The organism is Arenimonas soli (assembly GCF_014643775.1).
GTDB classification, from domain to species: domain Bacteria; phylum Pseudomonadota; class Gammaproteobacteria; order Xanthomonadales; family Xanthomonadaceae; genus Arenimonas; species Arenimonas soli.
In genome coordinates this window covers 277,328-332,243 of sequence record NZ_BMKC01000003.1, presented here as the reverse complement: position 1 = coordinate 332,243, position 54,916 = coordinate 277,328, and the positions used below count along the sequence as shown (strand labels likewise).

54 protein-coding genes, 1 other RNA gene and 1 pseudogene (2 of these 56 cut by a window edge) are annotated in these 54,916 nt (G+C 69.6%); 20 read left to right on the top strand and 36 right to left on the bottom strand.

Features of this window, described 5'->3' with window-relative positions; genetic code table 11:
* The 10 genes from IEX13_RS12195 to IEX13_RS12150 all read left to right on the top strand — a co-directional run.
* Positions 1–1,103 carry the 3' portion of a hypothetical protein gene (locus tag IEX13_RS12195; RefSeq protein WP_188664699.1) on the top strand. The gene continues 787 nt to the left of window position 1, outside the view, so only the last 1,103 of its 1,890 coding nucleotides appear in the window; the start codon falls outside the window, past its left edge; the stop codon is at positions 1,101–1,103.
* A complete protein-coding gene (locus tag IEX13_RS12190; RefSeq protein ID WP_188664697.1) occupies positions 1,100–1,966 on the top strand; it encodes a glycosyltransferase family 2 protein in 867 nt (288 codons plus the stop codon). The genes IEX13_RS12195 and IEX13_RS12190 overlap by 4 nt, the downstream gene beginning before the upstream one ends.
* A complete protein-coding gene (locus tag IEX13_RS12185; protein ID WP_188664695.1) occupies positions 1,950–2,876 on the top strand; it encodes a hypothetical protein in 927 nt (308 codons plus the stop codon). Before IEX13_RS12190 ends, IEX13_RS12185 begins: the two co-directional genes overlap by 17 nt.
* Positions 2,877–2,949: 73 nt before the next feature.
* Entirely contained in the window at positions 2,950–3,720 is a 771-nt protein-coding gene (rfbF, locus tag IEX13_RS12180; protein ID WP_188664693.1) for a glucose-1-phosphate cytidylyltransferase, read from the top strand.
* A complete protein-coding gene (gene rfbG, locus IEX13_RS12175; protein WP_229668544.1) occupies positions 3,702–4,808 on the top strand; it encodes a CDP-glucose 4,6-dehydratase in 1,107 nt (368 codons plus the stop codon). Before rfbF ends, rfbG begins: the two co-directional genes overlap by 19 nt.
* On the top strand, positions 4,805–5,356 hold the full coding sequence (locus tag IEX13_RS12170) for a dTDP-4-dehydrorhamnose 3,5-epimerase family protein (RefSeq protein WP_188664691.1): 552 nt from the start codon (positions 4,805–4,807) through the stop codon (positions 5,354–5,356). The genes rfbG and IEX13_RS12170 overlap by 4 nt, the downstream gene beginning before the upstream one ends.
* Positions 5,353–6,576: a class I SAM-dependent methyltransferase gene (locus IEX13_RS12165; RefSeq protein WP_188664688.1), complete on the top strand. Its 1,224-nt coding sequence runs from the start codon at positions 5,353–5,355 to the stop codon at positions 6,574–6,576. The genes IEX13_RS12170 and IEX13_RS12165 overlap by 4 nt, the downstream gene beginning before the upstream one ends.
* The gene (locus IEX13_RS12160; protein ID WP_188664675.1) at positions 6,573–7,697 is read left to right on the top strand and encodes a DegT/DnrJ/EryC1/StrS family aminotransferase; all 1,125 of its coding nucleotides are present in this window, start codon (positions 6,573–6,575) and stop codon (positions 7,695–7,697) included. The genes IEX13_RS12165 and IEX13_RS12160 overlap by 4 nt, the downstream gene beginning before the upstream one ends.
* The gene (locus IEX13_RS12155; protein WP_188664672.1) at positions 7,694–8,347 is read left to right on the top strand and encodes a NeuD/PglB/VioB family sugar acetyltransferase; all 654 of its coding nucleotides are present in this window, start codon (positions 7,694–7,696) and stop codon (positions 8,345–8,347) included. Before IEX13_RS12160 ends, IEX13_RS12155 begins: the two co-directional genes overlap by 4 nt.
* A complete protein-coding gene (locus IEX13_RS12150; protein ID WP_188664651.1) occupies positions 8,344–9,090 on the top strand; it encodes a cephalosporin hydroxylase family protein in 747 nt (248 codons plus the stop codon). The genes IEX13_RS12155 and IEX13_RS12150 overlap by 4 nt, the downstream gene beginning before the upstream one ends.
* Before the next feature lie 8 nt (positions 9,091–9,098).
* Here the strand turns inward: IEX13_RS12150 and IEX13_RS12145 are convergent, their stop codons facing one another.
* Positions 9,099–9,953 (bottom strand): glycosyltransferase family 2 protein, encoded by an 855-nt coding sequence (locus IEX13_RS12145; RefSeq protein ID WP_188664649.1) that lies wholly within the window; start codon positions 9,951–9,953, stop codon positions 9,099–9,101.
* A 132-nt stretch (positions 9,954–10,085) separates the two neighbouring features.
* On the opposite strand from IEX13_RS12145, the gene pilB reads away from it, so the two are divergent.
* From pilB to coaE, 4 genes are read left to right on the top strand one after another with little or no spacing between them, the layout of a single operon-like run.
* A complete protein-coding gene (gene pilB, locus IEX13_RS12140; protein WP_188664647.1) occupies positions 10,086–11,810 on the top strand; it encodes a type IV-A pilus assembly ATPase PilB in 1,725 nt (574 codons plus the stop codon).
* A gap of 3 nt (positions 11,811–11,813) precedes the next feature.
* Entirely contained in the window at positions 11,814–13,067 is a 1,254-nt protein-coding gene (locus IEX13_RS12135) for a type II secretion system F family protein (RefSeq protein WP_229668543.1), read from the top strand.
* A 7-nt stretch (positions 13,068–13,074) separates the two neighbouring features.
* Positions 13,075–13,941 carry a prepilin peptidase gene (locus IEX13_RS12130; RefSeq protein WP_229668542.1) on the top strand — a complete coding sequence of 289 codons (867 nt, stop codon included), beginning with the start codon at positions 13,075–13,077 and terminating at the stop codon, positions 13,939–13,941.
* 4 nt (positions 13,942–13,945) lie between these two features.
* Positions 13,946–14,554: a dephospho-CoA kinase gene (gene coaE / locus IEX13_RS12125; RefSeq protein ID WP_188664644.1), complete on the top strand. Its 609-nt coding sequence runs from the start codon at positions 13,946–13,948 to the stop codon at positions 14,552–14,554.
* Positions 14,555–14,561: 7 nt separating this feature from the next.
* On the opposite strand, the gene IEX13_RS12120 is transcribed toward coaE, so the two are convergent.
* The 3 genes from IEX13_RS12120 to IEX13_RS12110 all read right to left on the bottom strand — a co-directional run bounded on the left by IEX13_RS12120 (position 14,562) and on the right by IEX13_RS12110 (position 19,309).
* Positions 14,562–15,512 carry a Nudix family hydrolase gene (locus IEX13_RS12120; RefSeq protein ID WP_188664641.1) on the bottom strand — a complete coding sequence of 317 codons (951 nt, stop codon included), beginning with the start codon at positions 15,510–15,512 and terminating at the stop codon, positions 14,562–14,564.
* Positions 15,513–15,521: 9 nt separating this feature from the next.
* Positions 15,522–18,263 (bottom strand): preprotein translocase subunit SecA, encoded by a 2,742-nt coding sequence (gene secA, locus IEX13_RS12115; protein ID WP_188664639.1) that lies wholly within the window; start codon positions 18,261–18,263, stop codon positions 15,522–15,524.
* Positions 18,264–18,394: 131 nt separating this feature from the next.
* Positions 18,395–19,309, bottom strand: a complete 915-nt coding sequence (locus IEX13_RS12110) for a M23 family metallopeptidase (protein WP_188664636.1) — start codon at positions 19,307–19,309, stop codon at positions 18,395–18,397.
* Between IEX13_RS12110 and IEX13_RS12105 the strand changes: the two genes are divergently transcribed.
* Positions 19,296–19,799, top strand: a complete 504-nt coding sequence (locus IEX13_RS12105; RefSeq protein WP_188664633.1) for a DciA family protein — start codon at positions 19,296–19,298, stop codon at positions 19,797–19,799. The genes IEX13_RS12110 and IEX13_RS12105 overlap by 14 nt on opposite strands.
* 68 nt (positions 19,800–19,867) lie before the next feature.
* Here IEX13_RS12105 and lpxC read toward each other — a convergent pair whose 3' ends face one another.
* The 18 genes and pseudogenes from lpxC to rsmI all read right to left on the bottom strand — a co-directional run bounded on the left by lpxC (position 19,868) and on the right by rsmI (position 38,485).
* Complete coding sequence (gene lpxC, locus IEX13_RS12100; RefSeq protein ID WP_188664630.1) at positions 19,868–20,779, bottom strand: UDP-3-O-acyl-N-acetylglucosamine deacetylase; 912 nt, start codon at positions 20,777–20,779, stop codon at positions 19,868–19,870.
* Positions 20,780–21,026: 247 nt separating this feature from the next.
* Positions 21,027–22,262 (bottom strand): cell division protein FtsZ, encoded by a 1,236-nt coding sequence (ftsZ, locus tag IEX13_RS12095; RefSeq protein ID WP_188664627.1) that lies wholly within the window; start codon positions 22,260–22,262, stop codon positions 21,027–21,029.
* An 82-nt stretch (positions 22,263–22,344) separates the two neighbouring features.
* Positions 22,345–23,580 carry a cell division protein FtsA gene (gene ftsA, locus IEX13_RS12090; protein WP_188664624.1) on the bottom strand — a complete coding sequence of 412 codons (1,236 nt, stop codon included), beginning with the start codon at positions 23,578–23,580 and terminating at the stop codon, positions 22,345–22,347.
* A complete protein-coding gene (locus IEX13_RS12085) occupies positions 23,577–24,296 on the bottom strand; it encodes a cell division protein FtsQ/DivIB (RefSeq protein ID WP_188664621.1) in 720 nt (239 codons plus the stop codon). Before IEX13_RS12085 ends, ftsA begins: the two co-directional genes overlap by 4 nt.
* Complete coding sequence (locus tag IEX13_RS12080; RefSeq protein WP_188664618.1) at positions 24,293–25,261, bottom strand: D-alanine--D-alanine ligase; 969 nt, start codon at positions 25,259–25,261, stop codon at positions 24,293–24,295. The genes IEX13_RS12085 and IEX13_RS12080 overlap by 4 nt, the downstream gene beginning before the upstream one ends.
* Complete coding sequence (gene murC / locus IEX13_RS12075; protein WP_425489105.1) at positions 25,258–26,694, bottom strand: UDP-N-acetylmuramate--L-alanine ligase; 1,437 nt, start codon at positions 26,692–26,694, stop codon at positions 25,258–25,260. Before murC ends, IEX13_RS12080 begins: the two co-directional genes overlap by 4 nt.
* Positions 26,691–27,776, bottom strand: a complete 1,086-nt coding sequence (gene murG, locus IEX13_RS12070; RefSeq protein WP_188664615.1) for an undecaprenyldiphospho-muramoylpentapeptide beta-N-acetylglucosaminyltransferase — start codon at positions 27,774–27,776, stop codon at positions 26,691–26,693. The genes murC and murG overlap by 4 nt, the downstream gene beginning before the upstream one ends.
* Positions 27,773–29,080 (bottom strand): putative lipid II flippase FtsW, encoded by a 1,308-nt coding sequence (gene ftsW, locus IEX13_RS12065; protein WP_188664612.1) that lies wholly within the window; start codon positions 29,078–29,080, stop codon positions 27,773–27,775. Before ftsW ends, murG begins: the two co-directional genes overlap by 4 nt.
* Position 29,081: 1 nt before the next feature.
* A complete protein-coding gene (mraY, locus tag IEX13_RS12060; RefSeq protein ID WP_188664609.1) occupies positions 29,082–30,164 on the bottom strand; it encodes a phospho-N-acetylmuramoyl-pentapeptide-transferase in 1,083 nt (360 codons plus the stop codon).
* The gene (locus IEX13_RS12055; protein ID WP_188664606.1) at positions 30,154–31,536 is read right to left on the bottom strand and encodes a UDP-N-acetylmuramoyl-tripeptide--D-alanyl-D-alanine ligase; all 1,383 of its coding nucleotides are present in this window, start codon (positions 31,534–31,536) and stop codon (positions 30,154–30,156) included. The genes mraY and IEX13_RS12055 overlap by 11 nt, the downstream gene beginning before the upstream one ends.
* Entirely contained in the window at positions 31,533–32,939 is a 1,407-nt protein-coding gene (locus IEX13_RS12050; protein ID WP_425489111.1) for a UDP-N-acetylmuramoyl-L-alanyl-D-glutamate--2,6-diaminopimelate ligase, read from the bottom strand. Before IEX13_RS12050 ends, IEX13_RS12055 begins: the two co-directional genes overlap by 4 nt.
* Positions 32,872–34,774 (bottom strand): annotated as a pseudogene (locus IEX13_RS12045) (peptidoglycan D,D-transpeptidase FtsI family protein). The gene IEX13_RS12050 and the pseudogene IEX13_RS12045 overlap by 68 nt, the downstream one beginning before the upstream one ends.
* Positions 34,771–35,034 (bottom strand): cell division protein FtsL, encoded by a 264-nt coding sequence (ftsL, locus tag IEX13_RS12040; RefSeq protein ID WP_425489110.1) that lies wholly within the window; start codon positions 35,032–35,034, stop codon positions 34,771–34,773. Before ftsL ends, IEX13_RS12045 begins: the two are co-directional and overlap by 4 nt.
* A gap of 2 nt (positions 35,035–35,036) precedes the next feature.
* Positions 35,037–35,984: a 16S rRNA (cytosine(1402)-N(4))-methyltransferase RsmH gene (gene rsmH / locus IEX13_RS12035; protein ID WP_188664595.1), complete on the bottom strand. Its 948-nt coding sequence runs from the start codon at positions 35,982–35,984 to the stop codon at positions 35,037–35,039.
* Between the two features lie 14 nt (positions 35,985–35,998).
* The gene (mraZ, locus tag IEX13_RS12030) at positions 35,999–36,445 is read right to left on the bottom strand and encodes a division/cell wall cluster transcriptional repressor MraZ (RefSeq protein WP_188664592.1); all 447 of its coding nucleotides are present in this window, start codon (positions 36,443–36,445) and stop codon (positions 35,999–36,001) included.
* 294 nt (positions 36,446–36,739) lie between these two features.
* Positions 36,740–37,093, bottom strand: an RNA gene (gene rnpB, locus IEX13_RS12025) — RNase P RNA component class A.
* Between the two features lie 37 nt (positions 37,094–37,130).
* Positions 37,131–37,655 (bottom strand): energy transducer TonB, encoded by a 525-nt coding sequence (locus tag IEX13_RS12020; protein WP_188664589.1) that lies wholly within the window; start codon positions 37,653–37,655, stop codon positions 37,131–37,133.
* Positions 37,652–38,485: a 16S rRNA (cytidine(1402)-2'-O)-methyltransferase gene (gene rsmI, locus IEX13_RS12015; RefSeq protein ID WP_188664586.1), complete on the bottom strand. Its 834-nt coding sequence runs from the start codon at positions 38,483–38,485 to the stop codon at positions 37,652–37,654. Before rsmI ends, IEX13_RS12020 begins: the two co-directional genes overlap by 4 nt.
* 61 nt (positions 38,486–38,546) lie before the next feature.
* On the opposite strand from rsmI, the gene IEX13_RS12010 reads away from it, so the two are divergent.
* From IEX13_RS12010 to IEX13_RS11995, 4 genes are read left to right on the top strand one after another with little or no spacing between them, the layout of a single operon-like run.
* On the top strand, positions 38,547–40,328 hold the full coding sequence (locus IEX13_RS12010) for a penicillin-binding protein activator (RefSeq protein WP_188664583.1): 1,782 nt from the start codon (positions 38,547–38,549) through the stop codon (positions 40,326–40,328).
* Positions 40,312–40,680, top strand: coding sequence for a YraN family protein (locus tag IEX13_RS12005; protein WP_188664580.1), 369 nt, complete (start codon positions 40,312–40,314; stop codon positions 40,678–40,680). The genes IEX13_RS12010 and IEX13_RS12005 overlap by 17 nt, the downstream gene beginning before the upstream one ends.
* A gap of 28 nt (positions 40,681–40,708) precedes the next feature.
* Positions 40,709–42,112, top strand: coding sequence for an FAD-binding oxidoreductase (locus IEX13_RS12000; RefSeq protein ID WP_188664576.1), 1,404 nt, complete (start codon positions 40,709–40,711; stop codon positions 42,110–42,112).
* A complete protein-coding gene (locus IEX13_RS11995) occupies positions 42,109–42,711 on the top strand; it encodes a uracil-DNA glycosylase family protein (protein ID WP_188664573.1) in 603 nt (200 codons plus the stop codon). Before IEX13_RS12000 ends, IEX13_RS11995 begins: the two co-directional genes overlap by 4 nt.
* On the opposite strand, the gene IEX13_RS11990 is transcribed toward IEX13_RS11995, so the two are convergent.
* The 11 genes from IEX13_RS11990 to creD all read right to left on the bottom strand — a co-directional run bounded on the left by IEX13_RS11990 (position 42,708) and on the right by creD (position 51,715).
* Complete coding sequence (locus IEX13_RS11990; protein WP_188664570.1) at positions 42,708–43,196, bottom strand: phosphatidylglycerophosphatase A family protein; 489 nt, start codon at positions 43,194–43,196, stop codon at positions 42,708–42,710. The two genes, IEX13_RS11995 and IEX13_RS11990, sit on opposite strands and share 4 nt — an antisense overlap.
* Positions 43,193–44,155 carry a thiamine-phosphate kinase gene (thiL, locus tag IEX13_RS11985; protein ID WP_188664567.1) on the bottom strand — a complete coding sequence of 321 codons (963 nt, stop codon included), beginning with the start codon at positions 44,153–44,155 and terminating at the stop codon, positions 43,193–43,195. The genes IEX13_RS11990 and thiL overlap by 4 nt, the downstream gene beginning before the upstream one ends.
* Complete coding sequence (gene nusB / locus IEX13_RS11980; protein ID WP_188664564.1) at positions 44,155–44,616, bottom strand: transcription antitermination factor NusB; 462 nt, start codon at positions 44,614–44,616, stop codon at positions 44,155–44,157. The genes thiL and nusB overlap by 1 nt, the downstream gene beginning before the upstream one ends.
* Positions 44,613–45,080: a 6,7-dimethyl-8-ribityllumazine synthase gene (gene ribH, locus IEX13_RS11975; RefSeq protein WP_188664562.1), complete on the bottom strand. Its 468-nt coding sequence runs from the start codon at positions 45,078–45,080 to the stop codon at positions 44,613–44,615. The genes nusB and ribH overlap by 4 nt, the downstream gene beginning before the upstream one ends.
* A gap of 38 nt (positions 45,081–45,118) precedes the next feature.
* Positions 45,119–46,207: a 3,4-dihydroxy-2-butanone-4-phosphate synthase gene (gene ribB / locus IEX13_RS11970; RefSeq protein ID WP_188664559.1), complete on the bottom strand. Its 1,089-nt coding sequence runs from the start codon at positions 46,205–46,207 to the stop codon at positions 45,119–45,121.
* Positions 46,204–46,809 carry a riboflavin synthase gene (locus IEX13_RS11965; RefSeq protein WP_188664556.1) on the bottom strand — a complete coding sequence of 202 codons (606 nt, stop codon included), beginning with the start codon at positions 46,807–46,809 and terminating at the stop codon, positions 46,204–46,206. The genes ribB and IEX13_RS11965 overlap by 4 nt, the downstream gene beginning before the upstream one ends.
* A 114-nt stretch (positions 46,810–46,923) precedes the next feature.
* Positions 46,924–48,012, bottom strand: coding sequence for a bifunctional diaminohydroxyphosphoribosylaminopyrimidine deaminase/5-amino-6-(5-phosphoribosylamino)uracil reductase RibD (gene ribD, locus IEX13_RS11960; protein ID WP_188664553.1), 1,089 nt, complete (start codon positions 48,010–48,012; stop codon positions 46,924–46,926).
* Positions 48,009–48,479, bottom strand: coding sequence for a GNAT family N-acetyltransferase (locus IEX13_RS11955; RefSeq protein WP_188664550.1), 471 nt, complete (start codon positions 48,477–48,479; stop codon positions 48,009–48,011). Before IEX13_RS11955 ends, ribD begins: the two co-directional genes overlap by 4 nt.
* Before the next feature lie 37 nt (positions 48,480–48,516).
* Entirely contained in the window at positions 48,517–49,032 is a 516-nt protein-coding gene (gene nrdR / locus IEX13_RS11950) for a transcriptional regulator NrdR (protein WP_188664547.1), read from the bottom strand.
* Between the two features lie 10 nt (positions 49,033–49,042).
* Entirely contained in the window at positions 49,043–50,293 is a 1,251-nt protein-coding gene (gene glyA, locus IEX13_RS11945; RefSeq protein WP_188664544.1) for a serine hydroxymethyltransferase, read from the bottom strand.
* Positions 50,294–50,398: 105 nt separating this feature from the next.
* Positions 50,399–51,715, bottom strand: coding sequence for a cell envelope integrity protein CreD (gene creD / locus IEX13_RS11940; RefSeq protein WP_188664541.1), 1,317 nt, complete (start codon positions 51,713–51,715; stop codon positions 50,399–50,401).
* 228 nt (positions 51,716–51,943) lie between these two features.
* Here creD and ettA point away from each other — a divergent pair, with 228 nt between their 5' ends.
* On the top strand, positions 51,944–53,608 hold the full coding sequence (ettA, locus tag IEX13_RS11935) for an energy-dependent translational throttle protein EttA (RefSeq protein ID WP_188664538.1): 1,665 nt from the start codon (positions 51,944–51,946) through the stop codon (positions 53,606–53,608).
* A 251-nt stretch (positions 53,609–53,859) separates the two neighbouring features.
* Here the strand turns inward: ettA and IEX13_RS11930 are convergent, their stop codons facing one another.
* The 3 genes in view from IEX13_RS11930 to IEX13_RS11920 are tightly spaced (each overlapping or abutting the next) and all read right to left on the bottom strand, a layout consistent with a single transcriptional unit that may run on beyond the window.
* Positions 53,860–54,183 carry a hypothetical protein gene (locus tag IEX13_RS11930; RefSeq protein ID WP_188664535.1) on the bottom strand — a complete coding sequence of 108 codons (324 nt, stop codon included), beginning with the start codon at positions 54,181–54,183 and terminating at the stop codon, positions 53,860–53,862.
* Positions 54,176–54,748 (bottom strand): RNA polymerase sigma factor, encoded by a 573-nt coding sequence (locus IEX13_RS11925; RefSeq protein WP_188664532.1) that lies wholly within the window; start codon positions 54,746–54,748, stop codon positions 54,176–54,178. The genes IEX13_RS11930 and IEX13_RS11925 overlap by 8 nt, the downstream gene beginning before the upstream one ends.
* A protein-coding gene (locus tag IEX13_RS11920; RefSeq protein ID WP_188664529.1) for a DUF6249 domain-containing protein crosses the window boundary here: on the bottom strand, positions 54,741–54,916 show its final stretch. The gene runs 202 nt beyond the window's last position; 176 of the gene's 378 nt are visible here — the last part of the coding sequence; its start codon lies beyond the right edge, outside the window; it ends in the stop codon at positions 54,741–54,743. The genes IEX13_RS11925 and IEX13_RS11920 overlap by 8 nt, the downstream gene beginning before the upstream one ends.

The following is a 54,916-nucleotide window of genomic DNA, read 5'->3' as shown; positions in this document are numbered from 1 at the left end:
TGGCCGAGCGACTGATGACGCAGCTGCGGGTCCTGCCGATGTACCTGGGCTGGATCGTGCTGCCGACGCCGTCGAGCTACGTCTTCTACTACGACAGCTACCAGGTCTCCAAAGGCTGGCTCGACCCGGCGACCACGCTCGTGGGTGGACTGTTCATGACCGCCCTGGTCGCCGCCGCGTTCGCGCTACGTCGACGGCTGCCGATGGTGAGCCTGGGCCTGTTCTGGTTCCTTGCCGCGCATCTGCTCACCAGCAATGTCTTCCCGCTTGAACTGGTTTACGAACACCGCAACCACTTCGCCTTGCTCGGCGTGCTGCTTGCCATCGCCGAGCTCGTGCGCCGCCTCCCGGAGAGCGACGTGCCGCGCGTGCGCCAGATCGCCGTAGTGCTCCTTATCGTCGGCCTGTCCGGCCTGACCCTTATCCGCAGCGCGACCTGGGGCAACAGCCTGAACCTGTCCATGGCGCTGGTGCAGAAGAATCCGGACTCTTCGCGCGCCAGCATGGACCTGGGCGAACACTACATGCTACTGGCGGGCAACGACCCCACGTCGCCCTTCTACGCCAAGGGCGTGCAGGAATTCGAACGGGGCTCCCGGGTCCCCGACGCGTCCCCGATGCCCGAGCAGGGGCTGATCGTCTACGCCGCCCTGGCCGGCCAGCCGACCCAGCAGGCCTGGTGGGACCGGGTGGTGCACAAGCTCAAGACCCGCGCGATCGGCCCGCAGGAGATCGGCATGATCGTCGACCTGCTGCGCATGCGCCACGAAGGCGTCGAGTTCGACGATGCCCGTTTCGCCGACGCCTATCTGGTGCTGGTCAATCGCATCGACATGCCCGCGACCCAGTACTACGCCTTCGCCGAACACGCACTCAAGTTCCTGGGCGACGAACAGCTTGCCAGTGGCCTGCTGCAGCTGGTCGTGGACAAGAGCCTGGACGAGCCCGAGTTCATCCGGGACGTGATCGAGTCGCTCGAGCGCGAAGGCTACGGCATGACGGCACGCATGGTGGCCGGCTACGCCCGCGAAATCGGCCTGGTGGACGTACCGCTGCCACCGCTGCCCGAAGCGACCACCGTCCCGGCGGAGGAAGCTCAGTGACCGAGCGCTCCACCCCGCTGGTCAGCATCGGCGTCGCGATCTACAACGAGTCCGCCTACATCGACCAGACGCTGCGTTCGCTGCGGGCCCAGGACTACCCGCGGCTGGAAATCGTGGTGTGCGACAACGCGTCCACCGACGCGACCCTGGACATCTGCCGCGCCCATGCCGCCGAAGATCCGCGCATCCGGATCGAACCCGCAAGCAGCAACCTGGGCGCGACGGCGAACTTCCGCAGGGCCGTCGATCTGGGCACGGGCGACTATTTCATGTGGGCCGCCGGCCACGATCTGTGGACGCCGGGGCTGGTGTCCGAATGCGTGCACCTGCTCGAGTCCCATCCCGAAGCCAGCCTGGCCTTCGCCAGTTCCCGCTGGATGGGCCCCGACGGCGAGCCGCTGCCGCGGGAGACCGGCTGGACCGACACCCGCGGCCTCGGCCCGGCCGGCCGCTTCTTCAGCGTCCTGTGGGGCAACATGCATCCGGTCATGGGCCTGATCCGGCGCGACCGGCTTGTCGCCTGCGGACCCTTGCCGGGCATCGTCGGCGGTGACCTGGTGCTGCTGTCCGCGCTGGCACTGCGTGGCGACTTCCTGCATGCGCCGGGTTCGACCTGGTCGCGCCGGGACCAGCGTATCGAACAGAGCTACCGGCAAAAGCTGCGGCGCTACACCTCGAGCGAGTCAGGCGTGACCCAGTCGAGGCTCGACCGGATGTTCCCGCTGCTGGCGCTGCCGCTGGCGCTGTCCCGCCTGGTGCTGCGCTCGAAGCAGCCGCTCGGCGACCGCCTGGTGATGTTTGCCGCGCTGGTTCCCTCGCTGTTGCTGCGACTGATGGTTGGACGCCGTGCCCCCCGTGCATGAGGGTTCCACGACCCTGGCCAGGTCCCTGGTGCAAGCCACCCTGCGCTGGGCGCGGCGCCTGTTCCTTCCATTGGCCCTGGCCTTCTTTGCGTTCGCCGCCTGGGCCAGCCGTGATGTCGTGGCTGAAGTTGTCGTCCGGGCGGAAGTGCGCCTGCTGCTGGCCGCCGTCGCCACCTGGTGCAGCCTGCACCTGCTCACGCCGCTGACCACGCGCCTGGCCCTGGCCGCCCTGGGCGTGCCCATCGACTACCGCACCGCGCTGCACATCCATATCCGGCGCCTGCCCGCGCGCTACCTGCCCGGCGGCATCTGGCAGACCGTGAGCCGCGTGGCCGACCTGCGCGCGATGGGCGTGGGCAAGTCACAGCTCGCCGCGCTGGTCGCGCTGGAGAATGCAGCGCCGCTGGCTGTGGCAATGTTGCTGGCCGGCGCGTGGCTCGCGATCGCCGGCGCCACGGCCGTCCCTGCACCCGCCCTGCTCGCCGCGGGAGGCGGGCTGGCGCTGTGCTTGCCGTGGCTGATGCACCGCGCCCTGCCGGGCATCGGCCGGATCCGGCTTCGGCACTACCTGGGCGTGCTCGGAAGCTGCGCCGTGTTCTGGATGGTGGCCGCCGGCGCATTCGCCTGCTACTGGAGCGCCTTTCCCGACGCCCGTGCCGAAGCCGACCTGCCCTCGCTGCTGGGCACCTACCTGCTGGCATGGTCCGCGGGTTTCGCGGCGATCTTCGCGCCGCAGGGCATCGGCGTGTTCGAATCGGTCGCCGCGCTGATGCTGGACGGCCGGCTGTCCTTCGCACTGGTCGCCGTGATGGTCGCCGGATTCCGGGCCGCGACACTGACCGGGGACCTGCTTGCCTACCTCATGGCCAAGGGCGCGTTCGGCGTCTGGTCGCGCACGCCGTCGAATTGACACGTTTCTTCCGCAAAGGCTCTAATCGCCGGAGCCCTGTGCACGCGGCCGGCGGCCCAGACCTGGAGATTCCATGAAAGCGGTAATCCTCGCCGGCGGACTCGGGACCCGGCTCAGTGAAGAGACGGTCCTGCGACCCAAGCCGATGATCGAGATCGGCGGCAAACCCGTGCTCTGGCACATCCTGAAGATCTACGCCTGCCACGGCGTCAATGACTTCGTCATTTGCCTGGGCTACAAGGGCTACATGGTGAAGGAGTACTTCGCCAACTATTTCCTGCACTCCTCCGACGTCACCTTCGACCTTGCCAGCAATCGCATGGAGGTCCACCACCGGCATGCCGAACCCTGGCGCGTGACCCTGGTCGACACCGGCGAACACACCCAGACCGGCGGCAGGTTGCGCCGCGCCGCCGAATACCTGGACGGGGAGACGTTCTGCTTCACCTACGGGGACGGCGTGTCGGACGTGGACATCAGCGCGCAGCTGGACCTGCACCGCGAGCGCGGCACGCTGGCGACGGTGTGCGCGGTGCAGCCGCCGGGCCGCTTCGGCGCGCTCGACATCGACGGCAGCCGCATCACCCGGTTTACCGAAAAACCGCTTGGCGACGGCTCCTGGATCAATGGCGGTTTCTTCCTGCTCGAGCCCGGCGCCATCGACTACATACAAGGCGACGACACCGTGTGGGAGCGCGAGCCCATGGAGAACCTCGCACGCGACGGCCAGTTGTCGGCATACACGCACCGGGGTTTCTGGCAGCCCATGGACACGCTCCGCGACCGGACGAAGCTCGAGGACCTGTGGAAGACCGGGAAGGCGCCGTGGAAACGCTGGGACTGACCGGCCTGTTCGAGGGCGCGTATGCCGGTCGCCGCGTGCTGGTGACCGGGCACACCGGGTTCAAGGGGTCGTGGCTGGCACTGTGGCTGCATGCGCTCGGGGCGAAGGTCGCGGGCTTCGCGCTGCCCGCCGACACGGCCCCTTCGCACTGGCTCGGCCTTGACCTGGGCCTGGCGGACGAAACCCTGGCCGACCTCGTCGACCGGGACGCGATCACGGCGGCACTGGCGCGTTTCCAGCCCGAACTGGTGCTGCACCTCGCGGCCCAGCCGCTGGTGCGGCGCAGCTACCGCGACCCGTCCCGCACCTTCGCGGTCAATGTTGGCGGCCTGGTCAACCTGTTCGAAGCCGTCCGGGCCTGCCCCAGCGTCCGGGCCGTGCTCAACGTCACCACCGACAAGGTCTACGAACCCCCCTGCCCGGCGACGGGTTACGCCGAATCCCATGCCCTGGGTGGCCACGACCCTTACAGCGCCTCCAAGGCCTGCGCCGAAATCGTGTCCGCCAGTTACCGCCGCAGCTTCTTCCAGGCGGGCACGAACCCGACCGGCGTCGCATTGGCGACCGCACGCGCCGGCAATGTCGTCGGCGGTGGCGACTGGGCCGAAGACCGGCTGGTGCCCGACCTTGTCCGCGCCATCGCCGCCGACCGGCCACTGGCGTTGCGCAATCCCGGCGCGACCCGGCCATGGCAGCACGTGCTCGAACCGCTGGCCGGATACCTGGAAATCGGGCGGCGCCTGCTGGCCGGCGAGGCCGTGGCGCAGGCCTGGAACCTGGGTCCGGCAACGGGCGACGTGCTGTCGGTGCACGACGTCGTGCAGCGCCTGCGGCGGCACTGGCCGGACCTGCAGGTCCAGTCGGATGCCGGACCCCACCCGCACGAAGCACCCGAACTCGTGCTCGACAGCCGTGCGGCGGACGCGGCCCTGGGCTGGCGCCCGGTTTGGGACGCCGGCCAGGCCATGGACCGCACCGCGGCCTGGTATCGCGATTTCCTCCGCCATGGCCACGGCGACAGCGTCGGCGACCTCACCGCCTACGTCCGCGACGCACGCGTCGCGGGCCTTGCCTGGGCGGGCGGATGAAGCTGCATCCGACGCCACTGCCGGGGCTCATGCTGGCCCAGTCCGCCAGCCACGACGACGAGCGTGGCCGGTTCCAGCGCGTTTACTGCGCAGGGGCCCTGGCCGAGGCCGGGCACGCGCTGCCGGTATCGCAGGCCAACGTCTCGCTTACCCGCGGCCGGGGCGCCCTGCGCGGCTTGCACTTCCAGCATCCGCCCGCCGGGGAATCCAAACTCGTGCGCTGCCTGCGCGGCCGCGTTTTCGACGTGGCCGTGGACCTGCGCGCGGGTTCGCCGACCTTCCTGCGCTGGTTCGGCACGGAACTGGCCGGCGGCGACTCCCTCGCCATGCTTATCCCGGCGGGATTCGCCCATGGCTTCCAGGTGCTCGGGGACGAGGCGGAAATGCTCTACTTCCACAGCAGTCCCTGGAGCCCCGGTCACGAAGGTGGCCTGCGCCATGACGACCCCCGGCTGGGCATTGGCTGGCCGCTCCCCGTAGCGACGCTGTCCGACCGCGACCGCGGCCACCCCTTGCTCACGCCGGATTTCGCAGGAATCGAACCATGAAATGCCGTGCGTGCTCGCAGCCCCTTGAACGGGTGTTCCTGGACCTGGGCACCGCGCCCCCGTCCAACGCCTACCTGCAGGCCGCCGACCTGGCGCGCCCGGAGAGCTGGCTGCCGCTGAAGCTGCATACCTGCGATGCCTGCCTGCTGGTCCAGGTGGACGAGGTCGAGCGCCACGACCTGCTCTTTTCCGCCGAATACGCCTATTTCTCGTCGTATTCCAGGTCCTGGCTCGAGCATGCCGAACGCTACGTCGACACCGCGGTCGCACGGCTGGGGCTCGGGCCGCGGCATTGCGTAGTGGAACTGGCGTCCAACGACGGCTACCTGCTCCAGTACGTCGCGGCCCGGGGCATCCCCTGCCTCGGCATCGAACCCACCGAAAGCACGGCACGGGTCGCGCGCGAGCGCGGCATCGAAACCATCACCGAATTCTTCGGCGAAACCTTCGCCCGGCAGCTGCGCGAAGAACGCGGCAGCGCCGACCTGGTGATCGGCAACAACGTGCTGGCCCACGTGCCGGACATCAACGACTTCGTGGCGGGCATCGCCGCGCTGATCGGCCCCGAAGGCGTGGCCACGCTGGAATTTCCGCACCTGCTGGAACTGGTCGGCAAGCGGCAGTTCGACACCGTCTACCACGAACACTTTTCCTATCTTTCCCTGCACGTGGTGCGGCGCATCTTCGCCGCGCACGGCCTGCGGGTCTGGGACGTCGAATCCTTGCCCACCCACGGCGGTTCGCTGCGCGTCTGGGCCTGCCGGGAGCAGGCCAGCCACGCCGATTGCGCGGCGGTCGAGGCGATGGCCGCGACGGAACGGGCGGCAGGCATGCTCGAACCCGCCTGGTACGACGGCTTCCAGCGCCAGGCCGAGGCGGTGAAGGATGACTTCCTTGCCTTCCTGCTCGAACAAAAAAGGGCCGGCAGGAAGGTGGCCGGCTATGGCGCAGCCGCGAAGGGCAATACGCTGATGAACTTCGCCGGCGTGCGCGCGGACCTGGTGGCGTTCGTCGCCGATGCATCGCCCCACAAGCAGGGCCGTTACCTTCCCGGCTCCCGCATCCCGGTGGTTTCCCCGCAACGGCTCATCGACGAACGGCCTGACTTCGTCGTCGTGTTCCCCTGGAACCTCTACGACGAGATCAGCACCCAGATGGCCTGCGTCCGCGACTGGGGCGGCCGGTTCGTGCGCGCCGTCCCCTCCCTGGTGGTGTCATGAGCACGAACGCCTCCTCCCGGATCTTCTACACCAAGCCGTCGATCACCGACCGGGAGGTCGGCTACGCCACGGATGCAGCCACCACCGGCTGGGGCGAACGCTGCTACGAATACATCGGCCGCTTCGAGCGCGAATTTGCCGCCTACCTGGGCACGAGGCACGCCATCGCCACGTCCAGCGCCACCGGTGCCCTGCATCTGGGCATGGCCGGCCTGGACATCGGGCCGGGCGACGAAGTGATCCTGTGCGACAGCAACTGGATTGCGTCGGCGGCGCCGATCATCCACCTGGGCGCGACGCCGGTGCTGGTGGACGCCGACCCGGTCAGCTGGTGCCTGGATCCGGCGGCCGTCGAGGCCGCGATCACGCCGCGGACCAAGGCAATCCTGGCCGTGCACCTGTACGGAAACCTGTGCGACATCGATTCGCTTGCCGCCATCGCGCAACGCCATGGCCTGGCCTTGCTCGAGGATGCCGCCGAAGCCATCGGTTCGGCCTGGAAAGGCCGCAAGGCTGGAAGCATGGGCCGCTTCGGCGCCTTTTCCTTCCACGGGACCAAGACACTGACCACCGGCGAGGGCGGCATGTTCGTCACCAATGACGACACGCTGTATGAACGCGTCCTCACCCTTTCCAACCACGGGCGCGCACGCGGGGAGACCCGGCAGTTCTGGCCCGAGCGTGTTGGCTTCAAGTACAAGATGTCGAACGTGCAGGCCGCCATCGGCTGTGCCCAGCTCGAGCGCGTGGAAGAACTCGTGGCGGCCAAGCGTCGCATCTTCTCGGGTTACCGGGAGGCGCTGGACGGCTTGCCGCTGCGCATGAACCCCGAGCCGCCCGGCACCGTAAACGGTGTCTGGATGCCCACGATCGTCGTCGATGACGGCATCCGCTTCGACCGGGCGGACCTGCTCGCACGGTTCAAGGCCGACAACATCGACGGCCGGGTCTTCTTCTGGCCGCTTTCCGCGCTTCCACCCTTTGAACCTCGCCCCGGGCATGCCGTAAGCCATCGCCTATCGGCCCGCGGCGTGAACCTGCCCAGCTACCATGACCTGGGCGACGCCGAGATCGCGCGCGTCGCCGGCCACGTCCGCCGCCTGCTCGAGGCGGCGACATGAAGCCCGTGCTGTTCTGGGGCGCCACCGGCCAGGCCCGGGTGCTTCGCGAGGCCCTGCATGGCGTGGCCGAGGTGGTGGCCGTTTTCGACCTCGCCGACCTGCCGTCGCCTTTCGCCGGCGTGCCGATCCACACCGGTGAAGCTGGTTACGCGCGATGGGCCAGCCAGTACCGGGATGCCGCCGCGGTCGGGGCCTGCGTCGCCATCGGAGGCGGTCGCGGCCAGGACCGCCTTGCCCGCCAGCGCTGGCTGGAATCGAAGGGGCACGCGCCCCTGGACGTGCTCCATCCGCGCTCGTTCCAGGCCGGGGATGCCCGGATCGGACGGGGCTGCCAGCTGCTGGCGATGAGCGCGGTTTGCTCCGGCGCCTGGCTCGGCGACGCCGTGATCGTCAACACGCACGCCTCCGTCGACCACGACTGCCGCCTGGGCGACGGCGTCCACGTCGGCCCCGGCGCCCGGCTGGCCGGAGAGGTCGTAATCGGCGACCATGCCTTCATCGGCACGGGTGCGGTCATTCTTCCGCGCATCCAGGTCGGCCCGGGGGCCACGGTGGGTGCCGGTGCCGTGGTAACCCGCAACGTCGCCCCGGGCGAAACCGTCGTGGGCAACCCGGCGCGCCCCCTTCCTCAGGAACGTCCAAGCGCATGAGCAGCAAAGCCCACGAAACGCCCGAAGCCCGATTCGCCAGCGAAGTCGCCGACAACATCCGCGGCCTCGGCCAGGACCAGGAACTGCAGGCGCTGTCCCGGGAATGGCTGCTCAAGACATTGCCGCACCGCTATTCATACAATTTCAGCTGGATGGGCCGGCCCATCATCCAGTATCCGCAGGACATGGTCGCCATGCAGGAGATCCTGTGGCGGGTGCAGCCCGACCTGATCGTCGAGACCGGCATCGCCCATGGCGGTTCACTCGTGTATTACGCGTCCCTGCTCGAACTCATCGGCAAGGGCGAGGTGCTCGGGATCGACATCGACATCAGGCCCCACAACCGGGCCGCCATCGAGGCGCACCCCATGGCGCGGCGCATCGCCATGCTGGAAGGCTCGAGCATCGATCCCGGCATCGTCGCCGAAGTCGGCCGGCGCGCCGCCGGACGCCGCACCCTGGTCGTGCTCGACTCCAACCACAGCCATGACCACGTGCTCCAGGAGCTTCGCGCCTACGCGCCGCTCACCAGTGTCGGCAGCTACTGCGTGGTGTTCGACACCGTGGTGGAGGACCTGCCCGCCGGCCTTTACCCGGATCGGCCCTGGGACGTCGGGAACAACCCAAAGACCGCCGTGGCGGCCTACGTGGCGGAGAACCCGGACTTCGAAGTGGACCAGGATGTCGACGCCAAGACGCTGATCAGCGTCGCGCCGGGCGGCTACCTCAGGCGGGTGCGCTGAACCCGCGATCAGGGGTCGCGGCGATAGGTCAGGTTGGTGATCTGCTCGGACACGAGCCCGATCAGGAAGACGATAACCGCCGCGCTCAGCAGCAGGGCGCTCATGTTGGTGAACCGGTGCAGGGTGGCGTAGGTGTAGGCGTAGTAGCCCAGCCCCACGGTGAAGAAGCCCAGCCCCACCGGCGCGAACAGCTTGAGCGGCGAATACAGGGTCGCGATCTTGAAGATGATCAACAGGAACCGGATGCCGTCCTTCAGCGGCCGGATGTGGCTGGAGGTCCCCACCCGGCGGTCGACCCGGATGGGCAGGTAGGCCACCGGATAGGCGCTGCGGAAGAAGGCCATGGTGCTGGTGGTCGGGTAGCTGAAACCGTTCGGCAGCAGGTGCAGGAACTCCTTGAACCGGTCCGCCCGCGCCACGCGAAAACCGGACGTCAGGTCCAGCACCCGGTGGCCGGTCATCCAGCTCGCCAGGCGGTTGTAGAGGCGATTGGCCAGACCGCGGCCGACGCTGGCCTGGCCGGACCCGTCGCGCGCGCCCACCACCATGTCGTAGCCCTCATCAAGCTTGGCCAGCAGTGCCGGGATTTGCCCGGGGTCGTGCTGGCCATCGGCGTCCAGGAACACCAGCACCTCGCCACCGGCCGCCCGGGCGCCCCGCTTGATCGCCGCGCCGTTGCCCATTGAATAGGGCGAGGACAGCACCCGGGCCCCGGCTGCGCGCGCGATGTCGGCGGTTTCGTCGGTCGAACCATCATCCACCACGATCATCTCGGCGCCCGGCAGGACCGCGGAAAGGGCCGGCAGTGTCCGGCGCAGACCCTCGGCCTCGTTCTTGGCTGGAAGGATGATGCTGATTTTCATGATTTCCCCGGATCCACCTGATTCTGGGGTACTTTACACGGACGCCCGGCAGCCGGGACGGCCCCGCAGGGGGCTGGCCGGATGGCTGTTTTGGGTTAGAGTGGCCGCCATGGCGCGGCTCGGGGAGGAAGGGTGAACGCCAACGCGACTGCCAACCTGGTGGGGATAACCGGCATTGCCCGGCGGCTGGTGCTGGATGGCCACCTGGCCGAGGCCGACGCCCGCAAGGCGCTGGACGAGGCCACCAAGGCCAAACAGCCGGTGCACCGCTACCTGCTGGACAAGAAGCTGGCCACCGCGGCCCATATCGCGGGGGCGAACGCGATCGAATTCGGCATGCCCCTGTTCGATGCCGCGGCACTGGACCTTAACCAGGCAGCCACCAAACTGGTCAGCGAAGAGCTGATCAACAAGCACCAGGCCCTGCCGCTGTACAAGCGCGGGAACCGGCTGTTCGTGGGCATTTCCGACCCCACCAACACCCGGGCACTGGACGAGATCAAGTTCGCCACCAACCTGACGGTTGAACCGATCCTGGTCGACGAGGACCGGCTGCGCAAAACCATCGAGCAGGCCCTGACGGCCTCGGATTCGATGGGCGACAGCATGGACGACGCCGAGGGGCTGGAAAACCTCGAGTCCAGCTCCGGCGACGACGATGCGGCCGACAACCTGGCCGACAGCAAGGGCGGCGACGACACCCCGGTGGTGCGCTTCGTCAACAAGGTGCTGCTGGACTCGATCAAGCGCGGCGCCTCGGACATCCACTTCGAGCCCTACGAAACCGAATACCGCGTGCGCCTGCGCATGGACGGCATCCTGCGCACCGTCGCCAAGGCCCCGGTCAAGCTGCATCCGCGCATCACCGCCCGCCTGAAGGTGATGGCGGCCCTGGACATCGCCGAACGCCGCCTGCCGCAGGATGGTCGCATCAAGCTCAACATCTCCAAGACCCGACAGATGGACTTCCGCGTGTCCACCTGCCCCACCCTGTTCGGCGAAAAGGTGGTGCTGCGCCTGCTCGACGGCAGCGCGGCCAAGCTGGGCATCGACAAGCTGGGCTACGAAGAAGACCAGAAGCAGCTCTACCTCGACGCCCTGGCCAAGCCCTACGGCATGATCCTGGTCACCGGCCCCACCGGCTCGGGCAAGACGGTGTCGCTGTACACCGGCCTGAACATCCTCAACACCGACGAGCGAAACATCTCCACCGCCGAGGACCCGGTCGAAATCCGCGTCCCGGGCATCAACCAGGTGCAGATGAACGTCAAGAAGGGCATGACCTTCGCGGCCGCGCTGCGCAGCTTCCTGCGCCAGGACCCGGACGTGATCATGGTCGGCGAAATCCGCGACCTGGAAACCGCCGAAATCGCGGTCAAGGCCGCCCAGACCGGCCACCTCGTGCTTTCCACCCTGCACACCAACGACGCCCCGCAGACGGTCAGCCGCCTGATGAACATGGGCATCGCGCCGTACAACATCACGTCGTCGGTGACCATCATCATCGCCCAGCGCCTCGCGCGCCGGCTGCACGACTGCAAGACCCCGGTGCAGCTGCCCGAGAACGCGCTGCTCGCCGAAGGCTTCACGCCGGAAGAAATCGCCGGGGGGATCACCCTCTACGAACCGGCCGGCTGCGACGACTGCAACGACGGCTACAAGGGTCGCCTGGGTATCTACCAGGTGATGCCGATGGCCGAAGGTATCCAGAAGATCATCCTCGAGGGCGGCAATGCCCTGCAGATCGCCGAGGCCGCCAAGCAGGCGGGCGTGCGCGATCTGAGGGAATCTGCCCTCATGAAGGCCAGGCAAGGCATCACCAGCCTGGCTGAAGTCAACCGCGTGACCAAGGACTAAGCCATGGCGACCACCGCTGCGAAAGCGAAAGCCCCCGCGACGCGTACCTCCGAGATGCAGCAATTCGTCTGGGAGGGAACGGACAAACGCGGCGTCAAGATGAAGGGCGAAACCACGTCCAAGAATGCCAACCTGTTGCGCGCCGAGCTCAGGAAGCAGGGCATCAGCCCGACGGTGGTGAAGACCAAGTCCAAGCCGCTGTTCGGCGCATCGGGCAAGGCCATCTCGGCCCAGGACATCGCGGTGTTCAGCCGCCAGATCGCCACCATGCTGCAGTCGGGCGTGCCGATGGTGCAGAGCTTCGAGATCCTTTCCACCGGCCAGAAGAATCCGCGGATGAGCAACATGCTCACCGACATCCGCGACAACATCGCCGGCGGCAGCTCGCTCAGCGAGGCGATGGCCCGGCATCCGGTGCAGTTCGACCTGCTGTTCCGCAACCTCACCCGGGCCGGCGAAAGCGCCGGCGTGCTCGACACGGTGCTCGACACCGTGGCCACGTACAAGGAACGCACCGAAGCCCTGAAGGGCAAGATCAAGAAGGCCCTGTTCTACCCGGCGGCGGTCATGGCCGTGGCCATCCTGGTCAGCTCCATCCTGCTGATCTACGTGGTGCCGCAGTTCGAGGCGGTCTTCCAGGGCTTTGGCGCCGACCTGCCCGCCTTCACCCAGATGATCGTCAACGCTTCGCGGTTCATGACCCAGTGGTGGTGGGCCATCCTGCTGATCACCGTCGGCTCGATCGTGGGTTTCCTGTTCGCGTACAAACGCTCGGAAGCGATGCAGCGCGGCATGGACCGGCTGCTGCTTAAGCTGCCCGTCATCGGACAGATCCTCCACCAGTCGGCCATCGCCCGCTACGCCCGCACCCTGGCCCTGACCTTCAAGGCCGGCGTGCCGCTGGTCGAAGCGCTGGAAACGGTGGCCGGCGCCACCGGCTCGATCGTCTACAACGACGCGGTCAAGCGCATCCGCGAAGACGTTTCGGTCGGCTACCAGCTCAACGTGGCCATGAAGCAGGTCGGCATCTTCCCGCACATGGTGGTGCAGATGACCGCCATCGGCGAAGAGGCCGGCGCCCTGGACACCATGCTGCTCAAGGTGGCCGAATTCTACGAACAGGAAGTCAACAACTCCGTGGACGCCCTGGCCAGCCTGATCGAGCCCTTCATCATGGTGGTCATCGGCGTGCTGGTCGGTGGCATGGTGGTTGGCATGTACCTGCCGATCTTCAAGCTCGCCGCCACGGCGGGCTGAGCCCCGGATGTTCGACGCGCTCCTGGCCTCGGCGGCCCTTTCGGCCGCCGTCGCGCTTGCCTTCGGCATGCTGGTGGGCAGCTTCCTGAACGTCGTGATCCTGCGCCTGCCACCCCGGCTGGAATGGCAGTGGCGAAGGGACAGCCGCGAGATCCTCGAACAACCCGAACAGTACGAACCGGCCCCGCCCGGCATCGTGGTGCAGCGTTCGGCCTGCCCCAAGTGCGGCCACAAGCTGGCGCCCTGGGAAAACATCCCGGTCGTCAGCTTCCTGCTGCTGCGCGGCAAGTGCCGCGGCTGCGGCAGCCCGATTTCCTGGCAGTACCCCCTTGTCGAACTGGCCACCGGCCTGCTGTTCGCCGCCTGCATCTGGCGCTTCGGCGTCGGCGCCGAAGGCCTGGCCGCGCTCGTGTTCACCGGCCTGCTGGTGGCGATGTCGGGCATCGACCTGCGCACCACGCTGCTGCCCGACCAACTGACCTACCCCCTGCTGTGGATCGGCCTGGGCCTGTCGACGATGACGCTGTTCGTATCGCCGGTGCAGGCCATCTTCGGCGCCCTGGCGGGCTACCTCAGCCTGTGGAGCGTGTACTGGGCCTTCAAGCTGCTGACCGGCAAGGAAGGCATGGGCCACGGCGACTTCAAGCTGCTGGCCGCCCTGGGCGCCTGGTGCGGCGTGGCGGGCATCCTGCCGATCGTGCTGATGTCGTCCTTCATCGGCGCCATCGTCGGCAGCCTGTGGATCGGCCTGCGCGGGAGCGACCGCGCCACACCCATTCCCTTCGGCCCCTACCTGGCCGCGGCCGGCTGGGTGCAGCTGATGTGGGGGCCGCAGCTGCTGCAGGCCTATCGCGACTTCAGCGGCCTGAACTGAGCCGATGGCCGGCTTCCTGGTGGCGGTGACGGGCGGCGTGGCCTCGGGCAAGTCGGCCGCCACCCATGCCTTTGAATCCCTGGGCGTGCCCGTGGTGGATGCCGACATCGCCGCGCGCGCCGTGGTCGAGCCCGGGCAGCCGGCCCTGGCGGCCGTGGTCCGGCGCTTCGGCCCGGACGCCATCGGCAATGACGGTCGCCTGGACCGTGCCGCGATGCGCCGGCGGGTCTTCGCCGACCCCGCCGCCCGCGCCGACCTCGAAGCCCTGCTGCACCCGCCCATCCGCGCCTGGCTGCACGAGGCCTGCGCGGCGGCGCCGGGGCCTTACGCCGTGGTCGCGATCCCGCTGCTGGCCGAAGGTGGCGGCCGGGCCGCCTACCCCTGGCTGCAGCGCATCCTGGTGGTGAACGTGCCCGAAGCCGTGCAACTGGCCCGCCTGCAGGCCCGCGACGGCGTCGATGCCGCCCTGGCGGCAGGCATGGTGGCCGCCCAGGCGACACGCGCGCAGCGGCTGGCGATGGCGGACGACGTGGTGGTCAATGACGGGTCGCTGGCGGACCTGGAAGCCGCGGTGCGGCGGCTGCATGCCCGGTACCTGGGCCTGGCTGGCTGACGCGCCCCTACTTGGGCCAGAACGCCCGGATGCCGGCCACGCCCTGCCCGCCGTGCCGGCGCGCCGTGGCGACGTCGGCGGGGCGCAGGCCGCCCAAGGCATAGATCGGCAGCGAAACCGCCTCACGCAGGCGGGAGAAGTGCTCCCAGCCCATGGCGGGGGCCCCGGGATGGCTTTCGGTGGCGCGCACCGGCCCCAGCACCGCGAAATCCAGGCCCAGGACCTCGGCCTGGGCCAGTTCGTCGGCGTCATGGCAGGAAGCGGCCACCGTCTGGCCCTCCGGCAGCGGCCGGGCTGACAGCGCCATCAGCTGGCGCGCCGGCAGGTGCAGGCCAAGGCCCAGGTCGGCGGCCAGGCCGGCCTCGCCGTTCACCAGCAGCTCGGCGCCGGCGGCGTGGCAGCGGGTGCGGGCGTCCATGGCCAGGTTGGCCAGGGCCTGGGCGCCCATGCCGCGCGCGCGCAATTGCACGCGCCGGGCACCGGCGGCCAGGGCCTTGTCCAGTTGGGCCAGCCAGGCGGCGGGCTGCAGGGACTCGGGGCTGATCAGGTAGCGCGGGGGCCGGGTAAGCACCGACACCACCGGCCGGTCGGCGGGAGGCATGGGGTAGCCGCGCAGCTTGTCCAGCGGCGACCAGGCCAGGGCCTGGCGTTCGCGACCGCGCGGCGTGCCGTCGTAGGAATCGACCGTGTAGACGTCCAGCACGATGCGCTTGTCCGGGTAGGCCTGGGGCACGGCCACCAGGGGCACGGCGTCCAGGACCCGGATGCCCAGCTCTTCGTGCAGTTCGCGGTCCAGGGCCTCGCGCGGGCTTTCGCCCGGCTCGACCTTGCCGCCGGGGAATTCCCAGGCGCCGGCCAGGTCGCGCCCGGCGGTGCGCCGGGCCAGGAGGATGCGGCCGCGGGCGTCCCGGAGGACGGCCGCGACCACGTGCACGGGTTTAGGTCGGTCGCCGGGCATGCGCCGGGGTCAGTCCAGCTTCCCGTGGCACTGCTTGTACTTCTTGCCGCTGCCGCAGGGGCAGGGATCGTTGCGGCCGATCTTCGGGCCCTCGCGGGTCGCCGGGGCCAGTACGCCATGGCCTTGGGCGGCCATCGCCTGGGCCTGTTCGGCCTCGTCCTCGGTGCCGTAGCCGCCGGTTTCCGGGTGCTGGAACTGCATCTTGTTGGCCTGGGCGGCGGCACGCTGGCGCTCGGCGGCCTCCATCGCGGCGACTTCCTCTTCGCTGCGGATGCGCACGCGGGCCAGCAGCGACACGACTTCCTGCTTCACCTTGTCCAGCATTTCGGTGAACAGCTCGAAGCTCTCGCGCTTGTACTCCTGCTTGGGCTGCTTCTGGGCATAACCGCGCAGGTGGATGCCCTGGCGCAGGTAGTCCATGCGCGCCAGGTGCTCCTTCCAGTTCTGGTCGAGCACGTTGAGCATCAGGTGCTTTTCCAGGTGGCGCATCATCTCGTCGCCAAGCTGGGCTTCCTTGTCGGCGAAGAGCTTTTCGCCGGCTTCCAGCGCCAGCGCCAGGATGCGCTCGTCGTCGATCGCCTCTTCGCGGGTCGCCGGGCCCTGAAGGTCCACGGTGATGCCGAATTCGTCGGCCAGGCTGCGTTCCAGGCCCGGCAGGTCCCACTGTTCGTCCACCGACTCGGCCGGCACGAAGCGGCGCACGGTCTCGGCCAGCACGTCCTCGCGGATGGCGTTGATGGCGTCGTTCACGGAGTCGGCTTCCAGCAGTTCGTTGCGCTGCTGGTAGACCACCTTGCGCTGGTCGTTGGCGACGTCGTCGAAGTCGAGCAGGTTCTTTCGGATGTCGAAGTTGTGGGCCTCGACCTTTCGCTGCGCGTTCTGGATCTGCTTGCTCACCAGGCCCGACTCGATGACGTCGTCTTCCTTCATGCCCATGCCGCGCATCGCCTTTTGCACCCAGTCGGAGGCGAAGATGCGCATCAGGTTGTCTTCCAGCGACAGGTAGAAGCGGGACGAACCCGGGTCACCCTGGCGGCCGGAGCGGCCACGCAGCTGGTTGTCGATGCGGCGGCTTTCGTGGCGTTCGGTGCCGATGATGTGCAGGCCGCCCAGGGACTTCACTTCGTCGTGGCGCTTTTGCCATTCCGACTTCACCCGGGCCTTGTCCATCTCGCTGGCGTCCTCGCCCAGCGCCGCCAGTTCGGCGTCGAGCGAACCGCCCAGCACGATGTCGGTGCCACGGCCGGCCATGTTGGTGGCGATGGTCACGGCCTTCGGGCGGCCCGCGTTGGCGACGATCTGCGCCTCGCGTTCGTGCTGCTTGGCGTTGAGCACCTCGTGCGGGATGCCCGACTGCTTGAGCTGGTTGGCCAGCAGTTCCGAGGTTTCGATGGACGTGGTGCCGACCAGCACGGGCTGGCCGCGTTCGTAGCAGTCCTTGATGTCTTCGATGACCGCGTTGAACTTGGCCGGACGGGCCAGGTACACCAGGTCCGGATGGTCCTTGCGCACCATCGGCCGGTGGGTCGGGATGACGGCGACTTCCAGGCCATAGATGGTCTGGAACTCGTAGGCTTCGGTGTCGGCCGTGCCGGTCATGCCGCCGAGCTTGCCGTACATGCGGAAGTAGTTCTGGAAGGTGATCGAGGCCAGGGTCTGGTTCTCGCGCTGGATCGGCACGCCTTCCTTGGCCTCGACCGCCTGGTGCAGGCCGTCGGACCAGCGGCGCCCGGCCAGGGTGCGGCCGGTGAATTCGTCGACGATGATGACCTCGCCGTCGCGCACGATGTAGTCGACGTCGCGCTGGTAGATGGCGTGCGCACGCAGGGCGGCCATCAGGTGGTGCACCACGGCCAGGTTGTTGCCCGAATACAGGCCGTCGTCCTCGCCGATGATGCCGGCCCCGCGCAGCAGTTCTTCGGCATGTTCCATGCCCTGTTCGGACAGGTGGGCCTGCTTGCCCTTTTCGTCCACCCAGTAGTCGCCGTCGCCCTGCTCGGACTCCTGCTTGACCAGCTTGGGCACGATCCGGTTGACCTTGACGTACAGCTCGGGCGATTCGTCGGCCGGGCCGGAGATGATCAGCGGGGTGCGGGCTTCGTCGATCAGGATCGAGTCGACTTCATCGACGATGGCGAAGTTCAGGCCCCGCTGGAAGCGGTCGTCCTTGGCCAGCGCCATGTTGTCGCGCAGGTAGTCGAAGCCGAATTCGTTGTTGGTGCCGTAGGTGATGTCCGACCCGTAGGCGCCCTTCTTGTCCGCATGCGGCATGCCCGGGTAGACCACGCCCACCGACATGCCCAGGAAGTTGTACAGCTTGCCCATCCAGGCCGAGTCGCGGCGGGCCAGGTAGTCGTTCACCGTCACCACGTGCACGCCCTTTCCCGACAGCGCGTTGAGGTAGGTCGGCAGGGTCGCCACCAGGGTCTTGCCCTCGCCGGTGCGCATTTCGGCGATGCGGCCCGAATGCAGCACCATGCCGCCGATCAGCTGCACGTCGTAGTGGCGCAGGCCCAGGACGCGGCGGGAGGCCTCGCGGCAGACGGCGAAGGCTTCGGGCAGCAGCTCGTCGAGGCTGGCGCCGTCGGCCACCCGGGCCTTGAACTCGTCGGTCTTGGCCTTCAGGGCGGCATCGTCGAGCTTTTCGAGCTCGGGCTCGTAGGCGTTGATGCGGGCGACGTTCTTCTGGAACTGGCGCAGCAGGCGCTCGTTGCGGCTGCCGAAGATGCGGGTGAGCAAGCTGTTGAGCATTGGGAAAGCCGGTTGGGGAGCGCGGGGCGCTCACGCGGAAAAAAGAAGGCCGCGGCAGCCCGGGAGGGGCGTCGCGGCCGTCTAGTCTAACGTGGGGACGGGGGCGGGGGTATCAAGCCCCCGCCGGGACCTCAACCGCGGGCCCGGTCCAGATAGTTGCGCGGGTTCACCTGGCGGCCGTTGAGCGTCACCTCGAAATGCAGGTGCGAGCCGGTGGAACGGCCCGTGGACCCGACCTTCGCGATCTGCTGGTCGGCGCGCACGACGTCGCCGGCCTTCACCAGGTTCACCTGGTTGTGGGCGTAGCGGGTTTTGTAGCCGTTGCCATGGTCGATTTCGACGACGTTGCCGTAGCCATTGCGCCAGCCCGCGAAGCTGACCACGCCCTCGGCGGCGGCGCTGACCGGGTCGCCGGCATTGGCGTCGATGTCGATGCCCGCGTGGTGGGCGCGGCCGCGACCGAAGGGGTCGTTGCGGCTGCCGTAGCGGGAGGAGATGTAGCCCGGCGCCGGCATGCGGTGCGGGGTGGCCTGGCTTTCCACCTGCTGGTTGAACAGCATGGATTCGAGCACCGACAGCTGGCGGCCCGAATGGGCGAACTGGGCCTCGAGGGCGTCCAGGCTGCCCAGCAGCTCCATGGACGGCACGTCTTCGGCCGATTCCGAACCACCCTGGCCGGGCAGGTCGGAGAAATTGAACTCGCCGTCCTTGAGCTTGCCGACCTGGGTCAGGCGGTCGCCCAGGGCGTTGAGGCGATTGGCCTGGGCCTGGAGCTCGCCGACGCGGGCGGCGATGGCGTTCACTTCAAGCTGGGCTTCGTCGCGGGCCTGGGCCAGCTCCAGCGCCTGCTGGTCGAACTCGGCCTGCAGGCGGGCGATTTCGGCCCGGGCTGCGCCGTCGGCGCCGCGGGTGAGGAAACCGGCCGTGAAGGCCAGTCCCAGCACCATGGCGATGCTGCCAAGGGCGGTGGCGGCGACCTTCGGGCGGTCGAACGCCAGTTTTTTTGGCGACCGGAGGAAATTTGCTGCGATGATGACATTCATCATGTCGAATTCATTCAAACCTTTCGTCCGCGGCGCGTCACCACCGACCAGCCTGCCCCCGCGCGCCCTCGAGGCGCTGTCCGGGACCGGGCTTGCCAGCGTGGTCGAACGCGCCCGTTGGCTGGGCGAACTCGACCCCGTGTTACGCCAGAGTCTCCCCGCCACCTTGGCCGGCCAATGCAAGCTGGCCAATGTGGATGACAAGAACTTGGTGTTCCTGGTCAGCGCCCCGGTCTGGAAGGCCAAGCTGCGGCTGCATGCCGACACCCTGCTGGGCGCGGCGGCCGCGGCCGGGCTCAAGGCCAGGACGCTGGTGGTGAAGGTGGCAACGCCGGAACCCGCCATCCCCGCAGGGACCGGAACACCGAGACCACTTTCCGAGGCCGTCCGCGATTCACTGCGGGCGACCGCCCAGTCGGTTTCGGATCCGGGACTGCGCGACCAGCTTCTGCGGCTGGCTGAGTCGCCCCGGGACAAGACCGACGGGGCATGATGCCCCCGGCAGGCGGGGCGTGTCGTTAACCTGCGGTTAAACGATCGTTAAAGAGTGTGACGCAGGTCTCAAACCGCCTGCGCTGGATGGGCATACGAGATCGGCGCCAGGGCCGGGTCCTCGAAGGTCACCTCTTCCCAGGCCGAGGTATCGGCCAGCAGGGTGCGCAGCAGCTGGTTGTTGAGCGCGTGGCCGGACTTGTAGCCGTAGAAGGCGCCGATCAGGCTGTGGCCCAGCAGGTACAGGTCGCCGATGGCGTCCAGGATCTTGTGCTTCACGAACTCGTCCTCGTAGCGCAGGCCGTCGTCGTTGAGCACGCGGTAGTCGTCGAGCACGATGGCGTTGTCCATCGAACCGCCCAGGGCCAGGTTGCGCTCGCGCAGGAACTCGATGTCCTTCATGAAGCCGAAGGTACGGGCGCGGCTGACTTCCTTGACGAAGGAGGTCGTGGAGAAGTCGATCTCGGTGCTCGAGGTCGCCTTGTTGAAGATCGGGTGGGCGAAGTCGATGGTGAAGCCGACCTTGAAACCCTCGAAGGGTTCGAAGCGGGCCCACTTGTCGTCGTCCTCGACCTTGATCGGCTTGAGGATGCGGATGAAGCGCTTGGCCTTGTCCTGTTCCTCGATGCCCGCCGACTGCAGCAGGAACACGAAGGGACCGGCCGAGCCGTCCATGATCGGCACCTCGGCCGTGGACAGGTCCACGTAGGCGTTGTCGATGCCCAGGCCGGCCATGGCCGACAGCAGGTGCTCGATGGTCATCACCCGCACGTTGCCCTCCACCAGCGCCGTGCACAGGCTGGTGTCGCCGACCTTTTCGGCCTTGGCGTGGATTTCCACGGGCTGGTCGAAGTCCACGCGCCGGAAAATGATGCCGGTATCGGGCGCAGCCGGTCGCAAGGTCATGTAGACCTTTTCGCCGCTGTGCAAACCGACACCCGTGGCGCGGATGACATTCTTGAGAGTGCGTTGTCTGATCATCTTGAGGCGTTCTCCGGGGCAGGAGCGCGCAAAACCGTCGAGGACGATAGCACACCAAGGAACAAACGAAAACCTAACATTCAAACAATTGTATTGATTCTGCAACCCAGTTCAGGTTTTTGGGGCTGGAAAAGGGCCCGCCGGACCGGCCGGCGGGCCTAAGATTCCATCTCCCCCTGGGGACACGCCCCGCGGGCCAGGCCCGCGGGTCACACCAGGCCGCCCTTCCAGGGCGGCCCTTTCACGCTTAGTCGGCCTGGCGACGCAGGAAGGCCGGGATGTCCAGGTAGGCGTGCTCGTTGGACAGCTCGCCCAGGGCCGTGGCCGTGCCGGAGGCCGGCTCGCTGGCCGAAGTCCGGCCCGAGGCGCGCAGGCCCAGGTGGTTGGCGCCCGGCATCGCGGTGCCATTGGCCTGGGCGGTGGCGACGTCGTCGACCAGGCCGGTCGTGGCGTTGCGCACCAGCTTCACCGGGGCCCGCTGGACCTCGCGTTCCGGGGTCCGGACCGGCTGGCGCACGACGCCGCGGTTGAGGCCGGTGGCCACCACCGTCACCCGCACCTCGTCCTGCATGTCCGGGTCCAGCGAGGTGCCGATGACCACGGTGGCGTCCTCGGACGAGAACTCCTCGATGGTGCGGCCGATCTCGTCGAACTCGGCCATGGTGAAGTCCGGGCCGGCCGTGATGTTGACCAGCACGCCGTTGGCGCCCGAGAGGTTGACCTCGTCGAGCAGCGGGTTGGAGATGGCGGCCTCGGCGGCGGCCTGGGCGCGGTCGTCGCCGCGGGCCACGCCGGTGCCCATCATCGCCAGGCCCATTTCGGACATGACGGTGCGCACGTCGGCGAAGTCGACGTTGATCAGGCCCGGGCTGACGATCAGGTCGGCGATGCCCTTCACGGCGCCCAGCAGCACATCGTTGGCGGCACGGAAGGCCTGCACCATGGTCGCCTGGCGGCCAAGCACGGTGATCAGCTTCTCGTTGGGGATGGTGATCAGGGAGTCGCAGTGGTGGCTGAGCTCCTCGATGCCCTTCAGGGCAACCTGCATGCGCCGGCGGCCCTCGAACGGGAACGGCTTGGTGATGACCGCCACGGTCAGGATGCCCAGCTCCTTGGCCAGCTGCGCCACCACCGGCGCCGCGCCGGTGCCGGTGCCGCCGCCCATGCCGGCGGTGATGAACACCATGTCGGCGCCTTCGAGCGCCTCGACGATGCGTTCGCGGTCCTCGAGCGCGGCCTGGCGGCCGACCTCCGGGTTGGCGCCGGCGCCCAGGCCCTTGGTGACGTTGCCGCCCAGCTGCAGCTGCATCTTCGCGCCGCACTGCTTGATGGCCTGCGCGTCGGTGTTGGCGGTGATGAACTCAACGCCCTCCACGCCCGCGTTGACCATGTGCGCGACGGCGTTGCCACCGCCGCCGCCCACGCCGATCACCTTGATGACCGCGTTGGGTGCCAGCTTCTCGATCAGTTCGAAATGTGCCATGTCCTCGTCCTCCGTGATTCGAATCCAGGGTTTGTCTTGTGTTTTTTTTGCTTTGGTGTCGCGTGTGCTTCCATGACGTCGCTCAGAACTCACCTCGGTACCAGTTCTTGAACTTCGTCCAAATCGTCCCGGCCTTGCCCGCCGAAAGCGTCGGGCGGCGCGGGTGTTCAATCTGGCTGCCCCAGAGCAGCAGGCCGACGCCGGTGGCGTGCACCGGGTTGCCGACCACTTCGCCCAGGCCGGAGACGTGCTGGGGAATCCCCACCCGCACCGGCATGTGCAGCATTTCCTCGGCCAGCTCGACCACGCCTTCCATGCGCGAGGCGCCGCCGGTGAGCACCAGGCCGGCGCGCACCAGTTCCTCGAAGCCGGAACGGCGCAGCTCGGCCTGGACGAGCTCGAAGATTTCCTCGTAGCGGTTCTGCACCGCTTCGGCCAAGGCCTGGCGGGCCAGCCGGCGCGGCGGCCGGTCGCCGACGCTGGGCACCTGGATCGATTCTTCGGCGGTGGCCAGCTGCGCCAGCGCGCAGGCGTAGCGCACCTTGATCTGCTCGGCCTCGGGCGTGGGCGTGCGCAGCAGGTGGGCGATGTCGTTGGTCACCTGGTCGCCCGCGATCGGCAGCGAGGCGGAATGGCGGATCGCCCCCTGCACGAACACCGCGATGTCGGTGGTGCCGGCGCCGATGTCCACCAGCACCACGCCCAGCTCCTTTTCGTCGGTGGTCAGCACGGCGGTGCTGGAGGCCAGCGAGCTCAGGATCAGGTCGTCCACCTGCAGGCCGCAGCGCTGCACGCACTTGCTGACGTTGCTGGCCGCCGACTGGGCGCCGGTGACCAGGTGCGCGCGCACCTCGAGCCGGACGCCGGACATGCCCACCGGGTTGCGGATGCCTTCCTGCGAGTTGTCGACGATGTATTCCTGGGCGATGGCGTGCAGGATCTTCTGGTCGGCCGGCACCGCGACCGCCTTGGCGGCCTCGAGCACGCGGTCGAGGTCGGCATAGGTCACCTCGCCGCCGGCCACCGGCACGATGCCCGGCGAGTTGCGGCACTGGGTGTGGCTGCCGGAGATGGACGCGTACACCGACCGGATTTCGCAGCCGGCCATCAGCTCGGCCTCTTCCACCGCGCGCTGGATCGACTGCACGGTGGACTCGATGTCCACCACCACGCCGCGCTTCATGCCGCGCGATTCGTGCGAGCCGATGCCGATCACCTCGATCTCCTGGCCCGGCGAGTACTCACCCACCAGCGCCGTCACCTTCGACGTGCCGATGTCCAGGCCTACGATCAGCGACTTGTCGCCCTTGCGATTCATGCGTTTTTTTCCTCTTCGACCGCGACGTCTTCCCAGACGATCGCGAACCCGTTCGTGTAACGAAGGTCCGCACGCGCCACCCGGCGCGCCGGGTCCTGGCGCAGCTGCGGCAACATGCGTGCGAAACGCGCCAGCCGCGCCTGCGGCTCGCCGCGGCCGGCCTCGATCTGCGTGCCGTCGTCGAGCACCAGCTGCCAGCTGCCGCGGGCGCTCAGGCGCACCTGCTCGACGCGCAGGCCCAGCGGCAGGAACAGCGGCCGGGCCAGGCTGTGGAAGGACATCAGTTCGCCGGCGCGGTCTTCGGGGCCGTCGAACAGCGGCAGCCCGGCGCCGGCGCCCGGCGGGGCGGCGAACAGCAGGCCTTCCTCGCTGAGCATGCGGCCGTCGTTCCAGCGCGCGACCGGGGTGTGTTCGGACAAGCTCACTTCCAGCCGGTCCGGCCAGCGCTTGCGCACTTCCACCTGCTTCACCCAGGGCAGCTGCGCCACGTCGGCGCGCACGTCGTCCAGGTCCACCGCGAAGAAGCCACGCTGCACGTGCGGCAGCACCGCGTCGCGCACGGCCGCTTCGTCCACCTGCTCGAAGGCGCCCGTGACCGCCAGCCGGCGCATCGGCCAGCGCTCGCCCGCGATCCAGCCGTTGAGCACCGCCACCAGGGGCAGGGCCACCAGGCCGATCGCCAGGGTCCAGGCGGCGATGCGCATCAGGGCGCTCATGCGTGGCCGCCCTCCCCGTCACCGAGGCTGGTTTCGAGCACGCGCCAGCACAGGTCTTCGAAGGACAGGCCCATTTCGCGCGCGGCCTTGGGCACCAGCGAATGGCTGGTCATGCCCGGCGCGGTGTTGACCTCGAGCAGCCAGTTGTTGCCGGCGGCGTCGCGCATCACGTCCACCCGGCCCCAGCCGCGGCAGCCGGCGGCGCGGAAGGCGGCCAGCGCCAGCCTGCGGATGGCGGCCTCGTCGTCGCCGGCCAGGCCGGGGCACAGGTACTGCGTGTCTTCGGCCTGGTATTTGGCGTGGTAGTCGTAGTACTCGCCGGCCGGCACGATGCGGATCGAGGGCAGCGCCACGTCGCCCAGTACGCCGACGGTGTATTCGCCGCCGGTCACCAGCTGTTCGACCAGCAATTCGCCGGGATAGCGCGTGGCCAGTTCGACGGCGGCGTCCAGGCCGGCCTCGTCGAAGACGCGGGTGATGCCGACGCTGGAGCCTTCGCAGGCGGGTTTGACGATGACCGGCAGGCCCAGTTCGCGCGCGGCGTCCTGGACCTTGGCGCCCTTGGCGAGGCGCACGTAGCGCGGCGTCGGCAGGCCCAGGGCCAGCCAGACCTGCTTGGTGCGGATCTTGTCCATCGCCAGCGCCGAACCCAGCACGCCCGAGCCGGTGACCGGCACGCCCAGGGCTTCGCACAGGCCCTGCAGCACGCCGTCTTCGCCGCCGCCCTTGTTGCCGTGCAGGATGTTGAAGACGCGGTCGAACTTCTTTTCCACCAGCGCCGCCACCAGGGCCGGGATGCCGTCCACCGCGTGCGCATCAACGCCGCGCGCGCGCAGGGCGTCGAGCACGTTGCCGCCGGAGGCCAGCGAGACTTCGCGCTCGGCGCTGGTGCCGCCCATCAGCACGGCCACCCGGCCGAAGCCGGCGGGGTTGGTCAGGCGCGGGGTGGGAAACACGGTGCTCATGCCTGGGACTCCCCGTGGATGCCATGCGCGGCCAGGTCGGCCACCACCGCGCCGATGTCGCCCGCGCCCATCACCAGCAGCAGGTCGCCGTCTTCCAGGACGTCGGCCAGCACGGCCGGCAGTTCGCGCACCGGGCCGGCCAGCACCGGGTCGATGCGGCCGCGGGCGCGGATGGCGCGGGCCAGGGCCTTGGCGTCGGCGCCGGCGATGGGCGCTTCGCCGGCGGGATAGACGTCGGCCAGCACCACGGCGTCGGCGCTGGAGAGCACCGCCGTGAAGTCGTCGAACAGGTCGCGGGTGCGGCTGTAGCGATGCGGCTGGAATGCGACCACGAGCCGGCGCTGCGGCCAGCCGCCGCGGGCGGCGGCGAACACGGCCTCGAGCTCGCGCGGATGGTGGCCATAGTCGTCCACCAGCAGGGCCTTGCCGCGGCCGAAGTCGAGTTCGCCCTTGAGGTTGAAACGGCGGCCGATGCCCTCGAACTTTTCCAGCGCGCTGGCGATCTGCGCCGGCGTCACGCCCAGCTGCCAGCCGATCGCGGCGGCGGCCAGGGCGTTGAGCACGTTGTGCTCGCCGGGCAGGTTCAGGGTGACGGCCTGGTCCGGGGCCTCGGGCAGGTGCAGGGTGAAACGCATGGCGGCGCCGTCCTGGCGCACGCCGGTGGCGCGCACGTCGGCGGCTTCGCCCAGGCCATAGGTGACCAGGTGGCGCGGCGTGCGCGCGGCCAGCTCGGCCACTTCGGCGTCATCAATGCACAGCACGGCCAGGCCGTAGAACGGAAGCCGGTGCAGGAATTCGTCGAACGCCGCCTGCACGCGGGCGAAGTCGCCGCCGTAGTTTTCCAGGTGGTCGGCGTCGATGTTGGTGACCACGGCCACCAGCGGGTTCAGGCGCAGGAAGCTGCCGTCGCTTTCGTCGGCTTCGGCCACCAGCCACTGGCCGCCACCCAGGCGCGCGTTGGCACCGGCCGAAAGCAGCTGGCCGCCGATCACGAAGGTCGGGTCCAGCCCGCCTTCGCTCAGCACGCTGGCCACCAGCGACGTGGTGGTGGTCTTGCCGTGCGTACCGGCGATGGCGATGCCGCGCTTGAAGCGCATCAGCTCGGCCAGCATTTCCGCGCGCGGCACCACCGGGATGCGCTGCTCGCGGGCGGCCACCAGTTCGGGGTTGTCGGCGCGTATGGCGCTCGACACCACCACCACGTCGGCGCCGGCGATGTTGTCGGCGGCGTGGCCGCGGAACACGCTGGCGCCCAGGGTGGTCAGGCGGCGCGTGGCGACCGATTCGTTGGCGTCCGAACCCGAGACCTGGTAACCCAGGGTGACCAGCACTTCGGCGATGCCGGACATGCCGACGCCGCCGATGCCGATGAAGTGCACGCGCGGGAAGGCGCGGGCCAGGTCACCGGCTTCCTGCAGGCGACGACGGATCATGCGCGGGCCTCCTGGATCACGATGTCGGCCACGCGCCCGGCGGCATCGGCGTGGGCGATGCCACGCGCCGCACTGGCCATGGCCAGGCGCACGCCGGCGGCCGGCAGCAAGCGGTTGGTGGCGTCGGCCAGGCGGTCGCGGAATCCTTCGCCTTCGGGCACGAGCATGGCCGCGCCGGCCTCAACGAGGTATTCGGCGTTGCGGGTCTGGTGGTCGTCCACCGCGGCCGGGAACGGCACCAGCACGCTGCCCACGCCGGCGGCACACAGTTCGGCCAGGGTCAGCGCACCGGCGCGGCAGACCACCAGGTCGGCCCAGCCGTAGGCTTCGGCCATGTCGGCGATGAAAGGTTCCACGGCCGCTTCAACGCCGGCACCGGCATACACCGCGCGGGTGGCGTCGGCATGGCGTTCGCCGCACTGGTGGCGCACCTGCGGGCGCTCGCCGGCCGGCAGCCCGGCCAGCACCTGCGGCAGGACCGTGTTCAGGGCGCTGGCGCCCTGGCTGCCGCCCAGCACCAGCAGGCGAACCGGACCCTGGCGACCGGCCAGGCGATCGGCCGGCGCCGGCAGGGCCGCGATCGCCGGGCGCACCGGATTGCCCACGACTTCGCCGCGGCCTTCGGGGAAGCTGCCGGGGAAACCACACAGCACGCGACGCGCCAGGCGCGAGAGCACACGATTGGTCAGGCCGGGGGCGCGGTTCTGTTCGTGCACCAGCAGCGGCCGGCGCAGCAGCCAGGCGCCCAGGCCACCCGGGCCGGCGGCGTAACCGCCAAAGCTGAGCACCGCGCGCGGGCGCAGGCGGCGCAGGATGGACAGCGCCTGGGCCAGCGAACGCAGCAACAGGAACGGCGCCTTCACCAGCGCCAGCCTGCCCTTGCCACGCAGGCCCTTGACCGAAATGGTTTCGATGGCGAAACCGGCGGGTGGCACCAGCCGGGTTTCCATGCCCCCGGCCGAGCCCAGCCAGACCACCGGCACCGCGCGGTCGCGCAGGGCCTGGGCAACGGCCAGGCCCGGGAAAATGTGGCCACCGGTGCCGCCGGCCAGGATCAGCACGGGTGCGGTCGCGGCGGTCATGCGACGGCTCCGATCTTGGGTTCGATGCGGCCACGACCCCCGCGCACGCCCGCCGGCGTCGCCACCGCGGCGGGCGACGCCGCCGGGTCGTGTTCGTCGGTGTCCCGCGGCAGGGTGTCGGACACGCCGCCGCGCAGGCGGGCCACCTGGCGCTCGGCGCGGTCGAGCTCGTAGCTCACGCGCAGCAGCAGGCCGATGGCCATGCAGGTCACCAGCACGCTCGAGCCGCCCGAGGACACCAGCGGCAGGGTCAGGCCCTTGGTGGGCAGCAGGCCCAGGTTCACGCCGATGGACACGAAGGACTGCAGGCTGATCCACAGGCCGACACCGAAGGCGCAGAAGCCGGCGAAGTAGCGGCGCATCTCCACCGCGCGCAGGCCGATGCTGAAGGTGCGCCAGCTGAAGATCGCGAACGCCGCGATGATCGCCACCGAGCCCACGAAACCCAGCTCTTCGGCGCTGACCGAGAAGATGAAATCGGTATGCGCCTCGGGCAGGTAGAACAGCTTCTGCACGCTGCCGCCCAGGCCGACGCCGAACCATTCGCCGCGGCCGATCGCGATCAGCGCCTGGGTCAGCTGGAAGCCGTCGTTGAACGGGTCCTGCCAGGGATCGAGGAAGGACTTCAGGCGCGCGACCCGGTAGGGCGCGGCCACCGCGACGGCGCCCAGCACCGGCAGCGCCAGCGCCCCGATCGCAGCCAGGTGGGCGATGCGGGCGCCGCCCAGCCAGACCATGCCGGCGGTGATGGCAAGAATCAGCGCCGCCGAACCGAAGTCGGGCTGCAGCAGCAGCAGGGCGACCAGGAAGCCCGCCACGCCCAGCGGCTTGAGCAGGGTCGACCACTTTTCGCCGATGTCGTCGCGGTAGCGCACGACGTAGCTGGCCAGCCAGACGATCAGCAGCAGCTTCACGGCCTCGACCGCCTGGAACTTGGACACGCCCAGGTTGATCCAGCGCTGCGCGCCGTTGACGGTGTGGCCGATGCCGGGCATGAACACCAGGCCCAGCAGCACGATGCAGCCGAACAGCAGCAGGTGGTTGTGGCGTTCGATCAGCTTGAGTTCGGTGCGCATCAGCGCGAAGGCCAGCACGCCGCCCAGCACCAGGAACACCACGTGCCGCACCAGGAAGTGGAACGGCCCGACGTCCAGGCCTTCGGCGATCGCGATCGAGCTCGAGCCGACCATCACCACGCCAAAGCCCGCCAGCAGCAGCGCCAGCCCCAGCAGTACCGGGTCGTAGCGACCGGCGATCTGCTCGAGCTTGGTGGCCTGGCCGGCGCGTTCGTCGAGAAGGCTCATGTCAGCGCACCTTCAACGTGGCCAGGCCGACCAGCACGAGCATCACCGAGATGATCCAGAAGCGCACGATCACGCGCGGCTCCGGCCAGCCCTTGAGCTCGAAGTGGTGGTGGATGGGGGCCATGCGGAATACCCGCCGCCCGGTCAGCTTGAAGCTGGCGACCTGGATCATCACCGACAGGGTTTCGACGACGAAGATGCCGCCCATCAGCACCAGGATCGCCTCCTGGCGCACGATCACGGCGATGGTGCCCAGCACCGCGCCCAGCGCCAGCGCGCCGATGTCGCCCATGAAGACCATGGCCGGATAGGTGTTGAACCACAGGAAGCCGAGGCCGGCGCCGGCGATGGCGGCGCAGAAGATGGTGATCTCGCCCGCGCCCGGGATCGGCGGGATCTGCAGGTATTCCGAGAACACCGCGTTGCCCGAGGCGTAGGCGAAGATGCCCAGCGCCGCGGCCACCAGCACGGTCGGCATGATCGCCAGGCCGTCGAGGCCATCGGTCAGGTTCACGGCGTTGGAGAACCCGACGATCCAGAAGTACGCCAGCACCACGAACATGCCGCCGAGCGGGATGGCGAAGTCCTTGAGCAGGGGCAGGAACAGCGTGGTGTTGCTGGGGTGGTCGGCGGTCCAGAACAGCGCCAGCGCCGCGGCCAGCCCGAACAGCGACTGCAGGGCGTACTTGTGCCGGGACTTCAGGCCGTTCGGGTCGCGCTTGACGATCTTGATCCAGTCGTCCAGCCAGCCGATGGCGCCGAAGGCCACCATCACCGCCAGCAGCACCCAGACGTAGCGATTGCGCAGGTCGGCCCAGAGCAGGGTCGACAGGCCGATGGTCAGCAGGATCAGCGCGCCGCCCATGGTCGGCGTGCCGGCCTTGGAAAAATGCGACTGCGGGCCGTCGGTGCGGATCGGCTGGCCGCCCTTGAGCCGGGCCAGCCGCGCGATAACCGACGGGCCCAGCCACAGCGACAGCAGCAGCGCGGTCAGTGCGCCCAGGATCGCGCGGAAGGTGATGTAGCCGAACAGCGGCGGCATCCAGCCCATTTCATTCAGCCAGCGGGCCAGTTCAAGCAACATGGTCGGCGTCTCCCTGCCTGTCGGCGGCCAGCAGCGCGGCAACCACCTTGTCCATCGCGCTCGAGCGCGAGCCTTTCACCAGGCAGCGCAGCCCCGCGGGCGCCGCGGCAAGCGCCGGGCCCAGCGCGGCCAGCAGGCCGGCCTGGTCGTTGAAGTGATGGCCACCGTCGCCGAAGGCGCGGCTGGTGGCGGCGCTGAGTTCGCCCACGGTCCACAGCCGCTTGATGCCGGCGCGGCGGGCGCGCTCGCCGACCTCGACGTGCAGGGCCTCGGCGCCCTCGCCCAGTTCGCCCATGTCGCCCAGCACCAGCCAGGCCTCGGTGCCGGTTTCGGCCAGGGCGGCGATGGCGGCGGCGACCGACCCCGGGTTGGCGTTGTAGCTGTCGTCCACCAGCACGGCGCCGCCGCGCAGCGTGTGCGGCACCTGCCGGCCGGGCACCGCGGGCGCCGACTGCAGGCCGGTGACCACGTTGTCCAGGCTGGCGCCGGCGGCCAGGGCCAGGGCGGCAGCGGCCAGCGCGTTCATGACGCTGTGGCGGCCGGCCAGCGGCAGCGCCACGTCGGCGTCGCCGCCGGGCGTATGCAGGCGGAAGCGGGAGGCGTCCGGACCCAGCTGCACCGCGCTGGCGCGCACGTCGGCGTCGTTTTCAAGGCCGAAGCGCAGGCAGCGGCGTTCGCCGATGCGCTGCATGAACCAGGGTGCGAAGGCGTCGTCGGCGTTGACCACCGCGATGCCGTCGTCGGGCAGCGCCTCGTAGATCGCGCCCTTGGTTTCGGCCACGCCCAGCAGGCTGCCCATGCGCTCGAGGTGGGCCGGCATGACGTTGTTCACCAGCGCCACCTGCGGCGGCACGATCGAGGCCAGGTAGGCGATGTCGCCTGGCTTGCCGGCGCCCATTTCATAGATGGCGAAACGGGCGTCTTCCGGCGCGTCCAGCACCGCCAGCGGCAGGCCGATTTCGTTGTTGCGGTTGCCGGGGTTGGCGTAGGCCTTGCCGGCTTCGGACAGGATCGCCAGCACCAGCGCCTTCACCGAGGTCTTGCCGTTGCTGCCGGTCAGGCCCACGACCACGGCGGGGCGTCCCTGCTGCACGCCGGCGGCCAGTTCGCCCAGGGCGTCCTGGGTGTCGGCGCACAGCACCTGCGGCAGCGCGCAGTCCACTTCGCGCTGCACCAGCAGCGCCGCGGCACCGGCGGCCAGGGCCTGCGCGGCCAGGTCGTGGCCGTCCTGGCGTTCGCCGCGCAGGGCGACGAACAGGGCACCGGGCGCCAGGGTGCGGGTGTCGGTGGCCACCGACCGGATCTCGACGTCGGCGCCAAGCTGGCGGCCTTCGACCCAGCGCGCCACCTGCGAAAGCATCAGCGGCCTCATGCCTGCGCCTCCAGCAGTTCGCCGGCGACCTGCAGGTCGTCGAAGGCGTGGCGCACGCCGGCGACTTCCTGGTACGGCTCGTGGCCCTTGCCGGCGACCAGCACGATGTCGCCTGCCGCGGCGTCGGCCAGCGCCAGCGCGATGGCGGCGCGACGATCGCGTTCGACCTGCACCGCGTCGCGGCGGGTGAAGCCGGCCAGGATGCCGGCGACGATGGCGTCGCCGTCTTCGCGGCGCGGATTGTCGTCGGTGACGATCACGCGGTCGGCGCCGGCTTCGGCGATCGCCGCCATCAGCGGGCGCTTGCCGGCGTCGCGTTCACCGCCGCAGCCGAAGACGCAGGTCAGGCGGCCCGGGGTGTGTTCACGCAGGGCGGCCAGGGCCTGCTGCAGCGCGTCGGGCGTGTGCGCGTAGTCCACCACCACCAGCGGCCGGCCGTTGCTGCCGCCGACGCGGCTCATACGGCCACCCACCGGCGACAGCCGCGGCAACATCGCCGCGACGTCGGCCAGCGACCAGCCCAGGGCGCGCAGCGTACCGGCCACGGCCAGCAGGTTTTCGACGTTGAAGCGGCCCAGCAGCGGCGACGCCACCGGATGGCTTTCGCCGGCTTCGGCCAGGGTGAAGTGCAGGCCTTCGGGCACCAGGCTGACGCCTTCGGCGCGCAGGCTCGCCTTGCCGGCACCGCGGGCGCTGGTGCCGATGAGGCGCACGCCGGGCGCGATGCTCGCGGCCAGCCGCACACCGAAAGGATCGTCGAGATTGATCACCACCGCCTCGAGCGTGGGCCAGCCGAACAGCAGCGCCTTGGCGTCGCCGTAGGCGTCCATGCTGCCGTGGAAATCGAGATGGTCGCGGGTGAGGTTGGTGAACACGGCGACCTGGAAGGCGACGGCGTCAACGCGGCCCTGGGCCAGCGCGTGCGAACTCACTTCCATCGCGACATGGCTGGCGCCTTCGTCGCGCATGCGGGCCAGCAGGCGGTGCACGGCGACCACGTCGGGCGTGGTGCGCTCACCCGCCACCAGATGCCCGTGCAGGCCGGCGCCCAGGGTGCCGATGCTGCCGGCGGTGACGCCCGAAAGCGCCAGGGCCTGGGTGATCAGCTGCACGATCGAGGTCTTGCCATTGGTGCCGGTGACGCCGACCAGGCGCAGGGCCTCCGACGGCGCGCCGTAGAAGCGGCTGGCCAGTTCACCCTGGCGCGCGCGCAGGCCCGGGAAGGCGACGGCATTGGCCGGCAGCTTCAGCGCCTCCGGCGCCGGCGGTTCGAACAGGATGACGCTGGCACCGGCGGCCTGTGCCTGGTCCAGGTGGCGAAGGCCGTGGGTGCTTTCACCGGCCAGCGCGATGAAAGCGTCGCCGGCGCGCAGGTCGCGGCTGTCGGCACCCAGGCCGGACACCAGCGGGTCCAGGCCGGTCGGCGCCAGGGCCAGGCCTTCGAGCAGTTGATGCAGGGGCATGGCGCGGGTCAAGGGGCGACCTCGCGCGATGCGGCAGGCGCGGCATTGGCCTGGCGCGCCTGCCTGGCCTGCTTGGCCTGTTTCGCGGCCTGCGCGGCGTACCAGCCTTCGATGTCGTCGGGCGGTACGTCCATCAGGCGCAGCGCGCCTTCCATGACCCGGTGGAACACCGGCGCCGCCACCGCGCCGCCGCCGTATTCCAGGCCTTGCGGTTCGTGGATGACCACCGCCATTGCAAACCGCGGATTGCTGGCCGGCACCAGGCCGACGAAAACCGCGGCATGGCGGTTGGCGGCGTAACCGCCGCCGCTGGCCTTGCGCGCGGTGCCGGTCTTGCCCGCCACGCGGTAGCCCAGCACCGCGGCGCGGCGGGCCGTGCCCTCGGGACCGATCACGGTTTCGAGCATGTCCATCAGCTGGCGGGCGATGGCCGGGTCGATGACCTGGGTGCCCTCGCCGGCGCCGCCCTTGACGAAGGTCGTTTCCATCAGCCGGCCCTGGTTGCCGACGGCGGCATAAGCACGCGCCAGCTGCAGCGGCGTCACCGACAGGCCGTATCCGTAGGAAATGCTGGCCTTTTCGGTCGGGCCCCAGGTGGACGCCGGGGTCAGCACGCCCTGCAGTTCGCCCGGGAAGGCGCTGCCGCTGCGCTGGCCCAGGCCGAAACGGCGATACATGTCGTACTGGTGGTCGGCGCTGAGTTCGTTCGACACCCGGATGGCACCGACGTTCGAGCTCTTGGTCAGGATGCCGGCCAGGCTGAGCGTGCCGTAATTGCGGAAATCCTTGATCGTGTAACCACCGGGCAGCGTGGTGTAACCGGGCGCGGTTTCGATCAGCGACGCCGGGGTGAACTTGCCCGCCTCCAGCGCGGCCGCCAGGGTGAAGGTCTTCATCACCGAACCGGGCTCGACCACGTCGGTGACCGCGCGGTTGCGGCGTGAATCGGCATCGGCGCCGACGCGCGAATTGGGGTTGTAGGACGGCTGGTTCACCATCGCCAGCACTTCGCCGGTGGGCACGTCCAGCACCACCACCGAGCCGCTGCTGGCGCCGGTTTCGACCAGGGCGGACTTCAGTTCGCGGTAGGCCAGGTACTGGATGCGCCGGTCGATCGACAGCGTGAGGTCACCGCCGGCTTCGGCGGCTTCGACCAGGTCGACGTTTTCGACGATGCGGCCGCGGCGGTCGCGGATGACCCGCTGCTTGCCTTCCTTTCCGGTCAGGTGGTGGTTGAAGGCCAGTTCCAGGCCTTCCTGGCCCTTGTCGTCGATGTTGGTGAAGCCCAGGACGTGGGCCATCACTTCGCCGTAGGGATAGAAGCGACGGAATTCGCGCTGCGAATAGACGCCGGGAATGCCCAGGCCGGTGATGGTTTCGGCGACGTCCGGATTCAGGTGCCGGCGCAGGTAGACGAATTCCTTGTCGGCGCGCTCGGACACGCGCCGGGTCAGCACGTCCTGCGGGATCGACAGCGCTTCGGCCAGCTCGCCCAGGCGGTCCGGGTGCAGCAGCAGTTCCTGCGGATTCGCCCAGATCGATTCCACCGGCGAGGACACCGCCAGCGGTTCGCCGTTGCGGTCGGTGATCATGCCGCGCGAGGTGGCGATGGGGATCTCGCGCAGGAAACGCGCGTCGCCCTGGCGCTGGTAGAACTCTTCGCTGACCACCTGCAGGTGCGCCGCGCGCGCCACCAGCACCGCGCAGCAGACACCGAGAAGGCCACCGACCACCATCAGGCGCTTGCGCGGGCTGTAGTTGCTGCGTCCGCTCATGGCTGCAGCACCACGATGTCGGTGTCGGCCGGGAAGGTCATGCCCAGGCGGGTGCCGGCGACCTGTTCGATGCGGTTGGCTTCCGACCAGGTGGCCTGTTCAAGCTGCAGGCGGCCGAACTCGATGTTGAGTTCGTCGCGCTGGCCTTCCAGCGTGCTCAGCGCGATGTAGGCCTGGCGATGCAGGTGCCGCGCCCAGACCACGCCCAGGGCGCTGGCGATCACCGCCAGGGCCAGCACGAACAGGGCGAAGTGGCGCAGGCTCATGCCGCCTCCCCCTGCACGTCGAGTTTTTCCGCAACCCGCAGCACGGCGCTGCGCGCACGCGGGTTGTCCTTCACTTCCTGCGGCGTCGCGCGCAGGGCGCCACCGAGGTCGCGCAGGTCCGGCGTGAACGGTGCGGCCACCGGCATGCGGCGGTTGCCCGGGGGCGCCTTGGCGTGGCGGTTGATGAACTGCTTGACGATGCGGTCTTCGAGCGAATGGAAGCTGATCACCGCCAGGCGGCCGCCGGGCCGGAGCACCTTCAGCGCGGCGTCGAGGCCGGCTTGCAGGTCCTCGAGTTCGCGGTTGATGTAGATGCGGATGGCCTGGAAGCTGCGCGTGGCGGGATGGATCTTGCCGTCGCCGCGGCCAAGCACCGAGGCGATCAGGTCGGCCAGCTGGCCGGTGCGCAGCAGGGGCTCGTCGTCGCGGCGGGCGACGATGGTGCGGGCGATCTTGCGGCTGAGCTTTTCTTCGCCGTACTGCCACAGCACGTCGGCGATCTCGCGTTCGTCGGCGCGCGCCAGCCAGTTGGCCGCGCTTTCGCCCGATTCCGGATCCATGCGCATGTCCAGCGGGCCGTCCTTGCCGAAGCTGAAACCCCGCTCGGCGACGTCGAGCTGCGGGGAGGAAACGCCCAGGTCCAGCAGCACGCCGTCCAGGCCGGCCGCGGCCTCGTCCCACTCGGCCATGCCGGCGAAGGAGCCGCGGCGGGCGACGACCCGCCCGTCCGCGCCGAAAAGCGCGTGCGCGGTGGCGATCGCTTCGGGATCCTTGTCCATCACCAACAGCCGTCCATCCGGCCCCAGCCGGTCAAGCACGCCGCGCGCATGGCCCCCTCGCCCGAACGTGCCGTCCAGATACCTGCCATCCCTGCGCACCTGCAGGCCGTCCATGACCTGCGCCCACATCACCGGGAGATGGCTGGGCTGCGTTCCAGGACGCATCCCGGCCACGCCCGTCACAGCCTCAGGTCGAGCATGTCCTCGCTGATCTCGTCTTCCCCGATGGTTTGACGGATCTGCGCGAGGTGCGCCTGCTCGCTCCACAATTCGAACTTGCCGCCCATGCCCAGCAGCACGGCCTTCTTTTCCAGGCCCGCGGCGTTGCGATGGCTGGCCGGCAGGGTCACGCGGCCGTTGCCGTCGGGCTCGACCACGGTGGCGGCACCGACCAGCTTGAGCTGCAGGTTGCGGTGCACGCGCTTGGCGTTGGGCAGGGCATTGACCTGGTCGCGGACCTTTTCCCAGGTCGCTTCCGGGTAGAGCCACAGGCAGCCGGCTTCGTAGGGGTTGTAGGTGACCACCAGGCGGTTGGCGCAGGCGCGCGCGACCTGGTCGCGGTAGGCCGTGGGAATGGCCAGCCGCCCCTTGTCATCGATCGTGATCGCCGTTTCGCCCTGGAACATCGTCTCGGATCCGCCTTCGCCACCAAAAACCACAAAAAACCCGGAATTCCCTCAGATGTCCACGTTAGTCCTGCCCCTACGGGGTGTCAAGGACAATTGGGAGGGAATTTCGCCAAGCGGATCAACGCCTTGCGCGATACTTGAGAGTCTTGTTTAAGAACCATTCGGCAACTGTTGTTTCACATGGAATTGATCCAAAGACGTGAAACACATCGCAGAACGCTCCCGCGGCGGCCGGGGCAGCCGCCCGGAGGACCCGGGGCGGGGCAATTGCGCGAATGGGGCAGAAGGAAGTGGCGGAGCCGGCCATTAAGCCGGGTTCTGTCGTGGACAGTCATTCCTCTGGGACCTGCGTCACCGCAGGCCTCAAGCAACCAACCCGGGTGCGGCACGAGCCATGCCATAGCACCCCTATTTGGTCTTGCTCCGGGTGGGGTTTGCCGTGCCCCGGGGCGTTGTCCCCCCGGGCGGTGGGCTCTTACCCCACCGTTTCACCCTTACCACGCACCCTTGCGGGCCGTTCGGCGGTTTGTTTTCTGTTGCACTTTCCGTCGGCTCACGCCGCCCAGGCGTTACCTGGCACCCTGCTCTGTGGAGCCCGGACTTTCCTCGGCGCATTGCTGCGACGCGACTGCCTCGGCCGACTCCGCCGGGGCGGATTGTCGCACAGCGGGCCCCCGGCGGCTCAGCGTCCCGCAGCGCGGGAAAAGCGGCCGCGGCGTTCGCTGCGGCTGAACTCGAAGACGAAGGCCAGGCGCAGGGGCACGGTCTTGCGGACCACGCCTTCGCCGACGCAGTCGTAGTTTTTCTCGACGCCGGCCGGGAAGGTGCAGATGGAGGCCGGCTGGAAGCGCCACTGGCGCACCGTCTGGTCGACGGCGCGTTCGAACCAGGCCAGCGCCGGCCGGGCGTCGGCCGGGCAACGCGGCCCGGCGCGCAGGGGCGCGGTCCAGCTGACCGCGCCGTCGGCATCGACGACGATTTCCGCGCAGACGGTGGCGTGCTCGGGCCCGTTTTCCAGCAAGGCTTCGGGATAGTCCGGCAGCCGTTCGGGATTGAGATGCTCGGCCATGAAGAAGGCCTCCTGCGACTGCATCTTCATTTGCGGCGCCATCGGCGGAAGGATCATCTCGGCGCCCACCTGCGTGCTACGGGTGCCGCCGCAGCCCGCGAGCAGGACGAAGGCCAGCAGCAAACCGCAGCGCTTCATTCGCCACCGCCATAAAGCGCCTTGCGCGGCGCACCGCTCAGATCCGCCGCCAGCCTGGCAGCCACCGAGGGTTTGAGGTGTTCGGCGAGCTTGGCGTAGATGCGCTGGCCTTCGATCAGCCGCGCTTGACCGTCGTCTTCGCAGCCGCGCACCACCAGCACGAATTCGCCCTTGCGCTGGTTGTCGTCGGCGGCCACGCGTTCGGCCAGTTCGGCCAGGGTGTCACCGAGCACGGTTTCGAACAATTTGGTCAGCTCGCGCGCCAGCACCGCCTCGCGTTCGGGTCCGAAAATCGCCACCAGGTCGGCCAGGCATTCTTCGATGCGGTGTGAGCTTTCGTAGAACACCAGCGTGCGAGGTTCCCGCGCCAGCGCCGTCAGGCGTTCGCGCCGGGCCGAACCCTTTGCCGGCAGGAAGCCTTCGAAGCAGAAGCGGTCGCTGGGCAGTCCGGCCACCGACAGCGCCGCGATGGCGGCGCAGGCGCCCGGCAGCGGGATCACGCGCAGGCCGGCCGCGCGCACTTCGCGCACCAGCCGGTAGCCCGGGTCGCTGACCAGCGGCGTGCCGGCGTCGGACACCAGGGCCAGCGAATCGCCGGCCTTCAGGCGCTCCACCAGTTTCCAGGCGACGTCGGCCTCGTTGTGTTCATGCAGGGCCAGCAGCGGCCGCTCGATGCCCAGCGCGCCCAGCAGCTGGCGCGTGTGCCGGGTGTCTTCGGCGCAGATCGCGTCCACCGAGGCCAACACCTCGCGGGCGCGCGCCGTCAGGTCGCCGAGGTTGCCGATGGGTGTCGCCACCACATGAAGCGCACCTGCCTGTGTGTTCGTCATTGACCGCGCCCTGCGTGTGCACCGGGTATCATCTTACGCGCCACGAACCCGGACCCCGACCATGCTGCGAACCGCCCCCCTGTTGTTGGCCCTTGCCCTGCTCGCCGGCTGCGCCAGCGTGTCCGTGCAGCGTGGCCCCGGTACGCCGGCGCCGAGCGCACCGACCTCACCCGCGTCGCAGCTGGCCGATGAAGGCCGCCACGCCGAAGCGGCGCGCGCCTACGCCGCCCAGGCCGAACAGGCCCGCGGCGACGCCCGCGCCCGGGCCTGGCTGCGCGCCGCCTGGCAGCACCAGCTGGCCAACCAGCCCGAGGCCGCGCGCGCCGCCTTCGCCAATGCGCCGCGCCGGCGCCTGGAGGGCCAGGACGAACTGCTGCACGACCTGCTCAACGCCGGATTCCGCCTTGAAGCCGGCCAGGCCGAAGCGGCCCTGGCCCTGCTGGGCCAGCGCCGCGAAACCGTACCCGACGCCTATGCAACCAGCTGGCACCAACTGCGTGCCGACGCGCTGCGGCGCCTGGGCCGCGGCTTCGACGCCGCCGGTGACCTGGCCTGGCTGGCCGTGCGCCAGCTTGGCGAGGAGCGCGTCGCCACCGTCGGCGAAATCGTCAGCCTGCTTTCGGCCGAATCCGATGCCGCGCTGTCGGCCAAGGCCGCGGCGCTTCCGGTCGGGCACCCGCTTTACGCCTATGCGGGGCGCGCGCTGTCGCAGCGTGGCCTGCCGCTGCCGCGCCCCTACGACCGCAGCGGCAGCACGCCCGGACTCGACGCCCTGCCCCGGGCCGAATTCGACGGCTACCGCCCGCCCGAACGCCTGGCCGCGCTGCTGCCGCTGACCGGTCCGCTGGCCGCGGCCGGCCAGTCGGTGCGCGACGGCATGCTGGCCGGTTATTACGCCGAATCGCGCCGCCGACCGGCCCTGCGCTTCTACGACACCGGCGCGCCCGGTGGCCTGCGCGCGGCCCTGGCGAATGCCACCCGCGACGGCGCCCAGATGCTGGTCGGCCCGCTGTCGCGTGACGAAGTGAACGAACTGTTCGCCTCGCCCGAACTGTCGCTGCCCACCGTGGCGCTCAACCGCGGCAGCCATCCGCCGACCCCGGGCAGCGCCAGCTACGCGCTGGCACCCGAGGACGAAGGCGTGGCGGCCGCCGAACGCCTGCTCCAGCGCGGCCTGCGCCGCGTGCTGGTGGTCAGCCAGGCCGACGAAACCGCCCAGCGCAGCCTGGCGGCTTTCCGCGACCACATGCGCGCGCGCGGCGGCGAAATCATCGGCGAGGTCAGCATGCAGTCCGGCAACCCCGAAATCGTGCCGGCCCTGCAGCGGGCGGTTCAGTCCGCGGGCGGCCTGCGCCCCGAGGCGCTGTTCCTCAGCCTCAAGGCCGCCGAGGCCCGGCTGCTGGCCAGCCAGGTCGAACCGGCCGGCCTGGCCGGCGTGCCCCGGGTGGCGACTTCGCTGATCCTTTCAGGCGCCAACCTGCGCATGGACACCGAACTCGACGGCATCGAATACCCCGAGCTGCCCTGGCTGATCGGCCTGCGCGGCGGCCTGCCCGACCCGGACACCCTGGGCAGCACCCTGCCCAGCGCCCAGGGCGGCGGCGCCCGCCTGTTCGCCTTCGGCCTCGATGCCTGGAAGCTGGCGGTGTACCTGGACAAGCTGGTGTCCGACCCGGGCGCCCTGGTGCGCGGCGCCACCGGCGAACTCACGCTCGACGCCACCGGCCAGGTCCGGCGCGCACCGGCCTGGGCCGTGTTCAGCGGCGGCCGCCCGCGCCCCGCGCCCGACGGCGCGCTGTACCAGGACAACGGCGCGCCGGCGTCGGATGCCGGCACGCCCTGACCGACGCGCCCGCGGCGACGCCGCCGAAGACGCGGCGCGCCACCTGCTGGAAGGCGAAGGCCTGCGCACGCTGGCCCGCAACGTAAACTACCGGTTCGGCGAAATCGACCTGGTGATGCGCCACGGCGAATTCGTCGTTTTCGTCGAAGTGCGCTATCGGCATGACGATCGTTTCGGCGGCGGCCTGGCTTCGGTCGATCGCCGCAAATGCCGCCGCATCGTCCTTGCCGCCCGCGCCTGGCTCGCCCACCAGCCCGCGCTGGCCGACGCCCCTTGCCGCTTCGACATCGTCGCCGCGTCGCCCGCTGGCCTTGACTGGCAGCGCGCGGCGTTCATGCTCGACGACCTATGAAATCCGGCGTTTGGCCTACACTCGCGCCATGACCGATTTGCCTGCCGCGCTGACCGACGAACTGCGGACCCTGCTGGGTCCAGGCGGCCTGCTGCTCGATGAATCCGAACGCCTAGTCTACGGCTACGACAACTCCCGGCGGCAGGGCTTGCCGCTGGCCGTCGCGCTGCCCACCGACGCGGCGCAGGTGCAGGCCCTGGTGGGCCTGTGCCGCGACCACGGCCTGCCGGTGGTCGCGCGCGGGCGCGGCACCAATACCACCGGGGCCACGGTGCCCGGCGAAGACGCGCTGGTGGTTTCCTTCGAACGCATGGACCGGGTGCTGGCCATCCGACCCGGCGACCGGGTGGCGGTGGTGCAGCCGGGCCTGCTCAACGGCGACCTGCAGGCGGCGCTGGCGCCGCATGGCCTGTTCTGGCCACCCGATCCCACCAGTGCGGCCTTCAGCACCATCGGCGGCAACCTGGCCTGCAACGCCGGCGGCCCGCGTGCGGTGAAATACGGCGCCACCCGCGACAACGTGCTGGCGCTCAAGGCCGTCACCGGCACCGGCGCCCTGGTGGAGTTCGGCGCCGCGACCACCAAGGGCGCGAGCGGCTACGACCTGTCGCGCCTGCTGATTGGTTCCGAAGGCACGCTGGCGCTGATCGTCGAAGCCACGCTGAAACTGACGCCCCTGGCTCCGTCCCGCCGCGCCCTGCGCGCGCTGTACGCCGACGTGGAATCGGCCGCGGCCGCGGTCGCGCGATTGATGGCGCAGCCGGTCACGCCCTCGATGCTGGAGTTCATGGACGGCGACTGCGTGCGCCTGGCGCGCGAGGTCGGCGGCGCCGACCTGCCCGCGCAGGCCGGCGCGCTGCTGATGATCGAAGCGGACGGCGACGAGGCCGTTCTGGACGCCGCCGTTGCCGCGCTGACGCGCGCCGCCGACGGCCCCGGCTGCCTGGCGGTGGAAGCCGCGCCCGACGAAGCCGCGCGCACCCGCCTGTGGGCCGCGCGCAAGGCGCTTTCCCCGGCGCTGCGCACCCTGGCGCCGGGCAAAATCAATGAAGACGTGGTGGTGCCGGTGTCGCGCATCCCGGCCCTGGTGGCTGCGGTCCGCGAGGCCGCCGCCGCGCAGTCGCTGGCCATCGTGTGCTTCGGCCATGCCGGCAACGGCAACCTGCACGTCAACATCCTCTACGACCCGGCCAGCCCGGATGAAAGCGCACGCGCCGCCGCGGCGCTCGAGGCCGTATTCGACGCGGTCATCGCGCTCGGCGGGCTGGTGTCGGGCGAACACGGCATCGGCCTGGTCAAGCGCGAGCTGCTGGCACGTTCGCTGGACCAGGCAACCCTGTCACTGATGCGGGCGATCAAGTCGCAGTTCGACCCCGCCGGCATCCTCAATCCCGGCAAGGTGCTGCCGGGGCCGGCCGAGGGCCAGGCATGAGCCGGCCGCGCAGCGAGCTCGAACAGCTGCTCGGCGAAATCCGCGCCTGCCGCCTCTGCGAAGCCAGCCTGCCGCTGGGCCCCCGCCCGGTACTGCGCGCCAGCGACACCGCGAAGCTGCTGGTCGTCGGCCAGGCACCCGGCACCCTGGTGCACGGCAGCGGCATCCCCTGGGACGACGCCAGCGGCGTGCGCCTGCGCGGCTGGCTGGGCCTGGACAAAGCGGTGTTCTACGACGAATCGAAAGTGGCGATCGTGCCGATGGGGTTTTGCTACCCGGGCCGCGGCGCTTCGGGCGACCTGCCGCCCCGTCCCGAATGCCGCGCCACCTGGCACCCGCGGCTGCTGCCGCTGCTGCCGCAGGTGGAACTGGTGCTGGCGATCGGCCAGTACGCGCAGGCGTATTTCCTGGGCGACCGCCGCCGCAAGACGCTTACCGACACCGTGCAGGCCTGGCCCGACTACGCGCCGCGCATCTTCCCCCTGCCCCACCCCAGCCCGCGCAACACCGGCTGGTTCAAACACAACCCCTGGTTTGACGCCGAGGTCGTGCCCGCGCTTCGTTCGCGTGTTGCGTCGGTGATGGGAAACCCGGCTTAGAAGAACAGTGCGAGCAACTGCAGCGACCCCAACGCGTATAGCCCCGCCAGGGCGTCGTCGAGCATGGCGCCGAAGCCGCCGTGCAGCTTGCGGTCGGCCCAGCTGACCGGCCAGGGTTTGGCGATGTCGAAGATGCGGAACAGCACCAGCCCCGCCAGCATCCAGGGCCAGCCGGCCGGTGCCGCCAGCAGCGTGATCCAGACGCCGACGTATTCGTCCCAGACCACCAGGCCCGGGTCTTCGATCTTCGTATCGTGGATGACCCAGTGCGCCGCCCACCAGCCCAGCGCGAAGCCCGCGACCACCACCGCCAGGTAGGCCGGCAGCGGCAGGTCCTTCATGAAGAACCACCAGGGCAGCAGCGCCGCGACGCTGCCGACGGTGCCCGGGGCCTTGGGCGCAAAACCGGCGCCGAATCCCGCCGCGATCCAGCCGAGCGGATGTTTCATCAGCCGCCGGCGCGTGCCCTCGGGCAGCTGGCTCATGCGTGGCCACCCTCGAAGTGCTGGTAGCCGGTGGCCGGCGGGGTCCAGGCGCCACCCTCGGGGGTCAGCAGGCGCAGGCCCGGTTCGGCTTCGACCTGGCCGACCACGGTGGCCGGCAGCTCGAGCGCGGCCAGGGCCTGCTCGATCTCAAGGGCGCGGGCGGCGGGCGCGGTGAAACACAGTTCGTAGTCGTCGCCACCGGTGAGCTGCAGTTCCCAGCGGCGGTTTTCGTCGAAGTGGTCGGCCAGCGTGCGCGAACACGGCAGCCGGCCCAGGTCGAGGCGGGCGCCGACGCCGCTGGCGGCCAGCACGTGGCCCAGGTCGGCGGCCAGGCCGTCGCTGAGGTCGACCGCGGCGCTGGCCAGGCCGCGCAGTGCCAGGCCGGCCTGCACGCGCGGGGTCGGGCGGTCCAGGCGGTAGCGCAGCTTGGCCGAGGCCGGCCCGCGCTGGCGCCACTGCGCCAAACCGCCGGCGGCGTCGCCCAGGGTGCCGGTGACCCAGATGTCCTCGCCCACCCGGGCACCGCTGCGCAGCAGGGCCTGGCCGGCCGGCACCAGGCCGTGGGCCGTGACCGTCATCGCCAGCGGCCCGCGCGTGGTGTCGCCGCCGACCAGGGACACGCCGTGTTCGTCGGCCAGCTCCAGGAAACCGTCGAGGAAAGCATCGAGCCAGGCTTCGTCGCCGTCGGGCAGGGTCAGCGCCAGCGTGCACCAGGCCGGCGCGGCGGCCATGGCGGCCAGGTCGCTCAGGTTCACGGCCAGGGCCTTGTAGCCGACATCGGACGGCGCGGTGCCGTCGGGGAAATGCACGCCGGCGACCAGGGTGTCGCAGGTGACCACCAGTTCATGCCCGTCGGGCACGGCCAGCACGGCGGCGTCGTCGCCGATGCCCCTGACCACGTCGTCGCGTCGCGCCGCGCGGGCGCGGATGCGGTCGATCAGGGCGAATTCGCCCGGCATCAGGACCGGCGCGGCGCCTGGGCCTCGGCCGTGCGCCAGTCGGCCGCGGCGTGGTCGAGCACGCCGTTGACGAAAGTGTGGCCGTGCTCGGAACCAAACCGCTTCGTGGTTTCGATGGCCTCGTTGATGATCACGCGATAGGGCACGTCGATGCGGTGCCGCAGTTCGTAGGCGGCGATGCGCAGCACCGCGCGCTCGATCGGGTCCACCTGGTCGATGTCGCGGTCGAGGAACACCGCCAGCGCCTCGTCCAGCGCGGCCAGGTTCGCGTGCACGCCGCGCACCAGGTCCTCGAAGTATTCGACGTCGGCGATTTCCATGTCCTGCTCGTTGCGGAACTGTTCGAGCACCTTGGTGATGGCGGTATCGGACATCTGCCAGGCGTAGACCGCCTGCAGCGCGCGGCGGCGGGCGCGCGAACGCGCCTGCGGATCAACGCCGTCGAGTCGGGGATGTTTCATGCCAGTTTTCCAATCAGGTTGGCCATTTCGATCACCACCAGCGCGGCTTCTTCACCCTTGTTGCCGTGGGTGCCGTCGGCGCGTGCTTCGGCGTGCGCGTAGTCGTCCACCGCCAGCACGCCGTTGGCCACCGGCACGCCGGTGTCCAGGGCCACGCGCATCAGGCCGCGGGCGCATTCGTCGGCGACCTGTTCGAAATGGCGGGTGTCGCCGCGGACCACGCAGCCCAGCACGACCACGCCGGCATAACCCACGCGGTCGAGCGCATTGGCGGTGGCCACGGGGAGTTCCCAGGCGCCGGGGACGCGGATGACGTCCACGGCCTCGGCAGCCACGCCGTTGCCTTCGAACGCGCGGCGCGCGCCGTCCACCAGCGCATCGGTGATGCGCGGGTTCCAGCGGCTGGCGATGATCGCGAAACGGGCCGCGGCGGGGCTGCGGACGTCGCCTTCGAAGTGGGTCATGGGGACCGGGACGGGATGGGGGACGCCAGTTTACCCGTTCAGGGCGAGACGTATTCGATCACTTCCAGGCCGTAGCCAGCCAGGCCGACCTGGCGGCGCGGGGTGCCGAGCACGCGCAGCTTGCCCAGGCCCAGGTCGTGCAGGATCTGGGCGCCGGCGCCGTTGCGGCGCCACTCGCGGGCGCGCGGGGCGTCGGGGCTGGTGGATTCGGTGATGCGGGCCAGCAGGTCGTCGGGCGACAGTGGTTCGGACAGCACCACCACCACGCCCTCGCCCGCCGCCGCGACGGCCGCCAGCGCGTCGCCGGTGGCCACGCCGAAGTCGGCGCGCTGCCAGTGCAGGGCGTCCGACAGTGGGTTCTTGACGTGCACGCGCACCAGGGTGGGCCTGTCGGCACGCGGCTGGCCCAGGACCAGGGCGAAATGCAGGTCGCGGCTTAGCCGGTCGCGGTAGGTCACCAGGCGGAAGTCGCCGTGCGCGGTCGGGATGTCGCGTTCGTCCACGCGTTCGACCGTGTGCTCGGTTTCCAGGCGGTAGCGGATGAGGTCTTCGATCGAGCCGATCTTGAGGCCATGTTCGGCGGCGAACTTTTCCAGCTCGGGGCGGCGCGCCATCGACCCGTCGGGGTTGAGGATTTCCACCAGCACGCCGGCGGGCTCGAGGCCGGCCAGCAGGGCCAGGTCGCTGGCCGCCTCGGTGTGGCCGCTGCGCGTGAGCACGCCGCCGGGCTGGGCCATCAGCGGGAAGATGTGGCCGGGCTGGGTCAGGTCGTCGACCGCGGCGTCCGGGCGCACGGCGGTGCGGATGGTGTGGGCGCGGTCGTAGGCGCTGATGCCGGTGGTGACGCCTTCGGCGGCTTCGATGCTGACGGTGAAGTTGGTCTGGTAGGGCGAGTTGTTGTCGCGCACCATTGGGCCCAGGCCCAGCTGCCGGCAGCGTTCGCGGGTGAGCGACAGGCAGACCAGGCCACGGGCGTGGGTGACCATGAAATTGATGTCGGCCGGTTTCACCAGCTCGGCGGCCATGATCAGGTCGCCTTCGTTTTCGCGGTCCTCGTCGTCCACCACCACGACCATGCGGCCCTGGCGGATTTCTTCAAGCAGTTCGGGGACGGGGGCGAAACTCATGCGGATTCCTCGCGCGCGGCAAGCAGCCGTTCGACGTAGCGGGCGACGGTGTCGACCTCGAGATTGACGGCGCCGCCGACGACGGTTTCGCCGAAGGCGGTGTGGGCGACGGTGTGCGGCACCAGGTTCACTTCGAAGCCGGCGGCGTCGACGGCGTTGACGGTGAGGCTGGTGCCATCGACGGCGATCGAGCCCTTCACCGCCACATAGCGCAGCACCGATGCGGGCGCGGAAAACCGCCAGCGCTGGCTGCGGCCGTCGTCCCAGATTTTTTCCACGCGGCCGACGGCATCGACATGCCCCGAGACCAGGTGGCCGCCCAGGCGGTCGGTGGGCAGCAGCGAACGTTCGAGGTTGACGGCGGCGCCGATGGGCAGGCTGCCGAGCGTGGTCAGCGCCAGGGATTCGTTGGAAACATCGGCATCCCAGCCTTCGGCATCGAAGGCCACCACGGTGAGGCAGCAACCATTGACCGCAATCGACTCGCCCAGGGCGACATCGTCGTGCGCCATGGCACCCCAGCCAAATCGCAGGCGCTGGTCGCCCCCGCGCGGCTCGCGCGCCAGCAGCCGGCCAACCGATTGGATCAATCCCGTGAACATGCCGTCACCCGTCATCCGGCCACCGCCGGGAGCCCGCCATTGTACGCGGGCCAACCGCGACAGGCTTCGCCACCCAATGGAACAAACCGTCCCCTACCGGACTTCAAAATGGGGTCAGGGCGCGAGCAGGAGGCGGAGGTCGGGGCCGACCTGGCGGGTTTCGAGCAGGCGCAGGCCGATGCGGTCGGCCATTGACGCGGGGGTCACGCCGGCCAGCAGGGGGCGGCCGCGTTCGCCCAGCAGCACGGGGGCGACGTAGAGCAGCAGTTCGTCCACCAGGCCGGCGGCGACCAGGGCGCCGGAAAGCGTGGCGCCGGCTTCGACCTGCAGTTCGTTGATGCCGCGCTGCGCCAGCTGCGACAGCACCGCGTTCAGGTCCAGGCCCGCACCTGCGCGGCGCACCGCGAAAGCGTCCACGTTGTCGCCGTAGTCGGGCACCACGTCGTCGCCGTGCACGGCCAGGGTGGGCGCCGCGCCGTCGATGAGAAGCGCGGCGCCGGCCGGCAGGCGCCCGCGTTCGTCCAGCACCACGCGCAGCGGCGGCACGAAGGCCTCGTCGCCGGCCAGACGCACCGTCAGGCGCGGGTCGTCGGCGAGCACGGTGCCGATGCCGGTCATGATCGCGCCCGAGCGGGCACGCCAGCGCATCACGTCGGCGCGCGAGGCCTCGGACGTGATCCACTTCGACACGCCGTCTTCCAGCGCCGTGCGCCCGTCCAGGCTCATGCCCAGCTTCACCCGCACCCAGGGCCGGCCGCGTTCGATGCGCGAGATGAAGCCGCGGTTCTGGTGCCGCGCCGCGGCTTCCATCAAGCCATGGTCGACCGTGATGCCCGCCGCGGCCAGCTTGGCGAAGCCCTGCCCCGCCACCTGGTAGAACGGATCGCGGCAGGCCGCCACCACCCGGGTGACGCCGGCCGCCACCAGCGCGTCGGCGCAGGGCGGCGTGCGGCCGTGGTGGGCGCAGGGCTCGAGCGTGACGTAGGCCGTGGCCCCCGACGCGCGGCCGCCGGCGGCGCGCAGCGCCATCACTTCAGCATGGGGTTCGCCGGCGCGCTCATGCCAGCCCTCGCCCAGCACCCGGCCGCCTTCGGCGATGACGCAGCCGACCACCGGATTGGGTTTGGTGGTGAAACAGCCGCGCTCGGCCAGCTGCAGCGCGCGGGCCATGTGGGCGTGGTCGTGGGCGGAAAACGGGGTCATGCCGGGATGATGTCCATCAGGTGCACGGACCGGCCGCGCAGCGTCGCCGCGCCCTGGTCGCGCCAGCCCAGCGATGCGTAGAAGCCGACGTGTTCGGGCGTGAACAGCCACAACCGGGGCACCCGCTCCCGCGCCGCCAGCGCCACGCAGGCGCGCACCAGCGCGGCGCCGATGCCGCGGCCGCGCGCCTGCTCGAGCACGAACAGGCTGGCCAGCCAGGCGTCGCCGACGCCCCTGAATTCAGGCGCGTCTTCGTCCACCAGGCTCACCGAACCCACCGCGGCCTCGTCCTGCATCGCCACCAGCGTGGTCGGCCGGCCGCGCCGACTGGCGTGGTCTTCAAGTTCGGCGGTGGCCAGGGCCAGGTTCCAGTCGGCCGGATCGTAGAAATGACCCCAGTGTTCGACGTGCCACGCCGCCAGCCGCGCCGCCTGCCCCGGGCAATCCGCCAGGGGCCGTATATCCACCCGGATCATTTCCCGGGGGACCCCGAATGAACCCGGGTCACTTCTTGGCCTTGTCCGTGGCGGCGTCGAGCAGGGGCAGCTGCAGGCCTTCGAGGCCGGGAAGGTCGCGTTCCAGGCGCTCGATTTCCTCGCGGAAGGCCTGAACGTCCTCGAACTTGCGGTACACGGACGCGAAGCGCACGTAGGCCACCTGGTCGAGCTTCTTGAGCTCGGCCATCACGAACTCGCCCACCCGCAGCGAAGGCAGTTCACGTTCGCCGGTGAGGCGAAGCGCGTGGATGACGCCGCGCACGGCGACGTCGATGTCCTCGGCCGACACCGGGCGCTTTTGCAGCGCACGGTCGAAGCTGATGCGCAGCTTGCGTTCGTCGAAGGCCTCGCGGCGGCCGTCGCTCTTGACGATGGCGGGCAGCTTGAGCTCGGCGTTTTCGAAGGTGTTGAAACGTTCGCCGCAGGCCTCGCACTCGCGGCGACGGCGGATGGTGCTGCCGTCGTCGGACACGCGTGAATCGATCACGCGGGTGTCGGTGTGCTGGCAGAAGGGGCAAAACATCCGGGCGCGGTCAGCCGTAGACCGGGAAGGCCCGGCACTGCTTGGTGACGTTCTCGCGCACGCCGGCGATGACGTTTTCGTCCGCCGGGGCGTCGAGCACGTCGCACATCCAGTTCGCCAGCGCCACGCACTCCGGTTCCTTGTAGCCGCGGGTGGTGACCGCCGGCGTGCCGATGCGCAGGCCCGAGGTGACGAAGGGCGAACGCGGGTCGCCGGGCACGGCGTTCTTGTTGACCGTGATGTGGGCGGCGCCCAGCGCGGCCTCGGCGTCCTTGCCGGTGACGTCGCGGCCGATCAGGTCGATCAGCATCAGGTGGTTTTCCGTGCCGCCGGAGACGATCTTGTAGCCACGCGCCATCATCGCCTTGGCCATGGCCTGGGCGTTCTTGACGACCTGCTTCTGGTAGTCGGTGAACGCTGGCTCCAGCGCTTCCTTGAAGGCCACCGCCTTGGCGGCGATCACGTGCATCAGCGGGCCGCCCTGGGTGCCCGGGAACACCAGCGACTGGAACTTCTTCTCCAGCGCTTCGTTGGCCTTGGCCAGGATGATGCCGCCGCGCGGACCGCGCAGGGTCTTGTGCGTGGTCGAGGTGACGACGTCGGCAAACGGCAGCGGATTCGGATAGACGCCGGCGGCCACCAGGCCAGCCACATGCGCCATGTCCACGAAGAAGTAAGCGCCCACCGACTTGGCGATTTCCGCCATGCGCGCCCAGTCCACCACCTGCGAGTAGGCGCTGAAGCCGGCCACCAGCATCTTGGGCTGGTGTTCGGTGGCCAGGCGCTGGACTTCGTCGTAGTCGATCATGCCCTGCTCGTCCACGCCGTACTGCACGGCGTTGAACAGCTTGCCGCTGAAGTTGACCTTGGCGCCGTGGGTCAGGTGGCCGCCGTGCGCCAGCGACATGCCCAGGATGGTGTCGCCGGGCTGCAGCAGCGCCAGGTACACCGCGGCATTGGCCTGCGAACCCGAATGCGGCTGCACGTTGGCGTAGTGGGCGCCGAAGAGCTGCTTGACGCGCTCGATCGCCAGCTTCTCGGCGATGTCCACGTATTCGCAGCCGCCGTAATAACGCTTGCCCGGATACCCTTCGGCGTACTTGTTGGTCAGCACGCTGCCCTGGGCCTCCAGCACGCGGGGGCTGGCGTAGTTTTCCGAGGCGATCAGCTCAACGTGGTCTTCCTGGCGGCGGGCTTCCTGGGCGATGGCCCGGGCCAGTTCATCGTCGTAACCAGCGATCTGCATGTCCTTGGCAAACATCGGGGCGCGCTTCCTTAGAATGGCTTGCAAGCCTGAAATTGTAGCCCCGACAGGGGTTTGCGGCCAGCGCCGGGCCGTCCAGGGTCCCGGCGCCGGCCCCGCCCCTCACGTCCGGCCCAGCGTGTGCCAATCCACCCGCCGGGTCAGCGCCATCACCGCCGCCAGGGCCGCGAACAGCACGCCGCTGCCCACCAGCAGGGCATGGTCTTCCGAGCGCAGCAGCAGGTACAGCAGGCCATACAGGGCCGCCAGGCCCAGGCCGAAGCCCAGCCCCCGTCCCCGCCCGCCCAGCACCCCGGCCAGGTAGAAGCCCAGCAGGCTGCTGCAGGCCACCGCCGCCGCGGCATAGGCCGGCCCGAAGCCGATGTGCTCGGACAGCGACAGCAGCAGCAGGTAGAACATCGCCATCGCCAGCCCGGTGAGGCCGTATTGCACGAAATGCACCGGCCGGGCCGCCAGCGCCTCGACCAGGAACACCGCGCCGAACACCAGGCCCAGGAACAGCAGCGCGTACTTGATCGCCCGTTCGGTCATCAGGTAGCGGTCCACCGGCTCCACCAGCCGCAGCCCGAAGGCGCCTTCGAAAACGCCCTCGCAGCGCCCGTCGGACGGCGCGCAGGCCGCCAGGGCCTGGGACACCCGGCTCGACAGCCGCGACACCGCCCAGCGGGCGCTGAAACCCGAGTCACCGACCTCGCGCTGGTCCGGCAGGTGGTGGCCCTCGAATCCCGGGTGCGGCCAGTCGCCGGCCAGGCTGACGCTGGTTTCGCCGCCCACCGGCACCCAGGCCAGGGAACCGGTGCCGGTCAGGTCCAGGTCGACCGAAAACGGCAGTCCGCCGTCCAGGGCGGCCAGCGGCACCGCCGCATGCAGGCCCTCGCCCAGCCAGGCCACCCGCGAGCCCGGTTCGACGGCGATGGCCTTGCCGGCCAGTTCCAGGCTGATCCGGCGCACGCCCCGGTTGTCGCCCAGGCCAAGCACCAGCCAGGCGCGTTTGGGCTGCAGCTGGCCCGCGTCCACCGGCGGCGGCACGTGCCTGAACCGGCCCGTCAGCTTCTGGCTGGCGTGGAAGACCGGCACGCTGAACAGGCTGCGCCCGCGGCGTTCGCTGCGCAGGCTGCCGGTTACGGCCAGCTGTTCGGGCGCCACAAGGTAGTGGAAGGGCTGCACCGTTTCTTCGGTTTCCTGGCTCATGTGGCCACCGCGGTTCACCACCCGCCGGTGTTCGGTGCGGTGTTCGGCCTCCACCAGCAGCAGCGGGCCCACCAGGGCCTGTTCGCCGGCCGTTGCCCGGGCGATCTCGGCCGCCACCTCCTGCCCGCGCTGCTGGCGCTCGGTGACCAGGCCGCTGAGCATCATCAGCGGCACCAGCAGCAGCAGCAGCAAAAGCCCGACCAGGGCCAGTTTCCATCCGATGCGCATGGCGCCATCCCCGAAATCGCCGCCAAGCGCGGCCAGGGAGAGTCAAACAGCCGAATCGGGCGGGACAACGGCAGCGAAATGGCGAAACGCGGGCGGTTCAGGCCGGGCGCCGTTTCGGCGATAATGGCCGCCCCTCCGATTGACGGACCGGCTGCGCCCCCTGGCGCGGCCCCACCCCCGCCCGGCCCCGCGCTCCTGCGCGCCGGCGCGCTTGAACCGGGAAACACCATGTCGCAATACATCTACACCATGATCGGCGTCAGCAAGACCGTGCCGCCGAAGAAGCAGATCATCAAGGACATCTCGCTGTCCTTCTTCCCGGGCGCCAAGATCGGCCTGCTGGGCCTGAACGGCTCGGGCAAGACCACGGTGCTGCGCATCATGGCCGGCGTGGACACCGATTTCACCGGCGAAGCGCGCCCGCAGCCGGGCATCAAGATCGGCTACCTGGAACAGGAACCAAAGCTCAACCCCGAACACACCGTGCGCCAGGCGGTGGAAGAAGGCGTGGGCGACATCCTGCAGGCGCAGCAGCGCCTGGACGAGGTCTACGCGGCCTATGCCGAAGAAGGCGCGGACTTCGACAAGCTGGCCAAGGAACAGGAGCGCCTGGAGGCGATCCTGGCCTCGGGCGACGCCCACACCCTGGAACAGCAGCTGGAAGTTGCCGCCGACGCGCTGCGCATCCCGCCCTGGGACGCGATCGTCGGCCCGCTGTCGGGTGGCGAGAAGCGCCGCGTGGCGCTGTGCCGCCTGCTGCTGTCCAAGCCCGACATGCTGCTGCTCGACGAACCCACCAACCACCTCGACGCCGAGTCGGTGGAATGGCTCGAACAGTTCCTGGCCCGCTACCCGGGCACCGTGGTGGCGGTCACCCATGACCGCTACTTCCTGGACAACGCCGCCGAGTGGATCCTGGAACTCGACCGCGGCCGCGGCATTCCCTGGAAGGGCAACTACAGCGAATGGCTGCAGCAGAAGTCCGACCGCCTCAAGCAGGAAGAGTCGCAGGAGAAGGCCCGGCAGAAGGCGCTGCAGCGCGAGCTTGAATGGTCGCGCCAGAACGCCAAGGGCGGCCGCAGCAAGGGCAAGGCGCGCCTGCAGCGGCTCGAGGACCTTCAGTCGGTCGAGTACCAGAAGCGCAACGAAACCAACGAGATCTTCATCCCGCCGGGCGAGCGCCTGGGCAACAACGTGATCGAGTTCAAGAACGTCTCCAAGAGCTACGGCGACCGGCTGCTGTTCGAAGACCTGAACTTCACGGTGCCCAATGGCGCGATCATCGGCATCATCGGCCCCAACGGCGCCGGCAAGTCGACGCTGTTCCGCATGCTTGCCGGCCAGGAAAAGCCGGACAAGGGCGAGGTCAACATCGGCCCGACGGTGAAGCTGGCCTACGTGGACCAGTCGCGCGATTCACTCGATGCCGACAAGAACGTCTGGCAGGCGGTGTCGGGCGGCTCGGACATCCTCACGATCAACGGCGTCGAGATCCAGTCGCGCGCCTACATCGGCCGCTTCAACTTCAAGGGCCAGGACCAGCAGAAGCTGGTGGGCACGCTGTCGGGCGGTGAACGCGGCCGCCTGCACATGGCGTCCACCCTGCTGCAGGGCGGCAACGTGCTGCTGCTCGACGAACCGTCGAACGACCTGGACATCGAAACCCTGCGTGCGCTGGAAGACGCGCTGCTGGAATTCCCGGGCTGCGCGCTGGTCATTTCGCATGACCGCTGGTTCCTTGACCGCATCGCGACGCACATCCTGGCCTTCGAAGGCGATTCGCACGTGGAGTTCTACCAGGGCAACTACCGCGAATACGAAGAAGACAAGAAGCGCCGCCTCGGCGAGGAAGCCGCCGGCCCGCACCGACTGCGCTTCAAGGCCCTCAAGTAAGCTTCCGTGGGAGGGACTTCAGTCCCGAATCGCACTTCCGGAAAACGGCGCCAGTTGGCGCCGTTTTCTCTCGCCCCTCCGTAGGAGCGCCTTCAGGCGCGAGACGCGCGCAAGTAGTGATCGCCGTTCACCGACAGAAGGCGTAGCTCCGCTCCCGGCCAGAAGCGGACGTTGCCTAGTCGGATCACACACCTGGGCCAGGTCGCGTCACCCAGCGGCGTCCGCTGAGATGAAATCGACGCCCGCGCCGGCTAACCCTCTTCCAGCGCCCATGCGCAGCTGACCAACGTGACTCCAAGCAACAAAACGCCGATGCCGGCGGATGCGGCGCCGAAGTCGTCCGCAAGCCACTCTTGCGCTACTTGTTGCCAAACCGGCGACGACATCAAGGCCAGCCATGCCACCAGGCTGCCGGTCACGGCTGCGCCCGGCAGCAACCAGGGTCGCGGCCCGCGACGCGGTGGCAGGCGGCGCATCACACGCGCTGAGAATCCGTCATCCGCGACGGCGCCGGGGAAGTTTCGGCGCAGGAGGTCATCGAGTTGCGGATCGGATGCGTCTTTGTGTTCAGTCATTGCCTTGGTCTCCGGGTGCCCAGTCCTTGAGTAGAAGCCGAAGCTTGGCCTTGCCACGCGCCACATGCGTTTTCACGCTGCCCAGCGGCATGTCCAGCACCACGGCCGCCTCCTCGTGGGTGAATTCGAGCTGCACGCAGTACAGCAGTGCCGCACGCTGGTTGATGGACAGGCGGCGCAGGGCTGCGTCCAGGTCGAGACCCCATTCAGGCCCGGGCCCGTCCGTGCCCAACGCGTCGTCTGCGTCCAAGGCCATGTCCTGGTGCGTCCGCCCGCCGTGGCTACGCAGGTGTCGCAGAAAGCAGGCGTAGGCGATCCGGTAAAGCCAGGTGCCGAAGCGCGATTCGCCGCGGAACTGAGCCAGCTTGCGCCAGGCCAGGACGAAGGTTTCCTGCGCGAGGTCGTCGGCCAGCGCGGGGTCGTCGCCGAGCAGCCGGCGCAATTGGGCACGGACCAGCCCCTGGTGCCGGCGAACCAGCTGTTCAAAGGCGCGGGCGCCGTCGTCCCGCAAGGCACTGTCGACCAGGGCCGCATCGATGCGCGCCTGCGCATCGCGATCATCCATGCCCGCCCCCGCGCCGGGATAGGTACCAGTTGCCGAGGTAGCCCAGGCCCAGCGCCACCGGCAGGATGCCAAGGCCCCAGAGTTCCGCCACGGGGTGGCCCCGCGGGAAGTCGAGCGGGAGCGCCAGCAGCGTGATGCCCAGCCCGAGGCCGCCGGCCAGCAGTACCA

Coding starts and splice junctions, on each gene's coding strand:
- IEX13_RS12120 (WP_188664641.1), bottom strand. CDS start 15,512: ATGCCCGGCGACCGACCTAAACCCGTGCACGTGGTCGCGGCCGTCCTC.
- IEX13_RS12160 (WP_188664675.1), top strand. CDS start 6,573: ATGAGCACGAACGCCTCCTCCCGGATCTTCTACACCAAGCCGTCGATC.
- ftsA (WP_188664624.1), bottom strand. CDS start 23,580: ATGAATCGCAAGGGCGACAAGTCGCTGATCGTAGGCCTGGACATCGGC.
- IEX13_RS12110 (WP_188664636.1), bottom strand. CDS start 19,309: ATGATGAATGTCATCATCGCAGCAAATTTCCTCCGGTCGCCAAAAAAA.
- IEX13_RS11995 (WP_188664573.1), top strand. CDS start 42,109: ATGAGCCGGCCGCGCAGCGAGCTCGAACAGCTGCTCGGCGAAATCCGC.
- murC (WP_425489105.1), bottom strand. CDS start 26,694: ATGATCCGTCGTCGCCTGCAGGAAGCCGGTGACCTGGCCCGCGCCTTC.
- IEX13_RS12165 (WP_188664688.1), top strand. CDS start 5,353: ATGAAATGCCGTGCGTGCTCGCAGCCCCTTGAACGGGTGTTCCTGGAC.
- ftsW (WP_188664612.1), bottom strand. CDS start 29,080: ATGAGCCTTCTCGACGAACGCGCCGGCCAGGCCACCAAGCTCGAGCAG.
- ettA (WP_188664538.1), top strand. CDS start 51,944: ATGTCGCAATACATCTACACCATGATCGGCGTCAGCAAGACCGTGCCG.
- secA (WP_188664639.1), bottom strand. CDS start 18,263: ATGCTCAACAGCTTGCTCACCCGCATCTTCGGCAGCCGCAACGAGCGC.
- IEX13_RS11965 (WP_188664556.1), bottom strand. CDS start 46,809: ATGTTCACGGGATTGATCCAATCGGTTGGCCGGCTGCTGGCGCGCGAG.
- IEX13_RS11990 (WP_188664570.1), bottom strand. CDS start 43,196: ATGAGCCAGCTGCCCGAGGGCACGCGCCGGCGGCTGATGAAACATCCG.
- murG (WP_188664615.1), bottom strand. CDS start 27,776: ATGACCGCCGCGACCGCACCCGTGCTGATCCTGGCCGGCGGCACCGGT.
- IEX13_RS12005 (WP_188664580.1), top strand. CDS start 40,312: ATGCCGGCACGCCCTGACCGACGCGCCCGCGGCGACGCCGCCGAAGAC.
- IEX13_RS12000 (WP_188664576.1), top strand. CDS start 40,709: ATGACCGATTTGCCTGCCGCGCTGACCGACGAACTGCGGACCCTGCTG.
- IEX13_RS11925 (WP_188664532.1), bottom strand. CDS start 54,748: ATGGATGATCGCGATGCGCAGGCGCGCATCGATGCGGCCCTGGTCGAC.
- ribD (WP_188664553.1), bottom strand. CDS start 48,012: ATGACCCCGTTTTCCGCCCACGACCACGCCCACATGGCCCGCGCGCTG.
- IEX13_RS12145 (WP_188664649.1), bottom strand. CDS start 9,953: ATGAAAATCAGCATCATCCTTCCAGCCAAGAACGAGGCCGAGGGTCTG.
- IEX13_RS12105 (WP_188664633.1), top strand. CDS start 19,296: ATGACATTCATCATGTCGAATTCATTCAAACCTTTCGTCCGCGGCGCG.
- glyA (WP_188664544.1), bottom strand. CDS start 50,293: ATGTTTGCCAAGGACATGCAGATCGCTGGTTACGACGATGAACTGGCC.
- IEX13_RS12150 (WP_188664651.1), top strand. CDS start 8,344: ATGAGCAGCAAAGCCCACGAAACGCCCGAAGCCCGATTCGCCAGCGAA.
- IEX13_RS12010 (WP_188664583.1), top strand. CDS start 38,547: ATGCTGCGAACCGCCCCCCTGTTGTTGGCCCTTGCCCTGCTCGCCGGC.
- ftsZ (WP_188664627.1), bottom strand. CDS start 22,262: ATGGCACATTTCGAACTGATCGAGAAGCTGGCACCCAACGCGGTCATC.
- IEX13_RS12055 (WP_188664606.1), bottom strand. CDS start 31,536: ATGAGGCCGCTGATGCTTTCGCAGGTGGCGCGCTGGGTCGAAGGCCGC.
- IEX13_RS12135 (WP_229668543.1), top strand. CDS start 11,814: ATGGCGACCACCGCTGCGAAAGCGAAAGCCCCCGCGACGCGTACCTCC.
- coaE (WP_188664644.1), top strand. CDS start 13,946: ATGGCCGGCTTCCTGGTGGCGGTGACGGGCGGCGTGGCCTCGGGCAAG.
- mraZ (WP_188664592.1), bottom strand. CDS start 36,445: ATGTTCCAGGGCGAAACGGCGATCACGATCGATGACAAGGGGCGGCTG.
- mraY (WP_188664609.1), bottom strand. CDS start 30,164: ATGTTGCTTGAACTGGCCCGCTGGCTGAATGAAATGGGCTGGATGCCG.
- IEX13_RS12085 (WP_188664621.1), bottom strand. CDS start 24,296: ATGAGCGCCCTGATGCGCATCGCCGCCTGGACCCTGGCGATCGGCCTG.
- IEX13_RS12080 (WP_188664618.1), bottom strand. CDS start 25,261: ATGAGCACCGTGTTTCCCACCCCGCGCCTGACCAACCCCGCCGGCTTC.
- ribB (WP_188664559.1), bottom strand. CDS start 46,207: ATGAGTTTCGCCCCCGTCCCCGAACTGCTTGAAGAAATCCGCCAGGGC.
- IEX13_RS11930 (WP_188664535.1), bottom strand. CDS start 54,183: ATGACTGAACACAAAGACGCATCCGATCCGCAACTCGATGACCTCCTG.
- IEX13_RS12130 (WP_229668542.1), top strand. CDS start 13,075: ATGTTCGACGCGCTCCTGGCCTCGGCGGCCCTTTCGGCCGCCGTCGCG.
- ribH (WP_188664562.1), bottom strand. CDS start 45,080: ATGACCCACTTCGAAGGCGACGTCCGCAGCCCCGCCGCGGCCCGTTTC.
- lpxC (WP_188664630.1), bottom strand. CDS start 20,779: ATGATCAGACAACGCACTCTCAAGAATGTCATCCGCGCCACGGGTGTC.
- nusB (WP_188664564.1), bottom strand. CDS start 44,616: ATGAAACATCCCCGACTCGACGGCGTTGATCCGCAGGCGCGTTCGCGC.
- nrdR (WP_188664547.1), bottom strand. CDS start 49,032: ATGTTTTGCCCCTTCTGCCAGCACACCGACACCCGCGTGATCGATTCA.
- rfbF (WP_188664693.1), top strand. CDS start 2,950: ATGAAAGCGGTAATCCTCGCCGGCGGACTCGGGACCCGGCTCAGTGAA.
- IEX13_RS12155 (WP_188664672.1), top strand. CDS start 7,694: ATGAAGCCCGTGCTGTTCTGGGGCGCCACCGGCCAGGCCCGGGTGCTT.
- IEX13_RS12170 (WP_188664691.1), top strand. CDS start 4,805: ATGAAGCTGCATCCGACGCCACTGCCGGGGCTCATGCTGGCCCAGTCC.
- IEX13_RS12020 (WP_188664589.1), bottom strand. CDS start 37,655: ATGAAGCGCTGCGGTTTGCTGCTGGCCTTCGTCCTGCTCGCGGGCTGC.
- thiL (WP_188664567.1), bottom strand. CDS start 44,155: ATGCCGGGCGAATTCGCCCTGATCGACCGCATCCGCGCCCGCGCGGCG.
- rsmI (WP_188664586.1), bottom strand. CDS start 38,485: ATGACGAACACACAGGCAGGTGCGCTTCATGTGGTGGCGACACCCATC.
- rsmH (WP_188664595.1), bottom strand. CDS start 35,984: ATGCGTCCTGGAACGCAGCCCAGCCATCTCCCGGTGATGTGGGCGCAG.
- creD (WP_188664541.1), bottom strand. CDS start 51,715: ATGCGCATCGGATGGAAACTGGCCCTGGTCGGGCTTTTGCTGCTGCTG.